Raw genomic sequence first — 54,463 nt, forward strand, 5'->3', positions numbered from 1 at the left:
CCGCGATCACCGATGTTGTAGGCTCTTCGGCCGCGTTTGAGCGCGGCTTTGTCACGTACTCCAATCTCGCCAAGTCCGAAATGCTGGGCGTGTCACCCGCCACGCTGGAGGCGCAAGGCGCGGTGTCCGAGGAGGTCGTGCGCGAGATGGCCCAGGGCGCGCGCGCAGCGGCGCGGGCCGATGTGGCGGTGGCGGTCAGCGGAATTGCCGGGCCCGGCGGGTCCGAATTCAAGCCCGAGGGGCGGGTTTGCTACGGGTTGGCGACGGCCAAGGGGGTAACGGCCCAGACCATCGATCATGGTGCCCTGGGCCGTGCCGAGGTGCGCGCAGCAGCGAGAGACCACGCACTGCGCCTGCTGATATCGGGGCTTGGCTGAGCCAGACGGCTTTGGATGTCCGGGCCCCATGTCCCGCAAGGACACCGGTCCGCGTGCGAAACACACATCCAATGAAGCGACTCCATGCTGCCCAATTAAGGGGCATGGGCGCAAATTTTAGCCCGATATAAGGGCGTTTTGCGAAATGCTGATATTTTACGCCACCCCTAGACCTCTTGCCGCTTTTTCCCGCAGTCAAAATCCGCTTCCTGCCTGCCAACCTAACGGAGGGACGAGGGATATGAACGGAGCGGATACCGCCTGGATCATCGTGGCGACGGCACTTGTGCTGTTTATGACATTGCCGGGGCTGGCGCTGTTTTACGGCGGGCTCGTGAGATCACGAAACGTGCTGAGCGTCTTCATGCAATGCTACGCCATCGCCTGCCTGATGAGCGTTTTGTGGTTCGTCGTGGGCTATTCCATCGCCTTCGGCGAGGGGAACGCGATCTGGGGCGGGTTGGGCAAGGCGTTCCTGACCGGCATCGACGCAGGCACGCTGGCGGGCACCTTGCCCGAGGTGTTGTTCTTTGCCTTTCAGATGACCTTTGCCATCATCACGCCCGCGCTGATTGTCGGCGCTTATGTGGAGCGGGTCGGTTTTGGCTTTGTGCTGCTGTTTTCGGGGCTGTGGATGCTGCTGTGCTACGCGCCGGTGGTGCATTGGGTCTGGGGCGGCGGGATGCTGGCCGATGGCGGGATCTTTGGTGAGACGGGCGTCAAGGATTTCGCGGGCGGGATCGTGGTGCATGAGACCGCGGGCCTTGCGGCGCTGTTGATCGCCTTCTTTCTTGGGCCGCGCAAGAACCACAGCACGCCGCCGCACAACCCCGGCTATGTGATGATCGGGGCGGCGATGCTGTGGGTCGGGTGGTTCGGCTTTAACGGTGGCTCGCAGCTGGCGGCGGACGGCGGTGCGGCCATGGCGCTGACTGTCACGCATCTGTCGGCGGCGGCGGCGTCGCTGACATGGGCGCTGTGGGAGCGGATCAAGTTCGGCAAGGCCTCGATGGTAGGCATGGTGACGGGGACAATTGCGGGGCTTGCCTCGATCACGCCGGCGTCGGGCTTTGTCGGGCCGGTGCAGGCGCTGATCATCGGCGCTGTGGCGGGCATCCTGTGTCAGGAAGCGGTCAACCTGATCCGCAACAAGATGAAGATCGACGACACGCTGGATGTGTTTGCGGTGCATGGCGTCGGCGGGATCTTTGGGACGATCATGATCGCGGTCTTTGGGCTGGGGTCTTGGACGGCGCAGTTGGGGTCGCTGGCAGTGGTCGGGGTCTTTACCGTGGTGGTGACCGTGGTGCTGATCTTTGTGGTCAAGGCGATCACGCCGCTGCGGGTCGATGATGAGACCGAGGTCAACGGTCTGGACATCGCGGTGCATGGCGAGCGGGCCTATGACCACGCGAGTTGATGCTTGACGGTTGCGATTTCAAAGCGGGCCCTGCGGGGCCCGTTTTTGTCTGTCCACGCGTGGACAGCCTGACGCCCTATAAAAATCAAGGGGTTACAGAGGCGTTTTCAGGTTTCGTTAACCCTCGCCCCCTTGGCGCAGCAACAGATCACCCGGCGATTTCGGCGCTGAACGCCGAGAGATCCCCAGCCTCGATCGCCTGCCAGAGCGCATCGGCGCGGTCTGCCCCGACCAGCGATCCGGCCTTGGCGCGCAGGCGGCTGGCGCGGGTCGCCAGCGGCATCGGGGCCTCAAGATCAAAATGCGCCTCATAGCTGCCGTCGGTGTCGAGCGCTACCAGCGCCTCGGTCTCTTTCAGGGTGTCGTCAGTTTTGACGGCAACACGGTCGCGCAGGGCGGTGATTTGCGGATCGTTGCTGAGCGCGTCCGAATAGGTGTCCAGTGCCGCCGTGTCATGGCCCAGCAGCGCAAGTGCTGTCACGAGACGGTAGGAGAATTTCGCCTCCAGCCCGGTGCGCGGTTCGGGGATGTTGCACACGGTCAGCCAGCGCGGGTGCGTCGTGATGGTGACGGATTTGACCTCTGCCACATCGGGGCGCGGCAGCAGGGCAAGCGCCTCCAACGTGGCGTGCAAGCCGTGGCAACAGGCGTGGTATTTGTGGCTGAGCGTTTCCAGCAGCGCGCCGGGCGGCTGTACCGTGTCACCGTCGCAGATGTGCGTCTGGACAAAGCCATTGGTGGTGTCGAGCGCATCGGGGTTGGAGATGAACCCCTGCGCCGCCAGCCAGGCGGCCTCGACCCCGTTTGCGGCTGCAATCCCGGCGTTGAAGGGTTTGCCCATGGTGCCGAACTGCGATTTCAGGCCAGAGGCGCGGGTGGCGGTGAGGCCAAGGGCGTGCAAGGTTTGCTCGGCATCCAGATCCATCAACTGCGCGGCGGCAAGGCAGGCCCCAAAGGCCCCGGCGGTGGCGGTCTGGTGATAGCCCGCCTGATAATGTGCGCGGCCAAAGCGCAGACCAAACCGGATCGAAGCCTCTGCCCCAAGGCGGGCGGCGTCAAGGATCTGCGGCAGGGTCTTTCCGTAACGCTCACCCACGGCCAGCGCGGCGGGCAGAACGGCGACGGAGGGGTGGCCGATATGGGCGAAATGTGTGTCGTCATAATCCAGCGCATGAGAGGTTGCGCCATTGACCAGCGCCGCGCCGCGCATCGGGGCGCGCCCGCCGCCAATCAGGCTGGCCTGCGGGGTGCCGCCCTCATCCTCGATCAGGGCGCGGGTCAGGCGCGAGACCGGCTCTGCCTGACCGGCGATGCCGCACGCGGCCCAGTCCAGCGCCGAGAGCGCCATGATGGCACGGGCCGTGTCGGTGTCGGCGGCGCGGACGGCGTCGATGATGGGGGTAAAGGGCGATGTCATGGCGCGCTCCGGGCTGTGGTCCGGGCGTGACCCTAGCGAGATGCGCGGCGAGGTAAAGTCAGCCGTGCAGGGCCATGCGCGCGGCCCCGTAGCCGGGCGCGGCCTGTCGGGCGCTGCCGCCACTGGCCATGGGGGCCGGACCGCCCGGCAACCCCTTGGGCACAACATCCTGCGCTGTGGAGGTGGCGCGCTGGTCCGCGCGCTGGTCCGGCGGTGCAAAGGCGCTGTCGCGGCGGCCCTGATGCGGGTCGCGCGGCCTGTCATCGGGGGCGCGGTCCAGCCCGTTGATGGCGGCGGCGGCGATCAGGCCGGTCTGATTGGTCGAGACGACCGGCGGCGGCGCAGGTACGGGCCATTGCGCCGAGGGCGGCAGAACTGCCCCGGTGGCCAGTGGCGTGCCCGCGCCAAAGGGGGCGGTGGCGGTCGGCGCCGCCTGTATGGCCGCCTGTCCGGGCGGCACCAGACGGGCGGCGGATTTCGCCGCCTGCGGCATCCCGAGGGTCTGGGTCTGGGGCAAAAGCAGGGCTGCAATGTTAAAGACGGCGGGCATGGCTCCGGTTCCGGTTGGTAACACAAGCGTAAGACATGGGCCGGGAATCGGGCATTTCCGGGGCAAAGCGCCCTGCCCCGGTCAAATTTCCAAACAGGTGGTTAACGGCAGCTTTGGCGAATGGGGCCGGTGATCCGGTCGCGGATCAGGTCCGGGACGGGGCGCGCAGCCGGTGGTTTGCGGGGCGCGGACCCTAGCCGTAAAGCTCTGCCGCGCGGCGTTCAAAAGCGCGCACGATGCGCTGCATGGCGTCGTAGAAGAACATGCCTGCCGCCCCTTGCAGGATGCGGTTGCGAAATTCGAAATCGACAAAGAAATCGACCTCTGCCCCGCCGTCCACGTCGCGGAATTCCCACTTTGAAATCATATGCTTGAACGGACCATCAAGGTATTCAGTGTCGATGCGTTTCTGCTCTGGCCACAGGGTGACTCGGCTGCCGAATTTCTCGCGGAAAACCTTGAAGGAAATCACCAGCTCGGCCAGCATCACCTCATGGTCGCCCTTGTCCTCGCGGGAGCGGATGCGCGCGGCGGCCGTCCACGGCAGGAATTGCGGATAGGACGCCACATCCCCCACCAGATCATACATCTGTTGGGCGGTGTAGGGCAGTTTGCGGGTCTCTGAGTGGGTCGGCATGTCGCTCTTTTCGGGACTGACAATGGCGGGGGATTTCGTATTGTCACGCCGAAGTTTCAAGGGAAAGCCATGACACAGCGTCCATATGTCGTAGACAAGATGATCTCTGCCAAATCCATCGCCGCCCGGATCGAGGCGCTGGCGCGCGAGATCGACCGCGAGTTTGCGGGCACTGACAAGCTGGTGGTGGTGGGACTGCTGCGCGGCAGCTTCGTGTTCATTGCCGATCTGGTGCGCGAGCTGGACCTGCCGGTGGAGGTGGATTTCCTCGAGGCGTCTTCCTACGGGAGCGCCATGGAAAGTAGCCGAGAGGTGCGCATTCTCAAGGACTTGCGCGGCGGGATCGAGGGGCGCGATGTGCTGGTGGTCGAGGATATCATCGACACCGGATTTACCATGCATCATGTGATCCACCTGCTGAATGCACGCGGGCCGCGCAAGCTGAAGGTGATCGCCCTGCTGGACAAGCCGACGCGGCGAGAGGTGGAGGTGCGCGCCGACTGGATCGGGTTCGAGATCCCCGATGAGTTTGTGGTGGGCTATGGCATCGATTTTGCCCAGCGCAACCGCAACCTGCCCTATATCGGCAAGGTGCGGTTTACGGACGATTAGTGCTGGTAGCGTCGCAAATGGCGAATTAACCTTTTTTCAAATCTTGATCCGGGGGGACTGAAGGCAAGGAATCGCGGCTTTGGTGCCGTGACCACTGCTGTTCATTTTGGTCGCCTGAACCAGAGGGCGCCCTATGCCGACCACACATATCGTCAATGTACTGCATGATACCTCCGTCGTGGACGGCGACCTGACCCTGCGCGAAGCCGTGGCGCAGGCCGGGTCCGGCGACACAATCGTGTTTTCCGTAACCGGCACGGTGGAGCTTTCCCAAGGCGAGATCACCATAGGCACGGATCTCACCATCAATGGCGATGTCACCGGGGCGGATAACGTCCCCGACATCACCATAGACGGCAATGACGCGCGGATCTTTTCCGTCGGCAGTGGCGGCACGCTGAACCTTGATGCCCTGATCCTGACCGGGGCGAACAGCGCCGTGCGCGGGGGCGCTGTCGACGTGGCCAATGGAGGCACGCTGATCGCCAACCACGCGAATTTCATCAGCAATACTGGAGCATCGGGCGGCGCGATCAGCAACAGCGGCACGGTTACGATCACAGACAGTTCACTGTCTGACAACTTTGGTTTCAATATTGGTGGCGGCCTATTTAACGACGCCACCGGCACAGCCAACATCATCGACTCTGTGATCTCGGAAAACAACGCGGCTTTGGGAAGTGGCGGTGGGATCCACAACAGCGGTATGTTGACCGTCACCGGCACAGCGATCTCTGACAATATCTCAGGGGGGTCAGGGAAATTGTTCGATCCCGGCGGCGGAGGATTGGCGAATGTGGATTTTGGTACAGCAGAGATCACGTCCTCGGTTTTTTCGGGCAACAACGACGAAGAAGGATACGGCGGTGCCATCGCAAATATTGCCACACTGACCCTTACGGACGTCTTGATCACTGACAACGGGACCAGTCCATTTTGGAGGTCGATCCAAGGCGGAGGCATCATGAACTATGATGGCCATCTGACGCTGATCAACACGACGATTTCGGCAAACCGGGCGGGCGAAGGCAGCGGGCTATTCGATGAAGGTCCGAATACGACGCTGATTGACACGACCATCACGGGAGACACTTATTATCTTGATGCAAATTCCACGACGATAACGAACTCAATCATCCTGGGCACTTACGGGTCAGGTATCACCCAGGCGGGCCCGGCACCGGTGATCACGAATTCCGTCACCTCCGGCGACGCTGCCACCGTTTTTGCCGCGATGGATCCGCTGACGGGCGGCGGGGTGCTGGCCGATAATGGCGGGCTAGTGCAGACCATTGCGCTGAAGGATGACCCAAGCAACCCGGCGCTGGATATCGGGACCTCGGCCCTGCCCGATGCACGCGGCGAGGCGCTGTTCGATGTGCCCGGCGCGGGCAATGACGGCTCGAATTTTGCCGATGCGGGGGCTTATGAGTTGCAGTGCTTTGGCCCCGGCACCCTGATTGCAACACCCAAGGGCGAGACGGCGGTCGAGGCGCTGCGGATCGGAGATGCAGTGCTGACGGCGGATGGCCGCGCTGTTCCGGTGCTGTGGGTCGGGCGTCAGACCGTGGTGACGCGCCTTGCCAGCCCGCGACAGGAGCCCGTTCGCATCCGCGCCGGGGCTTTGGGTCCCGGGCTGCCGCATAGTGATCTGGTCGTGACCGCCGATCACGGGATGTTGGTGGACGGGCTGCTGATCAACGCAGGGGCGTTGGTGAACGGTGCGACCATCCGCTTTGTGCCGTTGTCAGAAATGGACGACCGGGTGACCTACTGTCACATCGAAACCGAAGTCCACGAGGCGATCCTTGCGAATGGCACGCCGTCCGAGAGCTTTGTCGACTATGCCGGGCGGCATGGCTTTGACAATCATGCCGACTACATCGCCCGATATGGAGCGGATCGTTTGATCGCGGAAATGGCCCTGCTGCGAATCTCGTCGCGGCGGATGCTGCCGGAAACGGTCCGGGCGCGGCTGGGCATTGGCGATTCTACCCCCCGCCCCATGAGTGCCTGAAGGTCAGCGCGCCTTGACCTGTTCGGCAAAGCTGTGGGCCTCGGCGCGATGTGCTTCATCCAGGACCTCGGCCAAGGCATCGCACTCTTCGGCGATGTCGGCGTCGCTGAGGGTATGGCCCCAGTCGATGGCCACAAGGCAATAGCCGTAGCCCTGAACCGGGTTGTGCCAAACGCCTTCGTAGTCGGCCCAGGCGACAAACAGGCCCAGTTCATAGGCGGCCTTGGGAACGCCGCGTTCGACGCCCAGCCGGTAGAGCAGCCATGATTTCACCAGATCCTGCGCAATGCCGTCGTTGCCTTCGTACAACCAGGCCAGATCGGGGATGGATTTCTTGTCCCCGGCGGCCACGGCGCGTTCGAGGTAGAGGCGTGACAGGTCGACGTCTTCGGCGACGCCATTGCCGTGGTAATAGGCATAGCCGACCTCACGCAGCCCGTTGAAGGTGCCCGCGTCGGCCCCCTTGCGATACCACTCCAGCGCCTGCGCCATGTCCGCCGGGGTGCCGCGTCCGTGGTGCGCCATGTCGCCGAGAATGTTGTAGGCCTGCGGATAGTCCAGCGCGATGGCCGCTTCGGCCTCTGTGCGGGCCTTGGCGTAGTCGATGCCAAAGCCGGTGTGATCGGCCTGCCAGAACAGCGCCATGTTGAAATGGGCGCGGGCAAAGCCCTGTGCGGCGGCGCGCTGATACCAGTCCAGCGCCTGGGCCGGATCATAGGTCAGCCCCTGCCCGCCGTCCTTTTCCGTCAGCCCGGCGCCCAACATGTTCTGCGCCACCGGGTGGCCGTCTTCGGCCTCTTGCCGGACGGTGTCCCAGATGCCGTCATAGCGCCCGTTGAGCCAAAGATCGCGCGCCTCTGCCAAGGCGGGGGAAACCGGCGCGTCCAGCGCGCCTTGGGCCGGGGCGGCCAACGGCCAAAGCGCAATCAGCGCGACAAGAGAACGGATCATCAAAGGCCTCATGAAAAAAATGTTTGTGCGCAAAGGATAGCCGCGCCGCCGGGCTCCGGTCAAACGGCACGAGACTGGGGGCCCGCAATGCAGTAAACGCTTGCACAGACACCGGAAGATCGTCGAAACAAGAATGTGATTGTCACAATCGCCTGCGATATTATGCTGCAGGTATTCAACACAGGGAGATACCCATGAAATCCTCGTTTGTCGCATTGGCCGCACTGGCCGTTTTTGCTACCCCCACCTTCGCCCAAGAGCTGCCGCAGGCCGTCAAGGCGCGGCAGGGTCAGTTCAACATTATGGCGCTGAACCTCGGCATCCTTGGCGGTATGGCCCGCGGTACCGTGGATTATGATGCCGACGCGGCGCAGGCCGCTGCCGATTCTCTGGTGGCCGTGTCCATGGTCTCGCAGCCCGCCCTGTGGCCCGAAGGCACCGATTCGATGTCGATTGACGGCACCCGCGCCATGCCCGCCATCTGGGAAAATATCGATGACGTGATGGCCAAATGGGCCGGTTTCGGCGAAGCCGCTACCGCCATGGCCGCCGTTGCCGGCACCGGCAAGGACGCGATTGGCCCGAACATGGGTGCGCTTGGCGCAGCCTGCAAGGCGTGCCACGACACCTACCGCGCGCCTGAGTAAGGGCTGGTGCGCACATTCCTGAAACTCGTGATCCTGGCGGCGATTGTCGGCGCCGGGATCGGCCTGTGGGTCACAGCCCCCGACCGGGTCGATGCGGCGAAATTCGACGGTCTGACCGGCGATGCCGCGCGCGGCGAGACGGTGTTCACCGCCGCGGGCTGTGCCTCTTGCCACCATACCAAAGGCGCCGAGGACAAGCTGGTGCTGACCGGCGGGATGGAGTTCGTATCGGATTTTGGCACCTTTTACGCGCCCAACATCTCGTCCCACCCGCAACAGGGAATCGGCGGTTGGACGCTCGAAGAGTTTGCCAATGCGGTGACGCGGGGTGTGAATCCCAAGGGGCAGCACTATTATCCGGCCTTCCCCTACACCGCCTACACCAAGATGGTGGATCAGGATCTGGTCGATCTCTGGACCTATGTGCAGACGCTGCCCGCCAGCGATGTTGCCAGCAAACCGCATGACGTGGGCTTTCCGTTCAACATCCGCCGGTCGGTTGGCGGATGGAAGTTCCTGTTCATGTCCGACGACTATGTGATGGAGGCGAACGGCAACGAACGCGGCCGTTATCTGGTCGAATCGCTGGCCCATTGCGCGGAATGCCATACCCCGCGCAATCCGGTCGGCGCGCTGGACAAGGCACGGTGGATGGGCGGCGCGCCCAATCCGTCCGGCAAAGGCACCATTCCGCCGCTGACCCCGGACAAGCTGGACTGGTCGGCGGAGGATGTCGCCTATTATCTGGAATCCGGTTTTACCCCCACCTTTGACGCGGTGGGCGGTCACATGACCGAGGTCGTGGATAATTTTGCCCATTTGTCCGCCGAGGATCGCAACGCGGTTGCGGCCTACATCAAGGCATTGCCGCCGCTTGGTGACTGAGCCCAACGCTTTGGGCCGGTTACGGCCCAAAGCGCCTTTGCTTGCCGTACTTCAGGCAAAAAAACGCCCGGACAGTGTCCGGGCGTTTTTTATTCATGATCGCTGTTCGCGCCTGCAGAATCAGATGCGCGCCAGTTTGGCCTGACGTGCATCCCGCAGGCGGGCAAAATCATCCCCCGCGTGGTAGGACGACCGGGTCAGCGGGGTCGCCGACACCATCAGGAACCCCTTGCCAAAGGCGGCTTTCTCATAGGCGGCAAATTCTTCGGGTGTCACGAAACGGTCAACCCGGTGATGTTTGGAGGTCGGTTGCAGGTACTGGCCGACGGTCAGAAAATCGACATCCGCCGCGCGCATGTCATCCATGACCTGCGTCACCGACTGGCGATCCTCACCGAGGCCGACCATGATTCCCGACTTGGTAAAGATCAAGGGGTCCAGTTCCTTGACCCGTTGCAACAGCCGCAGGGAATGGAAATAGCGCGCGCCGGGGCGCACCTCTGGATACAGGCCGGGCACGGTTTCGAGGTTGTGGTTGAAGACATCCGGCTTGGCGGCCACCACCACTTCGAGCGCGTCGGGGCCGCATTTCAGGAAATCGGGTGTCAGGATCTCGATGGTGGTGCCGGGGGCGCGGTGGCGAATGGCACGGATGGTCTGGGCAAAATGCTCGGCCCCGCCGTCGTCCAGATCATCGCGGTCCACCGAGGTGACAACCACATGGTTCAGCCCCAGTTTCTGCACCGCATCGGCCACGCGGCCCGGTTCAAACGCATCCAGCGTGTCGGGGCGGCCAGTGGCGACGTTGCAGAAGGTACAACCACGGGTACAGATCTCGCCCATGATCATCATGGTGGCGTGACCCAGGTTCCAGCATTCGCCGGCGTTGGGGCAGCCCGCCTCTTCGCAGACCGTGACCAGGTTATGTTCGCGCATGATGCGTTTGGTGGCGGCATAGCCCTCGCCGCCGGGGGCCTTGACCCTGATCCAGTCCGGCTTTTTCGGCTGGGCATTGTCGGGGCGATGCGCCTTTTCCGGGTGACGCTCGGCGGGCATTTTGAGATCGCGCACGGATTTTTCCCCTCATGTGCAGACGGCTTAGTCCTTATTACCGGAATGCAGGGGGTGTTTCCAGTGTACCCGGTCGCAGGATCTGCGGCCTATCCCCAAATGTAACGAGTGTCCCCCTGCACCAACCTTTTGTGTTTCAAAGACTTTGGCCCCGGAGCGGCATGTTGCCACTCCGGGGCCATGCACTGCATGCCGCATCGGTTTGTCGTGAATGCAGAGCGCCGCGCTCAGCGGATGAGGTCACCGCCGCCCTTGGCGCGTTCTTCGTAGTGGCGGCGCAGACGTTGCAAAGCGATGCGCAGCACGATCTTGCCAGACCGCGCCGACCAGCCCAGCCGCTGTTCGGTGGTCTCCAGCCCCTCAAGGTAACAGCAACAGTGTAGCGCCACATCGCCCAGTCCGGGGCCAAGATCCCGCAAGGCGGACTGTAGCCGGTCCTGCGCGGCCGCGGCACCACTGTCACCGCCCGATTCCGGCGCGGTCGTGACACCGGCGGTCAGGAACTGATCCCAGTTTTGTGCCGTGCGCGGCCCTATCTGCGCCAGTTCGAAATCTTCGCGCAGCCGTTCCCCGGCAGCGATCAGTACATCCGACAGGAAAGGTTCGCCATCCTTACTCCGCCGACGACCAAGGGCGGTCAGCGGGCTTTCGGCCAACATGTAACGGCCCTTGCGGGCCCTCGGGTCGCGTTCGACCTCATCCAGAGCCGCCTCAGCGGCACGTCCGGTGTCAAAACCGGCTTGCGCCTCGGCAAAGCCGCGCACCTTGTTTTCCTGTTCGGCCACCAGACGGTTGAGCGCGGCACGCCCCGCCGCCGTGATGCGATAGCGCGAAATCCGGCCCGGGGCCTCACAGGCGATCCAGTCCTTCAGCGCCATGGCCTGCGCGACGGCAACGTCAATCACCGCCGTTCGGGTGTTGCCGCCGTCGCCGGTGTCGCGCACCACGACAGCCTTGTCCATTTCGGCCGCCACGGCCAAAACCGCGCCGCTTTCGCACATTCGGCGCAACACGCGCCTCGCCTCGCGGACGAGCGTCGACTCATCCGGCGGCATAGGGGTGGTGGCAGCGTTCATCGGATCCGTGTCCTTTCTGGTCTCTTGCGCCGGACTTTCCGGTCCGGCCGCCCCCAGGTTGCACAAAGCCGCATCTATCAGGGGATCGTCCCTGCGGGTCTCGATTCTGCGCACCTGGCGCAGGACGGTCGACGCGTGGCACCCAGCTTGCCGCGCGAGTTCCCTGATCGAGCACCCCTGTTCAGTATGCGCAAGATAGACGCGCGCCGCCTCTGGCACCCAGTTCGGCAGAGTCTCTGCCGGGGTGAGAGAGCGAACGTCATGCATGGCCGCAGACCGCTACAAAGGTGTTTTCCACAGACTTGTCCCCAATGGCTATAGTCGCAACCTAGGCGTGTGCTTGTTACCGTTGAGTTAACAAACACCGCAAAATTGACTATTTATGAGAATGTTAAAGCAGATCTGAAGCGGGCGTTCGCCGCGACCGCCCCAAACGCAACACCCGCCCAAGCTGTGCATAGTCGCCCCATAACCGCATCAAGCGAGGAGCGATGAGATGAAAGACATTCTTGGATTGCTAAACGATCTGCGCCGCCCGCGTATCCTGATCCGTGCCGCCCGGATCGGCGCGCAGGAATACCGGCGCAACCCGCATCTGCATCGCCTGATCGGCTACGGCACATTGCCCCGGTCCGGTGCCGCGCTGATGCGCCTGATGGAGATGGAGGCCGATCTGGACGACAAGCGCCACAAGGACGACGCGGCCTATTCGGTCAGCCGCCATGTCGAAGTATTGACCGCGATGATGGGTGAGGCCCGCATCCTGCGTGAGGCGGCCTACTAGGGCCGCCTCCTCCTGCCAAGCTGCGCGACGCCTCAGGAAAAGGCGTCGGGCATCGAGGCCTTTTTCTCGGCCACATAGGCCTGCAATGCCGCGTGGATCTCGGGGTCAAGCGGCGGCTGCTGATAGGTGTCGATCAGCTTTTGCACCCGGGCGCTGGCCAGCGCGACCGTGTCCCGCGCGCCTTCTTCGGACCAGGTCTCATAGGGTTTGTAGTCCAGCAGATCAGAGCGCCAGAACGCGGTCTTGAAGTTGGCCTGCGTGTGCGCGCACCCAAGGTAGTGACCGCCCGGCCCGACCTCACGAATGGCATCCATGGCCAGGTTGTCCTCATCGACGGTGACGCCCTGGGCCATCTTGTGCAGCGTGCCCAGTTGGTCGGCATCCATGACAAACTTCTCGAACGAGGACACCAATCCGCCTTCGAGCCAGCCGCAGGCGTGCAGCATGAAATTCACGCCGGACAACAGCCCCATGTTCAGCGAGTTGGCGGTCTCATAGGCCGCCTGCGCATCGGGCAGTTTCGAGCCGCAGAACGACCCCGCCGACCGGAACGGCAGGTTCAGACGGCGCGCCAATTGTCCCGCGCCATAGGTGATCTGCGACGCCTCGGGCGTGCCGAATGTCGGCGCGCCAGAGTTCATGTCGATCGAGGTCACAAAGGCCCCCATGATCACCGGGGCACCGGGACGGACCAATTGCGTATAGGCGACACCGGCCAGAACCTCGGCCAGAACCTGTACCAGTGTCCCCGCAACCGAGACCGGCGCCATCGCGCCGCCCACGATAAAGGGCGAGACGATGCAGGCCTGCATGTTCGCGGAATACACCTCCAGCGCGCCCATCATGACGTCGTCAAAGGTCAGCGGCGAGTTGACGTTGATGAGGGACGTCATGACCGTGTTGTTGGTCGCAAACTCCTCACCGAACAGGATCTTGCACATGTCCACGCTGTCCTGCGCGCGGCTGGGTTCCGTCACCGACCCCATAAAGGGTTTGTCCGACAACGTCATATGCGCCAGCAGCATGTCCAGATGGCGCTTGTTCACCGGCACATCGGTCGGTTCGCAAACCGTGCCGCCCGAGTGGTGCAGCCATTTCGACATCTGCCCCAGCTTCACGAACTTGCGAAAATCCTCAATCGTGGCGTAACGGCGCCCGCCATCCAGATCGCGCACGAAGGGCGGGCCGTAGACCGGCGCCAGCACTAGGGTCTTGCCGCCGATCTCGACAGAGCGTTCGGGGTTGCGCGCGTGCTGAGTGAATTGCGCCGGGGCCGTCTTGATCAATGCACGGGCCAGACCGCGCGGCAGGCGCACCCGTTCGCCATCGACATGTGCGCCAGCGGCGCGCCAGCGGTCCAGCGCAGCCGGGTTGTTGACAAAGTTGACACCGATTTCCTCAAGCACCTGCTCGGCGTGATCCTCGATCATCTCAAGCGCGGCATCGTCAAGGATCTCAAAGTTCGGGATTCGGCGTTCGATGTATTTTGCCGTTTCCACCTGGACCGAAGTCCGCTCTGCCCGGCGGGCGGCCCCGCCGCCGCCCCGTGTCCGTTTGCGCGCTGCCACGTCTGCCATCTGTCGTCCTCGACCGGAATGGGCGCGCAAAGCGCCCTGATTGGGTGTGGCCTGTGTCTACTCGTTTCGCCCGAACCGCTTTCGCGCGATTGCGGCGCTTGGCGGGGAAAAGCGACATATTCCTGTCACGCAACGCCAACTGCACGACAGGCAATGCGAAACCCGCGTGGATTCGCCGCCCGCAGGTCAGCCAGCGGGCAGTCCGGTCAGCGGAAACCGTTCTATCGCGGCGCCAACCACGATCAGCCCATCGCCCGCGGGCCCTGGCACCTGCATTCCGCCCGCGACCACATGCACCTCCAGATCCGGCGTACCGAACGCGCGGGCCAGATCGCTGGGATCCACTTGCGCAGCCTGTGGCACGCCCAGTGTCAGGCGCACGGTAAATGGCACGTCCACATGGATCTGCGCGCGCGCCCGCGCATCCGCCACAGCGCGTTCAGCAGCCAGTGCCACCGTGTCGCCGACCCCCATGCCCATTTGGACGATCAGACGTTGGGTCATGCCGAATCCTCCTGAGCAGCGTCCACCTGAAAGGTCACTGTGATCGCCGCATGGGCCATGATCGTCGGATTGCCGCTGCCTTCGGGGCGCGGAATGTCCAGCCCGCCAAAGCCGATGGCAATGTCTGCCGCGCCATAGGGAAACACCCCGGCCAGATCCGTCACATCCACCGCGTCGGGTTTCTGCACCCCAATCTGCACCTGCAACCGCATGTCCGCCTTGTCCCGGCCTAGCCATTCCGCTGCATTGATCGAGGATTTCCACAACGCGTCACGCAGCGCCCGCGCCGCCGCCTCTGTATAGTCGCCCCGGCGCAACGATGTGCCCAGCCCGAATTCCGTCAGTACCTGCATTCGTTCCATCCTCTTCCGATCCACCACCCGCATCGGACCCCGGTCGACCGGGAATAACAAGCCGGATTCACCACGTCTTTGACCTGAGCGTCGCTTCGCGCCAGAGTGGGAAAAAAGAAAGGAGGCCAGACCCATGGGAGGAGAGGCCGCACCCGTCACACCAACCTCAGAGCCAGAGCGCAAGACGCTCAGTTCGTCTGAAATCACCGCCGTGGCCCATTTGTATCGCGGCGAGGTGTACCGCAGCACGATCTGGCGCACGCGGCTGGACACCACGACAAACTGGGCGGTGGTGACGCTGGGGGTGGCGCTGTCGATCAGCTTTGCCTCACCGGATTCGTCGCCGCTGCCGCTGGTTCTGGTCGGCGTTCTGATCCTGCTGTTCTTGATGCTGGAGGCGCGGCGCTATCGCTATTTCAACGTCTGGCGCGCGCGCTGCCGGTGGATGGAAAAGCACTTTTACGCCCCCATGCTGGATGACGGCGATCTGCATCTTGAGGACAACTGGCAAAAGACGCTGGCGCAGGACTACCTTGCCCCGACCTATCACGTCAGCATGATGACCTCTGTCGGGCGGCGCTTGCGGTCCAACTACCTGTGGATTTTGCTGATCCAGTCCATGGCCTTTGCGGGCAAGCTGGCGGTGCATCCGACGGCGGTGCTCAGTTGGGACGATGCCATGTCCCGCGCCGATGTCGGGCCGGTGCCGGGGGAACTGCTGGTCATCGCCGGCGTGCTGTATGTCGGCGCGGCGGCGGGCATGGCGTTCTGGTCGTGGCGGTCTGACGTGAAACGCGGGCGTCAACGCGGCAGCGTCAAATCCTATTCCATGGGCTAGCTCCCCCGCGCGCCGCAGAAAGGCGCCTTTTTCGGCACGCGGGGGCATCTGGCGGGGTGCTGCCCCGTCAGACAGGGACCGCACCGAACAACCGGGCAAGGCCACGGCGCGGACGCGGGGTGTCCCGTTCGGGGCGGACCATCGCATGCGCCGCCTCGGACCGCATCCGGCGGCCACGCGCCATGTAGTAGGCTGTATCGATAGAGCCGTCAGGGCGGGTACGCAGGGTCTGGGTATCGCGTGTCATGTCGGTCACTCCGGTTGGCGTTTCGATGTGACCATCCTTCCACCTTGTCGCCCGTCCCGCTTGAAGGCGCTCTTGTCTTTGTCTTGTGAACTCCTTGTCATTGGCCCCGACGCCGCGAAATCGCTTTGAGAAACCGCGCATGCACGCGACACTGGGGCGATGATCCTGCGCTTTGCTTCCTGTGTGATCGACTTTGACCGGCGGACGCTGGTGCGCCGTGGCGATGAGGTGCATGTGGAACCGCAGGTCTTTGACCTGATCGCCTTCATGGCGCAGACCGGCGGCACGGTCGTGTCCAAGGACAAACTGGTCGAGGTGGTGTGGAAGGGGCTTGCCGTCTCGGACGCGACAATCAGCGCCCGGATCAGCGCGGCGCGTACTGCACTGGGCGATTCCGGCAAGGAACAAGCCATCTTGCGCACCATCCCCCGGCGCGGCTTTGCCTTTGTCGCACAGTTGGATCAGGACAGCCCCCCTGCGCCTGCCCCGGCGGTCCTGCCGTCCCAGGTGTCCTATGCGCTGTCCCGTGATGGCACCGCCATCGCCTGGAGCGCCCATGGCGAGGGGCCGCCACTGGTGCGGATCGGGCATTGGCTGTCGCATCTGGAACTGGACACACAAAGCGCGATCTGGGGACCGCTGATAGATCGCCTCGGTCAGGGTCGGCGGCTGGTCCGTTATGACCTGCGCGGCACCGGCCTGTCTGACCGCGATGCCCCGCTGACCGGGATCGACGACTTTGCCGAGGATCTGGCGGCGGTGGCCGATGCAGCGGGGCTGGACCTCTTTGACCTGTTCGCCGCCTCGCAGGCCGCCCCCGTGGCCATCCGCTTTGCCGCGCGATGGCCGGATCGGGTGCGGCGGCTGGTGGTTGTGGGCGGCTATGTCGAGGGCCGCGTACACCGCGCGGGACACGGCGAAGACCTTGACGAGGAGACCATGCTGGCGATGATCCGCGCCGGATGGGGCAAAGCCGACAGCCCCTTCATGCAGGCCTTTGCGACGTTGTTTGCCCCGGATGCCACGCGGGCGCAACGTGCCGAACTGGTGACGATGCAGCTGTCCACCGCCAGCCCGGAAAGCGCTGTGAGCCTGCGCAAGCTGATCGACCGTTTCGATATTCGCGCAGACCTGCCCAAGGTGCGAATCCCCGCGCTGATCTTTCACGCTGCGGGCGACGCCATCCACCCGATCAGCCAGGGGCAGAAACTGGCGGCGCATCTGCCGGGCGCGCAATTTGTCCGGCTCGACAGCCGCAGCCACATGTTACTGCCTCAGGATCCGGCATGGGCCACCGTGATGGACGGCACAGACGCCTTTCTGTCCGCCTGAGCACGGGCCACATTGAACTTTGCGGCGGTCCTGCCTAATGGAAGGCATGACCGAGATCCAGCATGACCGCCTTCTTATCATCGACTTTGGCAGCCAGGTAACGCAGCTGATTGCGCGCCGCCTGCGTGAGCTGAATGTCTATTGTGAAATCCACCCTTACCAGAATGTCACCGACGATTTTCTGAGCGATTTCGCTCCGAAGGCGGTGATCTTTTCCGGCGGGCCCGATTCGGTCACGCGGGAGGGCAGTCCGCGCCCGCCGCGCACCGTCTACGATCTGGGCGTGCCGATTCTGGGCATCTGTTATGGCCAGCAAGTCATGATGCAGGATCTGGGCGGCAAAGTTGTCGCTGGTGAGGGCACGTCCGAATTTGGCCGCGCCTATGTGCAGCCCGGCGATCAGCGTCTGGACATGCTGACCGGCTGGTTCATGGACGGCACTGGCCGCGAACAAGTCTGGATGAGCCACGGCGACCATGTCTCCGAAATTGCCCCCGGCTTTGAGGTCTTCGGCACCTCGCCGGGTGCGCCTTTTGCCATCACCGGCGATCCGGCGCGGCAGTTCTATGCGGTCCAGTTCCACCCGGAGGTGCATCACACCCCCAACGGCGCCACGTTGTATGAGAACTTTGTCCGCGCTGCGGGCTTCAAGGGCGACTGGACCATGGGGGCCTACCGCGAAGAGGCGGTGCAGAAGATCCGCGATCAGGTGGGCGACGCCAAGGTCATCTGCGCCCTGTCGGGCGGGGTCGATTCCTCTGTTGCCGCCGCCCTGATCCATGAGGCCGTGGGCGATCAACTGACCTGCGTCTTTGTCGATCACGGGCTGCTGCGCCTGAACGAGGCAGAGGAAGTCGTCGGCATGTTCCGCGACCACATGAACCTGCATGTGATCCACGCCGAGGAACAGGACCTGTTCCTGGGGGAGTTGGACGGCGTGTCCGACCCGGAAACCAAACGCAAGATCATCGGGCGTCTGTTCATCGACGTTTTCCAGAAATACGCCGATGGGATCGAAGGCGCGCGATTCCTTGCGCAGGGGACGCTGTACCCGGACGTGATCGAATCCGTATCGTTCAGCGGCGGGCCATCGGTCACCATCAAATCGCACCACAACGTCGGCGGGCTGCCAGAAAAGATGGGCCTGACGCTGGTCGAACCGCTGCGCGAGCTGTTCAAGGATGAGGTGCGCGCACTGGGCCATGAGCTGGGGCTGCCCGCCTCCTTTATCGGGCGTCACCCCTTCCCCGGCCCCGGTCTGGCGATCCGCTGCCCCGGAGAGATCACCCGCGACAAGCTGGAGATACTGCGCAAGGCGGACGCGGTCTATATCGACCAGATCCGCAAACACGGTCTGTATGACGACATCTGGCAGGCATTTGTGGCCATCCTGCCGGTGCGCACCGTGGGTGTTATGGGCGACGGTCGGACCTATGACTTTGCCTGCGCCCTGCGCGCGGTCACGTCCGTGGACGGCATGACCGCCGATTACTACCCGTTCAGCCATGAGTTCCTTGGTGAAACCGCAACCCGCATCATCAACGAGGTCAAGGGCATCAACCGCGTCACCTATGACGTGACCTCCAAACCCCCCGGCACGATCGAGTGGGAATGATACGCAGCCTGCTTTGGTGTTTTAAGGCCGTGGCGATCTACCTTGCGTTCTGCCTGGCGATGGTCGTCGGGTCGGTCCTGTTCACACGCGATTGCTGGGTCGTCTCGCAGAACTATGACGTCGCCGTCGTTCTGAGCGGTGGCCTCGAAGGTGTGCCGCATGTGCGCGACAATGAAATGGGTCGGATCCACAGTGGCGTCCGTCTGTTCAACAAGGGGTTGGTCAGCCGTCTGCACCTGACGGGCGGTGGCGATCCCGTCATGCACAAGAGTCGCGCAACTGCCATGGCCCGGATTGCCCGCGATCAAGGCATTCCTGACACCGCGCTGACGCTGGAGACGACCTCGCTGTCGACGTTGCAGAATGTCCTGTTTTCCCGGCCTGATCTGCCACAGACCGCCAGTCTGCTCTTGGTGACCGAACCCTATCACGCCTGGCGCGCCTGGGCGTCCTTTCAATGGGGCGGACGACCTGCATCGGTATGTGCCAGCCAGATACCGGGGCGCCGCACAGACCAAAAGATCAAGGTGGTCATGCGGGAAACCGGCTCTTGGGCTTTCAACATACCCCGTGCCGGGATCTGGTCCCTTGCACAGCTGTTGGGTCTGGATGCTCGCCTGGGAACGGATTTTTTGACTTGAAAGACCTGCGTTCACAACTCGGTCACGTTGCCCCGACGCCTTTGGGCTGGACGCGCAAGCGGTGTCCGGAACGACAAAACAACGTCGAAAGCCTGGCAACGACTCAAACCAACCTCATGTAGATGATGATGATTATGAATTTGCCTGCTGTGTCTGGATATGAAACACGCGGGCTGCGACCTCCGGAAAGGCGACACACATGACCGACGCACTCACACGGGCCCTGGCACAGCGCGACTGGCTGCTGGCAGACGGGGCCACGGGCACCAATCTTTTCAACATGGGCCTGCAATCCGGTGATGCCCCGGAGTTCTGGAACGAAAACGAACCGGACAAGATCCGCGCCCTGTATCGTGGCGCGGTCGATGCCGGGTCCGACCTGTTCCTGACCAACTCCTTTGGGGCCAATGCCTCACGCCTGAAACTGCATGACGCCGGGCACCGCGCCTATGAGCTGTCCAAGCTGGCCGCCGAACTGGGACGTGAGATCGCCGACGCCTCGGGGCGCGAGGTCATCGTCGCCGGGTCCGTGGGTCCGACGGGTGAGATCATGGGCGCCGCAGGATCGCTGAGCCATGAACGCGCGGTCGAGATGTTCGAAGAGACCGCAAACGGTCTGAAGGATGGCGGCGCGGATGTGCTCTGGGTCGAGACGATCTCGGCCCCAGAGGAATACATGGCCGCCGCCGAGGCCTTTGCCAACGCCGGGATGCCGTGGTGCGGCACCATGAGTTTCGACACCGCCGGGCGCACCATGATGGGCATGACCTCGGCCGATATGGTCAAGATGGTCGAAGGGCTGCCGAACCCGCCGATCGGGTTTGGCGCCAACTGTGGCGTCGGCGCGTCCGACCTGTTGCGCACGGTGCTGGGCTTTGTCGCCCAGGGGACCGAACGGCCGATCATTGCCAAAGGCAACGCCGGTATCCCGAAGTACCACGAAGGACACATTCACTACGACGGCACGCCCGCGCTGATGGCCGAATACGCGCTGATGGCGCGCAATTCCGGTGCGCGGATCATTGGCGGCTGCTGTGGCACCATGCCCGACCACCTGAGCGCCATGCGCGCTGCGCTGGAAACCCATGAGCCGGGGCCGCGCCCGACGCTGGAGCAGATCACCGAGGCGCTTGGCGGCTTCTCCTCCGAGAGCGACGGCACCGACGGCGAAGGCCCGACGCGCGAGCGCAAGAACAAGCGTCGGCGCACCAGCTGAGGCGTCCCCCTGCGTCTGTTGCGGGGGCAATCGTCCTACGACTTGCTGACCAAACCGGCGCGGTGATCGCGCCGGACCTGACCTGCTGCCTTTGGACACCACAACACGGACCCACATGACCCTGATCGCGCACATCGCAAGGCACCGCACCGAACCCGACCTAGAACAGGTTGAGTTGGTCACCTTTTTGCGGTGGCGGGCAGAACAGGTCGCAGCGCAAGGGCGGCTGGTCGCGGTCCAGCCCCAGCGCCCGCGCGGCACGTTTGAACCGGGCCGCCATCAGATCGGCATAGGGCCCCTCCCCCCGCATCCGCGCAAACCACTTGGACGAATAGACCTCTCCGCCGTGCATGTCGCGCAGGTGGTTCATCACGCGGTTGGCCCGGTCGGGATAGTGTTCGTGCAGCCAGTCCTGCCACAGGTCCGCCACCTCCAGCGGCAGGCGCAGCATGATCCAGCTGGCCGACGTCGCCCCGGCCTCGGCGCCTGCCGTCAGGATAGACTCCAGTTCCGGATCGGTGAGCGCGGGCACCATGGGCGAGGCCATGATCCGCACCGGCACCCCGGCGTCGACCAGTCTGCGGATCATCTGGAGACGCCGTTTCGGCCCCGGCGCGCGCGGCTCCATCCGGCGCGACAGACCCTCATCCAACGTGGTGATGGAAATTCCCACCCGCGCCAGCCCCTGCGCGGCCATGTCCGACAGGATATCGATGTCGCGTTCAATCAGCGCGCCCTTGGTCACGATGGCGACCGGATGACGGAAATCACGCAGCACCTCAAGACAGGCGCGCATGATACCCCGGTCCCGCTCGACCGGCTGATACGGATCGGTGTTGGTGCCAATGGCCAGCGGCGCGACGCTGTATTTCCTGGCCCGCAGCTCCCGCGCCAAGACGTGCGGGGCTGTGGGTCGCGCCACCAGCCGCGTCTCGAAATCCAGACCGGGCGACAGGCCCAGCCAGGCATGGGTCGGACGGGCAAAACAGTAGATGCACCCGTGTTCACAGCCACGATAAGGATTGAGCGACCGGTCAAAGGGCAGATCGGGCGAGCGGACGTAGCTGATGACAGTGCGCGGCACCTCATCGCTGACCTCGGTGCGGAACACGGTCCCCTCTTCGGGCAAGTCCCAGCCATCATGCACATCCTCACGCCGCAGCCGTTCATAGCGACCACAGTCGCGGCTGAGCGCGGCTCGGCCACGGGCCAAGGCAGGGTCGACGGGACGGTTGGGCAAGGACATGCCGGAAATATAGAACGTAACGGGAACACACGCAAGATATGCCGCTGCGGGGCGCCCAAGGTCGGTACCGCCGCGTCCAATGTCGCAATCCACCAATTGAATCTCAACGAAAACGACGAATAGTCGAAGAAACGACGGCATGCCAAGACATGCCAAAGCAAGGGAATCACGTCATGTCCGACGAAGAAGACGACATCATCCTCTCTGAACTGGACGATGAGGAACTCGTCCAACAGATGTTCGACGACCTCTACGACGGTCTCAAGGATGAAATCATGGAGGCCGTCAACATCCTGCTGGAACGCGGCTGGGCGCCCTACCGCGTCCTGACAGAGGCGCTTGTCGGCGGCATGACCATCGTTGGCAATGATTTCCGCGACGGGATTTTGTTTGTGCCTGAGGTGCTGCTGGCCGCCAACGCGATGAAGGGCGGCATGTCCATCCTCAAGCCGCTGCTGGCCGAAACCGGCGCACCGCGCATGGGGTCGATGGTGATCGGCACCGTCAAGGGCGACATCCACGATATCGGCAAGAACCTTGTGGCGATGATGATGGAGGGTGCCGGGTTTGAGGTTGTCGATCTGGGCATCAACAACGCCGTCGACGCCTATCTGGGCGCAATGGCAGAGCACAAGCCCGACATCCTGGGCATGTCGGCGCTGCTGACCACCACCATGCCCTACATGAAGGTCGTCATCGACACGATGAAGGAACAGGGCATCCGCGACGATTACATCGTGCTGGTGGGTGGCGCGCCGCTGAACGAGGAATTCGGCAAGGCCATCGGGGCCGACGCCTATTGCCGCGATGCGGCCGTCGCCGTGGAGACCGCCAAGAAGTTCATCGCGCGCAAGCACAACCAGATGGCAGCGGGCTAAAGGCCAACGGCCATGTGTCGCTTTCTTTTGGCACCCCCCGGGACTATTCTGATCACCGGGGGGACCGGCCCATGAAACTCGAAACTCTTGTCCTGATCCTTGTCTGCGTGATTGCGGGCATGGTTGCGACCTTCTGGCTGGCGGCGATGCTGCTGGCGGTGTTTCATGTGCCGTTCGCGGCGCTTGCCCTGCTGCCCGCCGCGCTGGTGGGGTATATCCTGTACCGCGTCATCGCCGAACGCGTCGGAAATGCCGAAGAAGACCACTATGACGGGATGAACCACTGATGCTGATCGTGACTACCGAAACCGTGGCGGGGCGGCCCGTGACCGAAACCCTTGGGCTTGTGCGTGGCGCAACAGTGCGGGCCAAACATGTCGGCACCGACATTGTCGCGGCGCTGAAATCTCTCGTCGGGGGCGAGCTGTCCGGCTATTCCTCGCTGATGGCAGGGGCACGCGAACAGGCGCTGGACCGGATGGTGGCAGAAGCACAAGCGATGGGGGCCGATGCGGTCATCTGCATGCGGGTCCAGACCTCGGCCATTGCAAAGGGTGCGTCGGAAATCGTCGCCTACGGCACCGCCGTTCGGCTGTCCCCGGCGCAGGCGCGCGACGCATCCTGACCTTGCGTCAATACCGGCGGCGCGCGATCACGATGATGCAAAGGGGCTTTTTCTTTTTACACCTTTGGCCCATATTGAAAGGTACGGAAGGAGATCCTGATGCCCGTGACGTCCTTTGCCCTGCTCGTGTGTGCCGTTGTCCTGGCGGCGGCTGTGACAGTCTGGGCCATGTCGTCCTTCGGGGTTCTGACGGTCATTCCTGTCCTGCTTGCGGTTGCCCTACTGGCCCGCTGGGCGATGGCGCATGTCCCGCATGACGATACCCGAACCTGACAACCTCTCCGATGCGAACTTGACCGCACAGGGCCTGCGCCCTGCGGGCAATGGACGCGTGCTGTTATTGGCCTGCGGGGCCTTGGCGCGCGAAATCCTAGCCCTTGTGCGACTGAACGGCTGGGATCACATGGATCTCGCCTGTCTGCCCGCGATCCTGCACAATCACCCGGAAAAGATCACCGATGCGGTGCGCGCGGCAGTCGACAGCCACCGCGCCAATTATGCGCGGATCTGCGTCGTCTATGCCGACTGTGGCACCGGCGGGCTGTTGCAGGCCGCCTGCGACGAGATGGGCGTCGAGATGGTGCCGGGGCCGCATTGCTACGCATTCTTTGACGGGCTGGCAGAGTTCGAATCGCGCGGTGAGGTCACCTCATTCTATCTGACCGATTTCCTGAGTCGGCAATTTGACGCTTTTGTGTGGCGGCCCCTTGGCCTCGACCGGCATCCGCAACTGCTTGAGATGTATTTCGGCAACTATGAAAAGCTGGTCTATCTGGCGCAAACCGACGATCCGGATCTGACGGCACGGGCTGAGGCACAGGCCGCGCGACTGGGTCTTGCGTTTGAACGACGGTTCACCGGCTATGGCGATCTGGCGCGCGTGCTGGAAGGCTGGGCGCTTCAGGGAACACAGGGCGCACCGGCAACAAGGGCTTTGCAAAAGCCTTAACGTAGTTTTTCAAACGCCTTTACGCTAATCGACAAGTGTTTCGGCCAGCACCACCGACGCCGGCACCAACGCAATCGTGTCGCTGCGGTCCTGCAACCCCCAGAGCACCAGCGCCGAGATTGTGTCGGCCCGCAGCCGCCCCATCATCACCACACCACCCTCTTGCCGCGCCCGAAACGCGGCCTGATCCAGAGTGCGCCGCACCATCGAGGCATCCTGCCCCTCGCCGTCGAAATCCCGGAACAGCGTGACCGAGGGCACCCCGTCCTTGAGCGCCAGTTTCTGCGCCGTGTTCAGCCCTTTGGGCTGCGTGATCAGGCCGTGTCCGCTGTCTCGCAGAAAGGCCGCGACCTGTGACGACACCTCGCGGCTGTCCTGAAGGCTGCCGTCTGGGTCCTCCAGCACGGCAACCGCCTCGGGGATGGCGCGGATCAACCCCTCCATCGCCACCTCGACGTCAGCGGCCAGTGCGCCTTCGGGCATGTCGCCCAGCACCAGCACCTCGAACCCAAGATCGCGATATCCTTTTGCCGCCGCCACCGCATCCGGATGGCTGGGCGAGATGGCAAAGCTGACCGGGAAGGGGAACGCCTTGAGCCCGGAAGGCCCCAACGGTCCGCTGCCGTCATCCACCAGCACCACCGCCATACGCGGCACGCCGTCGGGCACCGTCACCGGGGCAGAGAAGCGCACCAGTGGGCTGTCTTTGGGCAGGCCCGCCAGCGGGCCGGAGGGCTCTGCCGCCAGAACCTGATCAGGATCTGCCTCGGGTGCCGCATCGGGAGCGGCATCCGGCGAGCGATCAAACAGTGACGTAGCAGGTTTGCCGATGACCGGCCCGGTAGGAGACGGTGTCGGCACCGGGGTTGCACTCTCTACGGCTGGTGGCGTGCTTGCCGGTTCAGGCGTCGGCGTGACCGGATCAGCGTCTGGGTCAGGATCGCGGGCAAAGGGGGTCTCCGGCGCGTCCGGCACAGGGGCAGGATCAACGCTTTCGGCGATCAGAGCGCGATCGACATCCGGCACCACCGGGGCTGGAGGCTGCGCCGGGCCGGTGACGATGACCGGCTGCGCCTCGGGGCGAGGGGCGTCTGGGGCTGTCACCTGCACACGCGGCAGGACCGGCGCGTCCCGGCCTGCCAGCCTCGGCGCGTCAGATGCCTCTGGTGCGGCACTTTCGGGCGCGTCGGGCGCAAGGCCCACCTGAGGCGGCACGGGCGGTGCGGTATCGGCCCCGGCAATCACCGGGTCGGCAGGCGCAGGCAACGTGCCAGCGGGCACCACCGGACGGTCCACCCCGGATTCCGGTTGCGGTCTGACACCCGGTTTGGACAAGTCGGGTTTCGCGGCCGGATCGCTCTCTGGCGTTTCCACGACGCGCGGCTTTGACGGATCAGGTGTCTCTGGCTCTGGCGTCTCTCGCTCTGGTGCGACGGGTTCAGGCGCGGCAGTTTCAAGTTGCGGATCCGGCCCACCCGCCAGAAGGCTGCTATCCACATTGCCCACCGGCGGCGGCACCATTGCGCCCTGCTCCGGCAGCGGCGTGTTCAGCGAGATCGCCGCCAGCCCCGCCCCCGAGAACACCACTCCCCAGATCGCCCCAGACAGAATTCCGCGTGCCATGCTGCTCTCTCCGACTTCTCAAGCACCTGTTCCGGTGCCTTTGTCCTGTAGTCTTGCACCCTTGCCGGGCTTGACGCCACCATTATGGCCTGTGCATGTATACCGCGACGTGGCCATGGGCTACCAGCCCCCGATCGCGTCCCCGCGGAATACCCCTGCAACCAGACCCAGCTGACGAAGGCCCGGCCATGCTGCTCCTGATCGATAACTACGACAGTTTCACCTATAATCTCGTCCATTATCTGGGCGAACAGGGGGCTGATGTACAGGTCTGGCGCAACGACGCGTTGAACGTGCAAGAGGCCATGGCGCTGAACCCGGCAGGCATCGTCTTGTCCCCCGGCCCCGGCACGCCAGACCAGTCGGGCATCTGCCTCGCCCTGACACAGGCCGCCGCAGAGACGGGGACACCGCTGTTGGGCGTGTGCCTTGGCCATCAAACCATTGGTCAGACCTTTGGCGGGACAGTTGTGCGCCACGATGAGATCGTCCACGGCAAGATGGGGTCGATGCACCATCACGGGGAAAGCGTCTTCAAGGGCTTGCCCTCACCGATCAAGGCCACGCGCTATCATTCGCTGGTGGTGCGCCGGTCAGACCTGCCCGAGACGCTGAAAGTCACGGCAGAGCTGGAGGACGGCACCATCATGGGGCTGATGCACCGCGATTTGCCGATCCACGGCGTGCAGTTCCACCCGGAGTCCATTGCCTCGGAGCATGGGCACGCCATGTTGCAGAATTTTCTCGACGTCCTGAAGGTGCCGGCATGAGCGATGACCTTCGCCCTCTTATCGGCACCAGTGCCGACCGCCCCCTGACACGGGCCGAGGCAGAGCGCGCCTTTGGCATCCTCTTTGCCGGTCAGGCCACGCCCGCCCAGATTGGCGGATTGCTGATGGCGCTGCGCACGCGCGGAGAGACAGTGGATGAATACGCCGCCGCTGCCGCCGTGATGCGCGCCAAATGCAACAAAGTCGCGGCCCCTGCGGGCGCGATGGACATTGTCGGCACCGGCGGGGATGGCAAAGGCACGCTGAACATCTCGACCGCGACGGCCTTTGTGGTGGCGGGTGCGGGTGTCACCGTAGCCAAACACGGCAACCGCAACCTGTCGTCCAAATCCGGCGCAGCCGATGCGCTGGGGCAGATGGGCATCAACGTGATGATTGGCGCCGACAAGGTGGAAAAGGCGCTGGCCGATGTCGGCATCTGTTTCATGATGGCCCCCATGCACCACCCGGCCATGGCCCATGTCGGCCCGGTCCGGGCCGAGCTTGGCACCCGCACGATTTTTAACATCCTTGGCCCGCTGACCAACCCGGCGGGCGTCAAGCGCCAGCTCACCGGCGCGTTTACCCGCGAGTTGATCCGCCCGATGGCCGAGGTGCTGGGCAAACTGGGCTCCGAACGAGCATGGCTGGTGCATGGCTCGGATGGCACCGATGAGTTGACCATCACCGGCGTCAGCTGGATCGCCGCGTTGGAAGAAGACGGCAGCATCCATGAGGCAGAATTGCACCCCGAGGACGCAGGTCTGCCTGTGCATCCGTTTGAGGACATCATCGGCGGCTCACCCGAGGAAAACGCCAAGGCCATGCGTGCCCTGTTGGACGGCGCGCATTCGGCCTATCGCGACGCGGTGCTGCTGAATGCGGCCGCTGCGCTGGTGATCGCTGGTCAGGCCACGGACCTGCGCGACGGCGTGGAACGGTCGGTTGAGAGTATCGACAGCGGTGCGGCCCTGGCCAAGGTGCAGGCGCTGGCCAAGGCGACGCAGGCGGCGTGAGCTTCGCGCCCCCGACCCCGCCCAAAAGCTGGCAACATCTGCCATTCTTTGCGCAGGATCTGCCCCGCATCGCGGCGCATCTTGCCCAAAGCGACGCGCAGGTGCTGCCGCCCGCCACTCAGGTTTTCGCCGCACTGGCGGCCTGCCCGCCGCAGGCCACCCGTGTGGTGATCCTGGGACAGGACCCCTATCCGACACCGGGCCATGCGCACGGGTTGGCCTTTTCGGTGGACCCGGATGTGCGGCCCCTGCCCCGCTCCCTGACCAACATCTACAAGGAGATGCAGGCGGATCTGGGGGCTGTGCCCCCCAATGGCGACCTGCGCTTTTGGGCTGAACAGGGCGTGCTGCTGCTCAACACCGCGCTGACGGTTGAGGCGGGCAAGGCCGGTGCGCATGCCAAACTGGGTTGGTCGCGTCTGACCGAACAGGTGTTTGCCGCGCTGTCGGACCGCCCCCGCGCCTTCCTGCTCTGGGGCGCGCATGCGCAGGGCTTTGCCAAATACATCACCAGTGCGGACCACCTGATCCTGACCAGCGCGCATCCCTCTCCGCTGTCGGCGCGGCGCGGCTTTTTCGGCTCGCGGCCCTTTTCGCGCATCAACGACTGGCTTAAAGACAGTGGCCAGACGCCGATCAACTGGACGACGCCAGAAAGACCTGCCCCATGACCACAACCATCCTCGACAAGATCAAAGCCTACAAGCTGGACGAAGTGGCCGCCGACAAGGCCGCCAAACCCCTGTCCGAGGTTGAGGACGCGGCCCGCGCCGCGCCCCCGGTGCGGCCTTTTGCCGGGGCGCTCATGGCGGCATCGGAAAAGGGCTATGGCCTGATCGCCGAGATCAAGAAGGCCTCACCGTCCAAGGGGCTGATCCGTGCCGATTTCGACCCCGCCGCGCTGGCACAGGCCTATGAGGCGGGTGGCGCGACCTGCCTGTCGGTGCTGACCGACACGCCGTCCTTTCAGGGCGCGAAACCGTTCCTGACCGCCGCCCGCGCGGCCTGTTCCCTGCCCGCGCTGCGCAAGGATTTCATGTACGACACCTACCAGGTGGCCGAGGCGCGCGCGCTTGGCGCGGATTGCATCCTGATCATCATGGCCTCCGTGTCCGATGCGCAGGCCGCCGAACTGGAGTCTGCGGCGCAAAGCTGGGGTATGGACGCGCTGATAGAGGTGCATGACGGCGCGGAACTGGACCGCGCGCTGCTGCTGAACAGCCCGCTGATCGGTGTGAACAACCGCAACCTCAAGACCTTTGAGACGACGCTGGACACCACCCGCGAGCTGTCGAAACACATCCCCGAAGACCGCTACCTGATATCCGAGTCCGGCCTGAACAGCCCCGCCGATCTGGCTGACATGGCCGCCCATGGCGCCCGCGCCTTTCTGATCGGCGAAAGCCTGATGCGACAGGCCGACGTGGCCGAGGCGACCCGTGAATTGCTCAAGAACCCGGTGCCGGCATGAGCGGTCTCAGCCATTTCGACGCGCAGGGCAACGCGCATATGGTCGATGTCTCAGACAAACCCGTGACTGACCGCATCGCCACCGCCGAGGGCCATGTCACCATGGCCCCGGACACCTTTGCCCTGATCACCGAGGGCCGCGCCAAAAAGGGCGACGTGATCGGCGTGGCGCGTCTGGCAGGCATCATGGGCGCGAAAAAGACGCCCGAGCTGATCCCCTTGTGCCACCCGCTGCCGATCACCAAGGTCACGGTCGACCTGACCGCCGACCCCGACCTGCCCGGTCTGCGGATCGTGGCCACCGTCAAGACCTCTGGCCAGACCGGCGTCGAGATGGAGGCGCTGACCGCCGTCTCGACCGCTGCGCTGACTGTCTATGACATGGTCAAGGCGGTGGATAAGGGCATGGTGATCAGCGGTATCCGCGTGCTTTTGAAGGATGGCGGCAAATCCGGGCGCTTTGAGGCGACATGATCACCGTCACCCAAGCCCTCGACCACCTCTTTGCCCTGACCGCGCCGCTGCCGGTAGAAACTGTGCCACTGATACAGGCGGCGGAGCGGGTGCTGGCGCGTCCCGTCACCGCACGGCGCGATCAGCCGCCCTTTGCAGCCTCCGCGATGGATGGCTATGCCGTCCCCGAGGCCGCACCGGGACAGCGGTTCACCGTCATCGGCGAAAGCGCCGCAGGCGCGCGGTTTGATGGTCCTGTCAGTCCGGGTCAGGCGGTGCGCATCTTTACCGGCGCGCCGGTGCCGCAGGGGGCCACCCGCATCGTGATCCAGGAGGACGTCACCCGCGACGGCGACGCCATCACCCTGAACGCCGATCTGGACGAAAACCTCTACATCCGCCCCGCCGGCACCGATTTCCGCAATGGACAGACGGTTCCCGCCCCCAAACGCCTGTCTCCGCAGGACGTGGCCCTGTTAGCGGCCATGAACATCGCCGAGGTGCCCGTCACCCGCAAACCGCGCGTGGCGCTGATTTCGACCGGCAATGAGCTGGTCATGCCCGGCGACACACCCGGCCCCGACCAGATCATCGCGTCGAACACCTTTGGCTTGCACGCTCTGCTGCGCGACCTCGGGGCAGAGCCGCGCATCCTGCCGATTGCGCGCGACACCTCATCCTCGCTCATCCACGGCTTTTCGCTGGTCGAGGACGCGGATCTGGTGATCACCATCGGCGGGGCCTCTGTGGGGGATCACGATCTCGTGGCGCAGGTCGCGGCGGAACTTGGGATGGAGCGGGCCTTTCACAAGGTTTCCATGCGACCGGGCAAACCGCTGATGTCGGGCCGTCTGAACGGGGCCATGATGATCGGCCTGCCCGGCAACCCGGTGTCCGCGATGGTCTGCGGGCATGTCTTTGTGGCACCGGTGATCCGCGCCATGTTGGGTCTTGGCGCCGCCCCCGCCCCGCGCCACAACACCCAACTGGCCGCCCCGCTGACGCCGAACGGGCCGCGCGAACACTACATGCGCGCGGTTGTGTCAGAGGCAGGCATAACCGCCCTTGATCGTCAGGACTCCAGTCTGCTGAGCGTCTTGGGCCGCGCAAATGCGCTGCTGGTGCGCCCCGCAGGCGATGGCGCGCACACCGCCGGAGAGATCGTCTCATATCTGCCGCTGTGATTGCGGCGGGCTTTGCCAGCGGTGGAAAACAGCCGTGGCGGCGCACAAATCCGGCACCACAGACAGAGATCTGACGCCAAGGCGCAACAAAAGTAGTGGCGATTTTCACGCAATTGTTGACACAAAACAGGAACACCCGTAGAACAAAAGTTAACAAACACGGGGTCGCGCCATGCTGACGAAGAAACAACTCGATCTTTTGGACTTCATCAACAAGCGGATGACCCGTGACGGGGTGCCCCCCAGTTTCGACGAAATGAAGGACGCGCTTGATCTGCGGTCCAAGTCCGGCATTCACCGCCTGATCACGGCGCTTGAGGAACGCGGCTTTATCCGCCGTCTGGCCCACCGGGCGCGCGCCATCGAGATCGTGAAACTGCCTGAAAGCCTGGGCGGACATCCCGTTGGTTTCAACCCGACGGTGATCGAAGGGGATCGGGCGGGCTCTCGTCCCTCTGGCGCCTTCAATCTTGATGCGGCAAACCTGACGGAGTTGCCACTGGTCGGCAGCATCGCCGCCGGTCGCCCGATCGAGGCAATCAATGATCCGGCCCCCGGCGTGTCCGTGCCGGGGCAGATGTTGCGCGGTCAGGGGCGGCACTACGCGCTTGAGGTCAAGGGCGACTCGATGATCGACGCGGGCATCAACGACGGTGACGTGGTGGTGATCCGCGAATCCCCCGACGCAAGCGACGGCGATATCGTCGTCGCCCAGATCGAGGGCTATGAGGCCACGCTGAAACGGTTCCGCCGCAAGGGCGAGATGATCATCTTGGAGGCCGCAAACCCGGCCTATGAACCGCGCGTGTTGCCGCAAGGGTCCGTCACCGTGCAAGGACGGCTTGTGGGATTGATCCGTACCTACTGAACCCGTCGAACTTATTGAACCCGCCACGCCAGCCGAAACGGCCTTGGCGTGGCGGCGTGCCAAAGCCGTGTTCCCGACGCATCGCGGTCGGTCACGATGCGCGGGGCGCCCTGATCCATCCAGACCGCCACCGACCCGCTTTGGCGCAGCCGCGCCGGATCAAACACCTCACATCCGCCCGGCAGGTCGATATCAACGCTGGACACGACAATCTGACCGGGATGACATGTGTCGACGCGCGCGGCGGCGCGTTTTCCCTGCAAATGCAGGATGTTCAGCCCGTCCAGATCTGCCTTCGCCATCCGGTCCACAACGGGTTCCGGCCAAAGCGCCGCCGCCTGAGGTTGGTTAAAGCCCTGTCCGTCGTTCTCCAGCCAGACACCGGCCACAAAGGCCGACCCGCGATCGCGTGACAGCGCGCGCCCCTGTGGAGTCATCACCCCGATCAGCGTGCCGCTGTCGGCGATCAGCACCGAGGGCCGGTCCGTCCCCGCCCACAGCACCGCCGCCAGACCCAGCGGCGCAAGTCCCGCCAGCCGTCCCCGTCCGCGCCACAGGCACAGGATCAGCCCGCCCGCCGCAATCAACGGCAGGACAATTGGCGCAGGTGCCACGATATATCCCACAGAGCCGTCCAAGCCCGCCACCGTATGGGCCACGCCCAATATCCAGCCCAGCCCCAGCGCCATGACCTTCAGCGCGATCCAGTCCAACCCGAATGGCATCAGCAACGCCGCCAGCACCGCCAGCGGCACCACCCAGATCCCCATGACCGGCACCGCCGCAAGGTTGGCCAGCAAACCGTATTGCGCAATCTGGTTGAAATGCGCCATGCCCACCGGCGCGGTCGCCGCCCCTGCCACCGCAGAGGACACCACCACCGACATCACCGGCGCAATCCAGCGCGGCAGATCATGGTCCCGCTGCCAGATGGTCAACCGCTCAAACACCGCCACCAGCGCCGTTGTCGCCGCAAAGGACATCTGAAAACCGGGGCCCATCAACGCCTCGGGCCGCATCACCAGCACCACCAGCGCCGCTATCGCCACGCTGCGCAGGCTCAGCGCGCGCCGGTCCAGCATCATCGCGCACAGCGCGGCGGCCACCATCATGAAGGCCCGCTCTGTCGCCACATTGCCCCCCGACAACGCCAGATAGCCCGCCGCCGCCACCAGCGCGCCACCCGCCGCCAGCTTCTTGACCGGCCAGTGGTGGCGCGCATGAGGGGATAGCAGCAGCGCCAGCCGCAGCGCGGCAAAGACAAAGCCCGCCAGCAGCCCCATGTGCAGCCCGGAGATTGCCAGAAGATGCGCCAGGTTGCTGTCGCGCAGCACCTGCAACGTGTCCTGCCCCATGCCGGACCGATCCCCGGTCATGATGGCGGCGGCAAAGGCGCCCCGCTCTCCCGGCAAGGCCGCCTGCACCCGCGCCGACAACCACAGGCGCAGCCGCGCTACTCGCAACCCCTCGCCCGCCGGTTCCAGCAACAAGACAGGCTTGCGCGTGTACCCCACAGCGCCCAGCCGCAAAAACCAGGCATGGCGCCGGAAATCGAATCCGCCGGGCTCTACCGCGCCGCCGGGCGGCGACAGATGCCCCGTCAGGATCACAACCTGTCCGGGCGTCGGATCAAGATACCCCTGGGTGCCGTGCAATGACACGCGCACGCGGGTCGGCACCTCGTCAGGGTCCATACGTTCCAGCACCACGCGGTCCAGCGTCAGACGCAACGCGTCCGAGGCAGAGCGGTCAATCTGTATGACACGCCCTTCAATCGCGCCGTAATACCGGAAATCCAGCACCGGACCGGCGACCTGGTGCGCCCGCGCGCCCGCCAGCGCAAACCCCAGAGACGCCAGTGCCAGCGCCGCCAGCAGCGGCCCCCAGATCGGCCCGGCGCGGTGCTGCAGCGCAGCCAGCAGGCCAATCGACCCACACAGCCACAACAGGGCAACCGGCGGTTCAACCCGCAGGGCAAAAAAGATCCCGATCCCGGTTGCAAGGCAGACCGGAGTCCATGGAAACAGATGGCCACGCTGGCCCAGTAGGACCGACACCAGCCAGGAGAGGGGTTGACCCATGCTTGCCCCCCGTTGGGTGGCTCGTTAAGGAACGGCCAAGCTTACCCTCCCCGCCGTTAGGAAAAGGTTAACCAAGATGTCCGACGCTCAGGTCGTCACCCGCTTTGCTCCCTCGCCCACTGGTTTCCTGCACATTGGCGGGGCGCGCACCGCGCTGTTCAACTGGCTGTACGCCCGTGGCCGGGGCGGCAAGTTCCTGTTGCGGATCGAAGACACCGACCGCGCCCGCTCCACCCCAGAGGCGACAGAGGCGATCCTGCGCGGCCTTGACTGGCTGGGCCTGGATCATGACGGCGAGGTGATCAGCCAGTTCGCCCGTGCCGACCGCCACGCTGAAGTCGCGCATGAGCTGCTGGCCAAGGGCGCGGCCTACAAATGCTTTGCCACCCAGGAAGAGATCGAATCCTTCCGCGAGGCGGCGCGCGCCGAAGGTCGCTCCACCCTGTTCCACAGCCCGTGGCGCGACGCCGATCCCGCAAGCCACCCCGATGCGCCCTATGTTGTCCGCCTCAAGACCCCGACAGAGGGCGAAACGGTGATCGACGATCAGGTGCAGGGCCGCGTTACCATCCGTAATGACCAGTTGGACGATATGGTCCTGCTGCGCTCGGACGGGACGCCGGTCTACATGCTGGCGGTGGTCGTGGACGACTTTGACATGGGCGTGACCCATGTGATCCGGGGCGATGACCACCTCAACAACGCCGCGCGCCAGATGGGGATCTATCAAGCGATGGGTTGGCCGCTGCCGGTCTACGCCCATATCCCGCTGATCCACGGACCCGACGGCAAGAAACTGTCCAAACGCCACGGCGCGCTGGGGGCCGACGAGTATCAGAAGATGGGCTATCCGGCGGCAGGCATGCGCAACTACCTTGCCCGGCTGGGATGGTCGCATGGCGATGACGAATTCTTTACCGATGCGCAGGCAAAAGACTGGTTCGATCTGGGCGGAATCGGCAAGTCTCCGGCACGCTTTGACTTGAAGAAGCTGGAAAATCTCTGCGGTCAGCATATCGCCGTGGCGGACGATGCTGCACTGCTGCATGAAATCGAGGCTTACCTTGAGGCAACTGGTGCGGTTAAACTGCCAGATGAAAAACGCGACGGGCTGGGACGTGCGATGTATTGCCTCAAGGAGCGGGCCAAAACCTTTCCGGAACTTCTTGAAAAAGCGCAATTTATTCTGACGGACACGCCGATCGTGCCGGACGAGAAGGCCGCCAAGAACCTTGACCCGGTATCCCGTGGTATACTGGCTGCGTTGACGCCGCAGCTGCAAGATGCTAGCTGGAACAAGGATGAATTGGAGGCGGTGCTGAACCGTTTCGCCGAAGATCACGGAACCAAATTCGGCAAACTTGCCGGCCCGCTTCGGGCCGCGCTTGCCGGGCGCGCGGTGACCCCGTCGGTCTTTGACATGATGCTCGTCCTGGGCCGCGACGAAAGCGTCGCGCGGCTGGATCGGGCGGCGGCCGAAAAAGAGGGCTGAGGCCCCGGGGACGGCCATGTGACTTCAACCGGCAGGGCCGCAAACCGGCCCCGCCTCGTGATACCAGAGGGATAATAAGCATGGCTGAGACCAACAAGACCGCGACGCTGACGATCGACGGGAACAGCTTTGAGCTGCCTATTCACGCACCTACCGCCGGTCCGGACGTGATCGACATTCGCAAGCTTTACGGACAGGCGGGCGTCTTTACCTACGACCCCGGCTTTACCTCGACCGCGTCCTGCGATTCGACCATCACCTTTATCGACGGCGACAAGGGTGAGCTGCTGCACCGCGGATACCCGATCGACCAGCTGGCCGAGAAATCGCACTACCTCGAGGTCTGCTTTCTGCTGCTTTACGGCTACCTGCCCAAGGCCGGTGAGCTGGAAGAGTTTGAGAACACGATCACCCGCCACACGATGATCCACGAACAAATGTACAACTTCTTCCGTGGGTTCCGCCGCGACGCGCATCCGATGGCGGTCATGGTGGGTGTGGTTGGCGCGATGGCGGCCTTTTACCACGACAGCACCGACATCGCGGACCCGCGCCAGCGCGAGATCGCCAGCCACCGTCTGATCGCCAAGATGCCGACCATCGCGGCGATGGCCTACAAATACTCGATCGGTCAGCCGTTCGTGTACCCGCGCAACGATCTGGACTACGCGGCCAACTTCCTGCACATGTGTTTCAGCGTTCCGGCTGAGGAATATGTTGTCGACCCGATCCTTGCCCGCGCGATGGACCGGATCTTTACCCTGCACGCCGATCACGAACAGAACGCCTCGACCTCGACCGTGCGTCTGGCCTCGTCCTCGGGCGCGAACCCCTTTGCCTGCATCGCCGCCGGTGTCGCCTGCCTCTGGGGTCCGGCGCATGGCGGCGCCAACCAGGCCTGCCTTGAAATGCTCAAGGAAATCGGCTCACCAGAGAATATCCCCGAGTATCTCGCCCGCGCCAAGGACAAGGACGACTCGTTCCGCCTGATGGGCTTTGGCCACCGCGTCTACAAGAACTTTGACCCGCGCGCCAAGGTGATGAAGCAGTCCGCCGATGAGGTGCTGGACCTGCTGGGGGTTGAGAACAATCCGGTTCTTGCCACCGCGAAAGAGCTCGAAAAGCAGGCCTTGGCCGATCCCTATTTTGCCGAGAAAAAACTGTTCCCGAACGTCGACTTCTATTCGGGCATCATTCTTGAGGCGATGGGCTTTCCGACCTCGATGTTCACGCCGATCTTTGCGCTGTCGCGCACCGTTGGCTGGGTCAGCCAGTGGAAAGAAATGCTCAACGATCCGCAGAACAAGATCGGCCGCCCGCGCCAGTTGTACTTGGGCGAGACCGAGCGGGATTACGTGGACATCGAAAACCGCTAAGCACGATCAGGACGACTCCAAACCAAAAGGCCCGGCAATCGCCGGGCCTTTTTCGTTTCCCATACGGGACCAGCGCGGACTAGCGCCCTTCGTAGACCGCCGGGCGCTTTTCCATAAAGGCCACAACACCCTCTTTGAAATCGCGGGTCTTGCCGCATTCGCCCTGCAATTTCGATTCGACGCCCAGTTGGGTTTCCAGATCGTTGTCATGGCTCGCACGCAGCGCCTGTTTCACGCGCAGATAGGCCGCTGTCGGCCCCTTGGCCAGATGCGCGGCCCGGGCGGCGACATGGGCGGCAAAACCATCGTCGGCCACCGCCTCCCAGATCATGCCCCAGTCATCCGCCTGCTTGGCCGAGATCTTTTCCGCAAACAGCGCCGCGCCCATCGCCTTGGCCAGTCCCATCTGGCGCGGCAACAGCCATGTGCCGCCGGCGTCCGGGATCAGCCCGATGCGGGTAAACGCCTGCAGGAAAAAAGCCGATTCCGTGGCGATCACCACATCCGCCGACAACGCCAGATTGGCCCCTGCCCCGGCGGCCGCGCCGTTGACCGCGCTGATCGTCGGCACCGGGCAGTCATAGATGGCGTGCAGCATCGGCACATATTCGTCGCGCAGGGTACGTTCCAGATCAAGGTTGGCGGCATTGGCCCGGTCGCCCAGATCCTGACCCGAGCAAAAGGATTTGCCCGCCCCGGTCAGCACCACCACCCGCGCCTCACGCCCGCCGCGCGCCACCGCGTCGGTGATCTCGGCCCGCATCTGGGTGTTGAGCGCATTCATCACGTCAGGCCGGTTCAGCGTCACGGTGGCGATGTTCTCGGACACCGCGTAGGTGATCATGTCGTATTGCATTGGCGTGCTCCCATTTCCTTGCCGCGCATGAAACATCCCAGCCCCCGGAAAGGCAAAGCCAAACGCGGCGTCACGTCCCACGCACACAGGCAATCAGCGCACGTCTCTGGCGTTGACGGCGCGGCGGCCGCCCTGCAATCATGTGGTCATGACCTACAAACCCGATGGCTATACCGATCTGTCGCCTTACCTGATCCTCTCCGACCCGGAGGCGACCTTGCAATTCTGCGAAGCGGTGTTTGACGCCACCCGTCTGCGTGTCTTTCACGACGGTGACCGTATCATGCACGCCGAATGTCGCATCGGCGACACCGTCCTGATGATGGGCGGGGCAGAGGGCGGCGCGGATGCGATGATCCATCTGTACCTGCCCGATCCGGACGCCGTTTTTGCCAAGGCGCTGGCGCACGGGGCCGTTGAGATCCAGCCGATGCTGGAAAAAGGCGATGGCGACCGTCGCGGCGGCTTTCGCTCGGCCTGCGGGACGCAGTGGTTTGTGGCCAAACAGATGGGCGCGCCCGCCTGACCCTACCGGGGTCTAGTCCTTCAGCAACTCATCCAGCCGTTTTTGCTCATCCTCGCTCAGCCCGGCCTCTCCGCCCGCAGGCACCTGACCGCGGCGGCGGATATAGGCCACCCCCATCCCCAGCGCGAGCACAAACAGCCCAGGCCCCGACGCCCAGAGCAGCCAGTTCCAGCCGCCGGTTGTCGGCTTCAGCAAAACAAACTCGCCATAGCGATCGACGATAAAGGCCACCACCTCGGCGTCCGTATCCCCGGCCAGCAGACGATCCCGCACCAGCAGCCGCAGATCCTTCGCCAATGAGGCGTTGCTTTCGTCAATGCTTTCGTTCTGGCAGACCAGACAGCGCAGCCCTGCCGAGATGTCCCGCGCGCGCGCCTCCAGCGCCGGATCGTCCAGCACCTCATCGGGTTGCACCGCCAACGCCACGGTCGCCACGAGGGCAAGAACACCGCCAAGGACATAGGGCCGACACCGCGTCATGAAATCCATCATTCCGCAGGCACCCCTTGCACCGGCGCCGCCTTGCGCGCGCCGGCCGCGATCCGGTAACGACGGTCACTGAGGCTCAGGCAGCCGCCAAGCGCCATCAAAAGTGCGCCACCCCAGATCCAGTTTGCCAGCGGTTTGATATAAACCCGCATGACCCATCCGCCGCCGTCCTGCGCATCACCGATCACCACATAGACGTCGCGCATGAAACGGTAATCAATCGCCGCCTCTGTCGTCGGCATCTGCGCCACCGGATAGATGCGTTTTTCGGGGTTCAGCACGGCCACGTCGCGGCCCGCCTTGGTGACCAGCACCTGACCCATGGTGGAGATATAGTTCGGCCCCTGCACGCGCTGCACGTCCTGCAGCGTGAACTCATAGGCGCCGACCTCAAAGGGCGTATCGATTTGCGCAACCCGAATATCCTCTTGCTGCCAGGCCAGCATCCCGGCAATGCCCAGCATCGTGACGCCAAGGCCCGAGTGCGCCACCGCCTTGCCCCATTCAGAGCGCGGCAGCCGGAACAGCCGCGACAGGTCGCGGTTCTGACCCGTGCGGCTGATCAGGTCCGTTGCCGCACCGGCCACCAGCCAGGTGCCCAGAAAGACGCCGATCGGCCCCATCAGGCTGCGCCCGGTCTGCATCGCCCAGACCAGCCCCATCAGCGCCACCGCCAGCCCAAAGGCAGGCATCAGCGACCGCAGCACGCGATCCAGTTTGCCGCGTTTCCAGCTGATCATCGCGCCGATGGGCAGGATCAGGCCCAGCACCACCATGAACGGCGTAAAGGCCATGTTGAAGAACGGCGCCCCGACCGACAGTTTCCGGTCAAACAGCATCTCGGCCACAAAGGGCCACATGGTCCCGACAAAGACGACAAAGCTGGAGACCGCCAGCAGCACGTTGTTCGCCACCAGCGCGCTTTCGCGGCTGACAACACCAAAGACGCCCTTGGCCTCCATCGTCTTGGCCCGCGCGGCAAACAGAGTCAGCGCGCCACCGGTGAAGAACAGCAGGATATACAGGATGAACTTGCCGCGCACCGGGTCATTGGCAAAGGCATGGACCGATGTCAGCAGACCAGAGCGCACGATGAACGTGCCGATCAGCGAAAAGCCAAAGGCAAGGATCGCCAGCAGGATCGTCCAGCTTTTCAGCGACTCGCGCTTTTCCACCACGATGGCGGAATGCAGCAGCGCACCGGCAAAGAGCCACGGCATGAACGATGCGTTCTCCACCGGATCCCAGAACCAGAACCCGCCCCAGCCCAGTTCGTAATAGGCCCACCACGATCCCAGCGCGATGCCGATCGTCAGAAAGATCCACGCCGCCAGCGTCCAGGGCCGCACCCAGCGCCCCCAGGCCGCATCGACGCGCCCCTCGATCAGGGCGGCGACGGCAAAGCTGAAGCAGATCGAAAGCCCGACATAGCCAAGGTACAAAAACGGCGGGTGAAACGCCAAACCGGGGTCTTGCAACAGCGGGTTGAGGTCGGTGCCATTGATCGGCGCGACGGACAGTCGATCAAACGGGTTGGAAGTGAACAGGATAAAGGTATAGAAAGCCGCAGAAATTGACGACTGCACCGCCAGCACACGCGCCCGCAGCGTCGGCGGCACATTGGCCCCGAACCATGCCGCGCAAGCCCCGAACAGCGCCAGAATCAGCACCCAGAGCAGCATCGACCCTTCGTGATTCCCCCAGACGCCGGAGATCTTGTAGAGCATCGGTTTGTCGGAATGGCTGTTCTCGTAGACGATCCGCAACGAAAAATCCGAGACCACAAACGCATGGGTCAGCGCCGCAAAACTGACGGCGACCAGCAGGAATTGCAGCGTTGCCGCCGGTTCCCCCACGGCCATCCAGCCGGGCCATCGCTTGTGCGCGCCCACCATTGGCATGACCATCTGAACAATCGAGACCAAAAAGGCCAGGATGAGGGCGAAATGTCCGAGCTCTGTAATCATGAGCCGGACTATAGGGCGCGGAAAAAAGCGGGCCAATCGAAATCGGCCCGCAGATCAGATCACAATGTCGCAATGTATGGCCTGTGTCAGCCGCGTCCCGCCCGCCAATCCGCCAGCGCCGGGTTGTCCAGCGGCATCTCAAAGCTGGCAGGATCCACCGGGGCGTCTCCGGGCGTCACGTCGCGCAACGCCTCGACATCGCGCACCGTCTGGACGACTCGCGGCACCGCCGCCATGGTCGCCGCCAGATCGCGCTGAAAGTCCTGCCCCTTGGCATGGTGGCGCGCGCCAAAGTAAAAGCTGACAATCGCCGCCAGCAGCCACCACAGCGGTTCCGGCACCAGCGAGATGCCCGCCATGCGCGCGGCAAACCACACCGGATCGACCATCGCTGCCACGAACAACCCCAGCGTCCCCAACGCCATCGCCGGGCGTGGCACCCGGTTCAGCGCATCCATGAAGCGGTCAAACCAGCCCCGGCGCACCACCCGGAACTCTCCGGCCATCTGCGCCAACGCCGCCTCTTGGGCATCATGCCCGCGCTGCGCCTGCGCCTCGGCGTTGATGCGGAACACCTCTGCCGTTTCGGCAACCACGTTGCGGCCAGAGCCGAACAGCGCCCCCAGAAGTTGACCAATCAGCCCCATGCCGCCACCCGTGCCTGAAACTCGACATCCGTCATGTGGTAGCGGGCAGAGATGAACTTTTCCGCCCGTTTGATCCAACCGCCCTTGCCACCCGCACGCGTCCGCGCGTACTTGCGCGAGGCGGGCCGGTTGTCGGCGATGCGGAAATAGTAGTTGCGCCGTGCGATCCCGTAGGCATCGACCATGTGACCGGGCGCCTTGCCATAGGCGCGCGCGGTGGCGGCGACGGTCTGCGGGCCAATCGCGCCGTCGACGCTGACCTCTTCGCCCATCTGGTTCAGCAGCCGTTGCAGGATCTTCACCGCGTTGCCGCCCGCGTTCACATACATGTCAAACACCGTCTCATGCAGCGGTTCCGGCAGGTCGGCGATGCGCGGCTTGATATAGTAATGCGTCAGAAAGATCGTCACCGCCTGTTCGCGGGTGATCTGGCGCACGTCTTCGGCATCCACCCGCCCGTCGCCGGTCAGGTCCAGACCCAGCCGGCGCATGGTATGGATCGTCACGCCGTATTTCGTCGCCCCGCCGGGGTCGTCGGGGTCGTTGACATAGCCCCCCTCGCGGGCCACGATTTCCTCTGCCATCCGGCGAACGTCGGTCGTCACAGTCGACATCTTGTCTCTCCTGCTCGGTTCAGTCTTGATGACCCAAAGGTGCGCGTGGGGCGTTAACCAAACCTCAGAGGACCGTACGTTGCATGATAGCTGATGAGATCATCGCCCTGCTGGATCTGTCGCCCCATCCCGAGGGCGGGCACTATCGCCAGACCTGGCAGGCCGCAGGTGAGGGCCGGTCGCCCGGCACCTGCATCTACTTCCTGTTGAAAGCCGGTGAGCGCAGCCACTGGCACCGCGTCGATGCGGGCGAGATCTGGCACTTCTATGCTGGCGCGCCGCTGCGCCTGATACGCGCACCAACCGACAGCGGTCCGCGTCAGGACATGATCCTGGGCCCCGATCTGGCCGCCGGGCAGCGTCCGCAGGGGATCGTAGAGCCGGGCCATTGGCAGGCGGCGGAAACCCTAGGCGACTGGACATTGGTGGGCTGCACCGTCTCGCCGGGGTTTCGGTTCGAGGGGTTCGAACTGGCCGCGCCCGGTTTCGACATCCCCGACCAGACCAAGACCTGAGGCACAAACGAAAAACGCCCGGGGACATGCCCCGGGCGCCATAGGTCAAGTCAAACAGATCACTCGACTTTTTCCATTTCGGTCAGTTGCTCGCTGGTGTACGGCGTCACGACCGCGTAGCTGACTTCATCCACAGACACCATGCGGGTCTGGTCCAGCGGCAGCAACACAAGCGTGTCACCCATCCCGAGGAAGCCGCCCACTTCGGCCACCAGTCCCGAGATCTTGCCGTCTTCGCCCAGGACGAAGTCATCGATCGACCCGATCCGGGTCCATTCGTCGGCAACGGTGTTATAGTCCACCGTCGGATCCCAATCGACCTGCTCTTCGGCGGCCAGCGTGTAGATCGGCGCGCCGATGATGACAGAGGCCTTGGTGGACGACATCAGGCCGATGGAATGGTCTGCGGCATGACCGGTATCGGCCATCTTGTCTGTGTCCATCTTGGGGGCAACCGGATCGGCGTCTTCGGCCATATCAGTCGCCATGGGATCGGCGTCCGGTGCCATCGGATCGGCAGTATCGGTCACCTCGGGGGCATCGGTCTGCTCCATCGGCACCGGATCCTTGGCCGGATCCATGGTGTCACCCGCGGCGTGGCTTTCGGCCAGCGCAAGGGTGGGAACGAGGGCAGTCGTTGCGACAGTCAACATGAAGCGTGTCATGGCGATCTCCTTTGTTTCGTTCGATCTGCCTTGAAAACGCGCCTTTTTTCGCCTTCGTTCCCGGAATTGTTTTTTCGCCTTGATGGAACTTCAGCCGCGCCCGTGCGTATGCACGAACCTCAGCAATTGGGCGGTCGATCCGTCCTTGCCCTCGACCTCTTGTGCGCCCGTCACCATCGGTCCCAGCGCGGTGGCCAGCTCCTTGCCCAGCTCGACGCCCCACTGGTCAAAAGAGTTGATGCCAAGGATGACCCCCTCGACAAACACCCGGTGTTCATACAGCGCCACGATCTTGCCCAGCGTCTCCGGGTCCAGCAGCGGATATATCAGCGTCGTGGACGGGCGGTTGCCGGGGAACACCCGGTGCCGCGCTTGCCGCTCCAATTCATCACCCTCAAACGCATCCGCCACCTTGCCGCGCGCCTCATCCAGTGACCGGCCACGCATCAGCGCCTCGGACTGCGCAAGGCAGTTGGCAACCAGCAGGTCGTGATGATGCTTCAGCTCTGGCTCATGGCCCTGTGCCGCCACCAGGAACTCTGCCGGGATCACCCGCGTGCCCTGATGGATCAATTGGTAAAACGCGTGCTGGCCGTTGGTGCCCGGCTCTCCCCAGACCACGGGGCCAGAGTTATACGGCAGATCGGCGCCGTCCATGCTGACGCCCTTGCCGTTCGATTCCATCTCCAGCTGTTGCAGGTAGGCGGGTAGCCGCATCAGACGGTTGTCGTAGGGCAGCACCACGCGCGACGCATGGCCCAGCACCTGATTGTGCCAGATCCCCACCAGAGCCAACAGCACCGGCAGGTTTTCGGCCAGTGGCGCGGACTGGAAATGCCGGTCCATCTTCATGCCGCCGGTCAGGAAGGCCCGGAAATTGTCCGGCCCCACCGCCAGCATCACAGACAGGCCAATCGGTCCCCAGACCGAATAGCGCCCGCCAACCCAATCCTCGAACCCGAACACCCGTTCCGCCGGGATGCCAAAGGCCCCCGCCTTTTCTAGGCTGGACGACAGCGCAACAAACTTGCCCGCGTCGGATACGCCGTTTGCCGCCAGCCAGTCCTTTGCGGTGCGCGCGTTTGTCAGTGTCTCGATGGTGGTAAAGGTCTTGGAGGCGACGATGAACAGCGTTGTCTCAGGGTTGCATTGCTTCAGCGTGTCGGTGACATCCGCGCCATCGACGTTAGAGACAAAATGCGTGCGCGGCCCGTCGTGATAGGGTGCCAGCGCCAGCACCGCCATGACCGGCCCAAGGTCGGACCCGCCGATGCCGATGTTCACAACGTCGGTGATCTCTGACGCGCGGATTTCATCCGCCAGCGCCTCCATCCGGTCCAGCGTCTCCAGCACGGGTGGCATGACATCCACGCCGTCCACCGCAACCGCAGATCCATCAAGGTTGCGCAAGGCGGTGTGCAGCACCGCCCGGCCCTCGGTCTCGTTGATCTTTTCGCCGCCAAACATCGCGTCGCGCCGCGCCGCCACGCCGCGAGTCTCGGCCAGTGCCAGCAGGGCTGCGCGCACGTCGCCGTCGATCTGCGTCTTGGAATAGTCGAACAGCAGCCCCTCGGCTGTCAGGCTGAACTCTGCCGCCCGCGCCGTGTCACCAAACAGCGCCTCGATCCGGCGATCGCCCTGTGCCGCAGCCAAACCCTTGAGATCTTCGAACATGGTGCCCCCTTGTCCGCCCTGTTGGCGGCGCATTTCGTTTCGTCTGGCCGCCCGTATGCGGGCAGCATGTCACAACCAGAAGACAGACCCTCGCGGTCAGGCGGCCCAATGCACCACGGCATCGGACAGGACCGCGTTGATCGGTGCCTCGGCGGGCGGCTTGCCGCGCGCGCCTTCCAGCACCGCGCGCTTTTCCGCGCCATAGATCAGAACATGTTTGCGCAGCGCGCCGTTCAGCACCGGCGCGGTCAGCGTGATGCGCGGCTCCGGCGCGCCGGGCGCGCGCATCGGCAACAGGATCGGGGCCTTGGGTGACAGCGCCTCTTCCAGCAGGTCGGCCCCCGGAAAGATCGAGGCCGTGTGCAGGTCCGCCCCCATCCCCAGCAAGACCACCGCAAGCGGCAGTTCCTCTGCGATGGGCGCGGCCAGCGCGTCCAGCGCCCCCTCTGGTTCCGGCGCATCGGCATACAGCGGCAGATACCGCGCCTTGGCGGCACGGTCGACCAACAGACGTTCGCGCAACAGCGCGGTGTTCGACCGTGGATGATCCTCTGGCACCCAGCGTTCGTCCGTCAGCAGAACGTCCACCCGCGACCAGTCCAGATCGACCGCGCAGAGATGGTCAAACACCGGCCCCGGAGAGGTGCCGCCCGGCACCGCCAGCGCCACGCGGTCCTCATGGCCCAGCGCGGCGCGCAGGTCGCCTGCCATCTGGTTGGCCAGATCGATGACCAGCATCTCACGGTCCTGATACGCGATGAATTCATAGTTCATGACTGGGCCTTTCCCGTTAAACCCGGATCTCCCGCCATCGGCGACCATCCCGGTGCATCAGCATCAGCGCGTCTTCCGGCCCCGCCGTGCCCGCGTCATAGGGCTTGGGCACTTCTCCCCGGCTTTGCCAGCCGGCGATGATCGGATCGGTCCAGGCCCAGGCCGCCTCGACCTCGTCGCCGCGCATGAACAGGGTCTGATTGCCCCGGATCACGTCCATGATCAACCGCTCATAGGCGTCGGGCACCTCTTCGGCCTCTGGTCCCAGCGCCTCGGCAAAGGACATGTCCAGCGGCACATCCACCAGACGCATGCCGCCCGGCCCCGGCTCCTTGATGGTCACGTCCAGCGTCATGCCCTCATTCGGTTGCAGCCGGATCGACAGCACGTTGCGATGCCGCCCGGATTCCGAATCAAAGATCGAATGCGGCGCATCCTTGAACACCACCGCGATCTCGCTTGTCCGCCCGCGCAGCTTCTTGCCGGTGCGCAGATAGAATGGCGTGCCCGCCCAGCGCCAGTTCGAGATATGGCATTTCATCGCCACAAAGCTCTCGGTGGTCGAGCGCGGATTTTCCACGTGCACCCGATAGCCCGGCTGATTGTCATCCGCGTCGTACTGACCGCGCACGATGTGGTGGTAATCCACCGGGTCCAGCGCGCGGATCACCTTCAGCTTTTCGTCGCGCACCGAATCCGGTTCAAACCGCGCGGGCGGCTCCATCGCGATCAGGCACAACAGCTGCATCAGGTGGTTCTGCACCATGTCCCGCATCGCGCCCGATTTGTCGTAATAGCCGCCGCGCCCGCCGACATCGACGGTTTCGGCCACGGTGATCTGTATGTGATCAACGTATTGCGCGTTCCACAGCGGCTCAAACAGCATATTGCCAAAGCGCACCGCCATCAGGTTCTGAACGGTTTCCTTGCCCAGATAATGGTCAATCCGGTAAATCTGATCCTCGGCAAAGTGCTGGCGCAGCGTCGCGTTCAACGCCTTGGCGCTCTCCAGATCGTGGCCAAAAGGCTTTTCCACCACTACGCGGCTGTCATCATCGGCCAACCCAAAAGTGCGCAGCCGTTCCGCCAGCGCCCCGAACAGCGACGGCGCAACAGAGAAATAGAAGGCGCGCACAAAGCCGTCGCGCAGATGGCCTTTCAGCGCCTCCCAGCCGCCGTCGCCCATGGCGTCCACCGCCTCATAGTCGACGATCTCGAGAAACTGCTCCAGCGTGCCGTCCTCGCAATGGCGCCCACCGCCAAATTCGGCCACCGCCTCGGCCACCAACTGGCGAAAGCCTGCGGTGTCCATCTCGCTGCGGGCCGCCCCCAGAATGCGAGCCTCTTCGGGCATCTGCCCGCTGCAAAAACGCCGGAACAGGCCCGGCAGGATCTTGCGGCGGGCCAGATCGCCCGTCGCCCCAAAGATAACCAGGTCGAAAGGCTCGACCGGAATAACGCGTGAAACCATAAGCCCCGTGCCTTTCCTGTTCGGTCGCCTGTGCCGCTTCGGCACCCGCCGTTAGCGCTAACGACCCTTGTCACGCACCGCATACCCCATGTCCAAGTGAAAGTCTAACACCCATGTGATGCTTCACAATGGCGTCAGGCAAAATCTTCGGACTGGTCCCGCCAACGCCGACGATCTAGGTCACAAAGAAGACGCGAAGGATGTTCCATGAAAGACACGCTTGCCGCAAACGTAGGTAAATTCAACGATCCCGACAGCACCGCAACGGGTGAGGCGCGCGCCAAGGTTGCCCTCAGCGATCCGCAAACGCTGTGGTTCAACACCGGGACGCTGTGCAACATCGCCTGTCTGAATTGCTACATTGAAAGCTCGCCCGAGAACGACAGCCTTGTCTACATCACGGCGGATGAGGTCAGCGCGTACCTTGACCAGCTTGACGCGCGAAACTGGGGCGTCTCGGAAATCGGCTTTACCGGCGGTGAGCCGTTCATGAATCCCCAGATGATCGACATGGCACGCCGCTGTCTGGAACGCGGCTATCAGGTTCTGATTCTGACCAATGCCATGCGCCCGATGATGCGCCCCGCGATGCGCGCCGGGCTGGAGGCCTTGCAGGCACAACACGCAGATCGCTTGACCCTGCGCATTTCGCTCGACCACTGGTCGCGCACCAACCACGACGCCGAACGTGGCCCCGGCACCTTTGACAAGACCATCGACGGGATGCGCTGGCTGCGTGACACCGGCATCCGCATGACCGTCGCTGGCCGCAGCATGTGGGGTGAGGCAGAAACCGACGCCCGCGCCGGATTCACCCAGCTGTTCGAATCCGAAGGCTTTGCCATCGACGCCGCCGACCCCGGTCAATGTGTGCTGTTCCCGGAAATGGACATGACCGTCGAGGTGCCGGAAATCACCACCGCATGCTGGGGCATCCTGAACAAATCGCCCAAGGACGTGATGTGTTCCTCGTCGCGGATGGTGGTCAAACGCAAGGGCGCGGCCAGCCCCTCGGTCGTGGCCTGCACCCTGCTGCCTTACGACCCGCAGTTTGACATGGGCGAGACGCTGGAACAGGCAGAGGCCCCCGTGCCGCTCAACCACCCCCATTGCGCCAAGTTCTGCGTGCTGGGCGGGGCGAGCTGCTCTGCATGACCGCGCGCGACACCTTTCAGCCGCTGCTGGACGCCTATGTCGCCGCCTACCGGTCCGGTGACGCCGACGGCTGCGCCGCCTGCTTTACCGCTGACGCCCAGATGCTGTCCCCCTACGCGCCGCCCGCGCGGGGACGTGCCGCCATCGCCGCGCTGCACGCCGACTGGGTGACGAACGGCCACGGCAAGGCATTGACCCTGACGGACGGCGGCCGTGACGGTGATCTGGGCTGGGGTCTCGCGGAGTTTTCCGAGGGCGCGGCAACAGGCACAGGCACAACCCTGTGCGTGTTCCGGCGTCAACCGAATGGCGGCTGGCTGATCCACATGTGCAGCCTGACCGCCACGGACCCGGCGGACTGACACCGCCGCCAAGACGCCCCGGCGAACCCTTGCCGACGCCGCAATCCATCTTGCACCGCCCTGTTTCGCGTGCGACTGCTCCGGCATCACGCAGGAGATCCCGGATGGCCCCGAAAAAGATCATCATCGACACCGATCCCGGTCAGGATGACGCCGTCGCCATCCTGCTGGCGCTGGCCTCTCCCGATGAGATCGAGGTTCTGGGCATCACCTCCGTTGCGGGCAACGTGCCGCTGGCGCTGACCACCCTCAATGCCCGCAAGGTCTGCGAACTGGCGGGCAAGCCCGGCACCCCGATCTACGCGGGTTGCGACCGTCCGCTGGCGCATACGCTGGTCACCGCTGAACATGTCCACGGCAAGACCGGCCTCGATGGTCCCGACCTGCCCGACCCCACCATGCCCGTCCAGGATCAGCACGCCGTCGATTTCATCATCGACACCCTGCGCGCGCAGCCCTCCGGCACCGTCACCCTGTGCCCGCTGGGGCCGCTGACCAATATCGCCACCGCGCTGCAAAAAGCCCCCGAGATCGCCGCCCGCATCCGTGAGATCGTGCTGATGGGCGGCGCCTATTTCGAGGTCGGCAACATCACCCCCGCGGCCGAGTTCAACATCTACGTCGACCCCGAAGCCGCTGACATCGTGTTCAAATGCGGTGCGCCTATTGTCGTCATGCCGCTGGACGTGACGCACAAGGCGCTGGTCACCACCGCCCGCAACGAGGCGTTCCGCGCCATTGGCAGCGACGTGGGCTATGCCGTCGCCCAGATGACCGATTTCTTCGAACGCTTCGACAAGGAGAAATACGGCTCTGACGGCGCGCCCCTGCACGACCCCTGCGTGACCGCCTACCTGATCCAGCCCGACCTGTTCACCGGACGCTTTGTCAACGTCGAGATCGAAACCCAATCCGCCCTGACACGCGGCATGACCGTCGCCGACTGGTGGCACGTCACCGACCGCCCGCGCAACGCCACCTTTATCGGCAACGTCGATGCGGACGGCTTCTTTGCCCTGCTGACCGAAAGACTGTCCCGGCTATGAAATCGCTGCATCTGGCGGGTGAGGACGACGCAGGCAAGCTGCTGTCCCTCGTCGCCGCCTTTCACACCGAAATGGGTTTTGACACCAGTGACGAACACCGCGCGGCGGCCATCGCCCCGCTGCTGTCGGGATCGCCACACGGGGCCGTCTGGCTGGTTGGCCCGCGCCGCGCGCCGGTGGGCTATATCGTGCTGACCTTCGGCTGGTCGGTGGAATTTGGCGGCCTCGATGCCATCGTGGATGAACTCTACATCCGCCCCGCCGTGCGCGGGCGCGGCATGGGGCTAGAGGCGCTGGACGGCATCGCCAAGGCGATGAAACCGGCGGGCGTGCGCGCCCTCCACCTGGAGGCCAACCGCGAGGATGAGCGCGCCCACCGCTTTTACGGTCGCGCCCGGTTTGCCCCCCGGGACAAATACCTCTTTATGTCCCGCGTGCTGTAGCACCGCTCTTTTCGAGCCGCACCGCTGGCGCGACCCGACGTCCCCGCCTATATCTGGGGCATGACCCTGCACATCCCCTTTGACAATTCCTACGCCCGCCTGCCCGATGGGTTCTTTGCCCGACAGGGACCGACCCCGGTCAAGGCCCCCAGCACAATCGCGTTCAACGACGATCTGGCCGCTCTGCTGGGCATCACCGGCGCGGACGATCCGGCGCTGGCGTCCATGTTCGGCGGCAATGCCCTGCCGCAAGGGGCCGAACCGCTGGCGCAACTGTATGCCGGCCACCAGTTCGGCCAGTTCAACCCGCAGCTGGGCGATGGCCGCGCGCTGCTGCTGGGTGAGGTCGTGGGCCACGACGGCATCCGCCGCGACATCCAGCTCAAAGGCTCCGGCCCGACGCCATTTTCCCGCCGGGGTGATGGCCGCGCATGGCTGGGTCCGGTGCTGCGGGAATACGTCGTGTCAGAGGCGATGCACGCGCTTGGCATCCCCACCACCCGCGCGCTGGCCGCGATCCGCACCGGACAGGAGGTCATCCGCGACCGCCCCCTACCCGGTGCCGTCCTGACCCGCGTCGCGCAAAGCCATATCCGGGTCGGCACCTTTCAGGTGTTTGCCGCGCAGCGCGACACCGACCGCCTGCAAACGCTGTTCGACTACACGGTCGACCGTCACTACCCCGATGCCAAGGACCCGCTGGACCTGCTCAACGCCGTCATGGACCGGCAGGCCGATCTGATCACCCGCTGGATGGCCGTGGGCTTTATCCACGGGGTGATGAACACCGACAACTGCGCCCTGTCGGGGGAAACCATCGACTATGGCCCCTGCGCCTTCATGGACAGCTACGACCCTGACACGGTGTTCAGTTCCATCGACCGCTTTGGCCGCTACGGCTATGCGGCGCAGGCGGACATCATCGTGTGGAACATGGCGCAACTGGCCACCGCACTGGTGCCGTTGATGCCCGACACCGACAAGGCGGTTGAGGATTTCACCAAGGCGATCAACGCCATGCCCGACACGCTGCGCCACCACTGGCGCATCCGCTTTGGGGAAAAGATCGGACTGGCAGAAGCAACACAGGACGACCTGACCCTGATCGGTGACCTGCTGTCCCTGATGCACGAGAACAGCGCCGATTTTACCAATACGTTCCGCGCGCTGGCCGACGGATCAGCCCGCGATCAGTTCACCGACCGCGCGGCGTTTGACGCGTGGCAGACGCGCTGGAAAACCCGGCTGGACACCGAGGGTGATCCGCAAACCCTCATGCGCGGCGTCAACCCGGTGCTGATCCCGCGCAACCACCGCATCGAACAGATGATCGAGGCGGCGGTTGCCGGTGACGACGCGCCGTTCCACCGGCTGAACGCGGCGCTTGCCGCCCCTTTCACGGTGGAGGAGAGCTTTGCCGATCTGCGCCGCCCCCCGGCACAGGACGAACGGGTGCGCGCCACCTTTTGCGGCACCTGACGGCCTGCCCCCCTGCGGGGCGGGCTCAGGGGGCCGGGACCACCGGGTTCTTGCGGCTCTTGCGCCGCCTGTTGATCAGCACAATTCCGACGCCCACCAGCACCAGCGCGCCGATGAACCCGATCCCCACGGGTTCATCAAAGACCATCCAGCCAAACAGCACCGCCATGACCGGCGACAAAAAGCTGAATGAGGCCACGTCAGAGGCCGGATAGATCCCCATCAGCCGCAACCAGAACAAAAACCCGATCGAGGCGATCAGCACGCCAAACGCCATCCCGAACAGGCTCAGCGCGTCCGGTTCCCGCAGCAACGGGCCAAACAGCGGCGCCACCGCGCACAGCACCACCGCCGACACCGCCAGTTGCCAGAACAACTGCCCCTCGGCGGGCAGTTCCGACGCCCGCGTCAGCCGCACGGTCAACGCGATCCCCGCCCAGGACCAGGACGCCAGTAGCGCGAAAACATCCCCCCGGATATCCCCGGCCCCCCGGCTGTCGGGGTTGGCCAGCGCCCATGCCACACCCGTCATCGCCAGCACCAGCCCCAACGCGCGACGCGCCGACAGCGCCTCCCCCGGCAGGGTGAAATGCGCCACCAGCGCCAGCCAGACCGGCATGGCGTAAAAGGTGATCGAGGCGCGCGAGACGCTGGTCAGGTCCAGCGCGAGAAACAGGAAAATGAACTCCACGCTGAACAGCAGACCCAGCAGCAGCCCTGCCCACAGTGTCCGCCGCAGATCGCCGACACGCCGTCCACTGAATCGAATCCACAGCCCCAGACAGGCCAGTGCCAGCACCGACCGCAACCCGGCGGCAAAGATCGGGCCAAAGCCGTCGTTGGTGAACTTGATCGCCACCTGGTTAAAGGCCAGCATCGTGGCGAAAACCACCATGCCGACCGCCCCGGCCAGATCCATCTGTTGCTTGCGTTCCATGGCCCCTTGGACACCCGCAGGACGGCAAGGTCAATCCGTCCCCGTCCCCGCCCTGACGACAATTTCGGCACAGATTCGGCACAGACTTCCCCTGTGCGAAACGCCGTTCTTCTGCCACAGTCGGTCCTGACGCATCACCGGCAAGGAGGAGTAACCAAATGGGTCTCATGGGAACACTGGCCAAGATGGCCATCGGCTATGCCGCCGCACGCGGCGTGGACAGGATGTCCGGCGGACAGGGGATCGGCTCACTGCTGGGCGGTGGCGCGCAAGTGCCCGCCAAGACCCAGGCCGCCTCGCTCCAGGGGCAGATGGGCAAGATGATGGGCGGCCAGATGCCTCAGGGCGGCGGCATGCAAGAGATGATGGAGGCGATGCAAAAGGGCGGCATGGGTGCGATGCCCGGCGCGGCGGCGGGTGCGGACAACCCGATGGCCGACATGATGAAATCGCTGCAATCCGGCGGTATGGACCTGTCGGCTATGATGGGCCGCGCGGGCACCGGCAAGGGCGAGGGCATGCTGTCGCAACTGGGCGCGGGCGGCACCGGCATGGCCGGGATGCTGGCCGCCATGGCCGGCACCACCGCCGACGCACAGGGTCAGGGGGCCTCTGGCCTGCTGAACGCCATGTCGTCTGAAAACGCCCCGCCAGAGGCCGAAGAGGCCGCGGGCCTGATGCTGCGCGCGATGATCCAGGCCGCCAAGAGCGACGGTGACATCGACCGCGCCGAACAGGCCAAGATCCTCGAAACCCTCGGCAACGATGCCGACCCGTCGGACCGCGCCTTCATCCAGGCCCAGCTCAAGGCGCCGGTCGATCCCGACGCCCTCGCCTCTGACACGCCAGAGCCGCAGCGCATGCAGGTCTATTCCGCCTCGCTCATGACGATCCGCGTCGACACGCAGGCAGAGGCGCAATACCTCGACCGGCTCGCCCGCGCGATGCAACTGGATGAGGCCGTGGTGAACATGCTGCACATGCAGATGGGCCTGCAGCCACTCTACGCCTGAGGCCTGCAGCTTGGCCCGCAGCTCTGCCTTCGGCCTCGGCCTCGCTCTGGCCGGGGCGCTTATCCTGACGCCGGATGCGCTGTTGATGCGCGTCTCCGGCATGGACGGCTTTCAGATGCTCGGCTGGCGCGGCCTGTGTATGGGCGTGATCTTCATGACCGCCTGGGGCCTGACCGCCAAAACCCACCGCGCGGATCTGGCCCGCCTTGCAGGCCCGACCGCCGCGATGGTGATCCTGTGCCACGCGCTCAACGCGACGCTGTTTCCGCTGGGCATCGCGGTGTCCCCCGTCGCCCCGGTGCTGCTGGGGGTGGCTACAGTGCCGGTCTGGTCGGCGCTGCTCGCCCGCGTGCTGCACGGCGAATCCACCTCGACCGCCACATGGGTGGCCATCGCACTGGTCATGGCCGGTCTGGCCTATGCCGTCACCGACACCGGCGACGCGGCGCTTGACCCCGCCTCTCTCATCGGCGCCGCCTGCGGGCTGGGGGTCGCCCTCGCCCTGGCGCTGAACTTCGTCACCCTGCGCCACCACCCGGACCTGCCCCTGCTGCCGGTGATCGGCATCGGCGCGCTGATCGCGGGCGCTGCGGGCTGGACCGCCACCGGCCCCGCACAGATGACGCAGGGCCAGCTCTGGGCCATCCTCACCGCCAGCATCGCCGTCCTGCCCCTGTCCTTCTTCGCCCTCAGCCAGGCCTCGCGCTACACCGCCGCCGCCAATGTCAGCCTGCTGCTGCTGCTGGAAACCGTGCTTGCCCCGATCTGGGTCTGGCTTGGCACCGGAGAGGCCCCGTCCCGCCGCATGATCATCGGCGGCACAATTGTCGTGATCACCCTCGCGGTCTACGTCCTGCGCGCCCGACGCGTTCGAGGCTTGGCCTCGCGCGCGCCATTGCCTAATACGACCCCCAGACAAACCACGCCGGACCCATGACAGACAACATCGCCGAACGCTGCGCCGCCAAAGGCCTGCGCATGACAGAACAGCGCCGCACCATCGCCGATGTGCTGGACAACGCCACCGATCAC

Annotated in this window: 59 protein-coding genes (2 of these 59 only partly in view); 36 read left to right on the forward strand and 23 right to left on the reverse strand. The window is 64.3% G+C overall.

Going from position 1 to position 54,463, the window contains the following annotated elements:
• Together CHB90_RS00795 and CHB90_RS00800 are read left to right on the forward strand one after the other, a co-directional pair.
• Positions 1-377, forward strand: partial view of a CinA family protein gene (locus CHB90_RS00795; protein ID WP_089275912.1) — the 3' portion only. 91 nt of this gene lie to the left of the window's left edge; the window shows 377 of its 468 coding nt (coding positions 92-468); the start codon falls outside the window, past its left edge; it ends in the stop codon at positions 375-377.
• 241 nt (positions 378-618) lie between these two features.
• On the forward strand, positions 619-1,797 hold the full coding sequence (locus CHB90_RS00800) for an ammonium transporter (RefSeq protein ID WP_089275913.1): 1,179 nt from the start codon (positions 619-621) through the stop codon (positions 1,795-1,797).
• 148 nt (positions 1,798-1,945) lie between these two features.
• Here CHB90_RS00800 and CHB90_RS00805 read toward each other — a convergent pair whose 3' ends face one another.
• The 3 genes from CHB90_RS00805 to CHB90_RS00815 all read right to left on the reverse strand — a co-directional run bounded on the left by CHB90_RS00805 (position 1,946) and on the right by CHB90_RS00815 (position 4,401).
• A complete protein-coding gene (locus tag CHB90_RS00805; RefSeq protein ID WP_089275914.1) occupies positions 1,946-3,214 on the reverse strand; it encodes an MmgE/PrpD family protein in 1,269 nt (422 codons plus the stop codon).
• A gap of 58 nt (positions 3,215-3,272) precedes the next feature.
• Positions 3,273-3,764, reverse strand: a complete 492-nt coding sequence (locus CHB90_RS00810; protein WP_089275915.1) for a hypothetical protein — start codon at positions 3,762-3,764, stop codon at positions 3,273-3,275.
• A gap of 193 nt (positions 3,765-3,957) precedes the next feature.
• Complete coding sequence (locus CHB90_RS00815) at positions 3,958-4,401, reverse strand: type II toxin-antitoxin system RatA family toxin (protein ID WP_089275916.1); 444 nt, start codon at positions 4,399-4,401, stop codon at positions 3,958-3,960.
• Positions 4,402-4,470: 69 nt separating this feature from the next.
• On the opposite strand from CHB90_RS00815, the gene hpt reads away from it, so the two are divergent.
• Together hpt and CHB90_RS00825 are read left to right on the forward strand one after the other, a co-directional pair.
• Entirely contained in the window at positions 4,471-5,013 is a 543-nt protein-coding gene (hpt, locus tag CHB90_RS00820) for a hypoxanthine phosphoribosyltransferase (RefSeq protein WP_089275917.1), read from the forward strand.
• A 133-nt stretch (positions 5,014-5,146) separates the two neighbouring features.
• The gene (locus CHB90_RS00825) at positions 5,147-7,030 is read left to right on the forward strand and encodes a Hint domain-containing protein (protein ID WP_089275918.1); all 1,884 of its coding nucleotides are present in this window, start codon (positions 5,147-5,149) and stop codon (positions 7,028-7,030) included.
• Positions 7,031-7,033: 3 nt separating this feature from the next.
• Here CHB90_RS00825 and CHB90_RS00830 read toward each other — a convergent pair whose 3' ends face one another.
• Positions 7,034-7,981, reverse strand: coding sequence for a tetratricopeptide repeat protein (locus CHB90_RS00830; protein ID WP_170940951.1), 948 nt, complete (start codon positions 7,979-7,981; stop codon positions 7,034-7,036).
• A 194-nt stretch (positions 7,982-8,175) separates the two neighbouring features.
• Here CHB90_RS00830 and CHB90_RS00835 point away from each other — a divergent pair, with 194 nt between their 5' ends.
• Both CHB90_RS00835 and CHB90_RS00840 read left to right on the forward strand, forming a co-directional pair.
• Complete coding sequence (locus tag CHB90_RS00835; RefSeq protein WP_089276007.1) at positions 8,176-8,628, forward strand: c-type cytochrome; 453 nt, start codon at positions 8,176-8,178, stop codon at positions 8,626-8,628.
• A gap of 6 nt (positions 8,629-8,634) precedes the next feature.
• Positions 8,635-9,513, forward strand: a complete 879-nt coding sequence (locus tag CHB90_RS00840; protein WP_089275920.1) for a cytochrome c — start codon at positions 8,635-8,637, stop codon at positions 9,511-9,513.
• Positions 9,514-9,633: 120 nt separating this feature from the next.
• Here CHB90_RS00840 and lipA read toward each other — a convergent pair whose 3' ends face one another.
• Entirely contained in the window at positions 9,634-10,584 is a 951-nt protein-coding gene (lipA, locus tag CHB90_RS00845; RefSeq protein WP_089275921.1) for a lipoyl synthase, read from the reverse strand.
• A gap of 227 nt (positions 10,585-10,811) precedes the next feature.
• The gene (locus CHB90_RS00850; protein WP_089275922.1) at positions 10,812-11,927 is read right to left on the reverse strand and encodes a DUF6456 domain-containing protein; all 1,116 of its coding nucleotides are present in this window, start codon (positions 11,925-11,927) and stop codon (positions 10,812-10,814) included.
• 229 nt (positions 11,928-12,156) lie between these two features.
• Between CHB90_RS00850 and CHB90_RS00855 the strand changes: the two genes are divergently transcribed.
• Positions 12,157-12,444, forward strand: a complete 288-nt coding sequence (locus CHB90_RS00855; protein ID WP_089275923.1) for a DUF6477 family protein — start codon at positions 12,157-12,159, stop codon at positions 12,442-12,444.
• Positions 12,445-12,476: 32 nt separating this feature from the next.
• Here the strand turns inward: CHB90_RS00855 and CHB90_RS00860 are convergent, their stop codons facing one another.
• The 3 genes from CHB90_RS00860 to CHB90_RS00870 form a co-directional block, all read right to left on the reverse strand.
• Complete coding sequence (locus tag CHB90_RS00860) at positions 12,477-14,021, reverse strand: trimethylamine methyltransferase family protein (RefSeq protein ID WP_089275924.1); 1,545 nt, start codon at positions 14,019-14,021, stop codon at positions 12,477-12,479.
• A gap of 186 nt (positions 14,022-14,207) precedes the next feature.
• Positions 14,208-14,525: a Lin0512 family protein gene (locus tag CHB90_RS00865; protein ID WP_089275925.1), complete on the reverse strand. Its 318-nt coding sequence runs from the start codon at positions 14,523-14,525 to the stop codon at positions 14,208-14,210.
• Entirely contained in the window at positions 14,522-14,878 is a 357-nt protein-coding gene (locus tag CHB90_RS00870; RefSeq protein WP_342744928.1) for a Lin0512 family protein, read from the reverse strand. The genes CHB90_RS00865 and CHB90_RS00870 overlap by 4 nt, the downstream gene beginning before the upstream one ends.
• 133 nt (positions 14,879-15,011) lie before the next feature.
• Here CHB90_RS00870 and CHB90_RS00875 point away from each other — a divergent pair, with 133 nt between their 5' ends.
• Complete coding sequence (locus CHB90_RS00875; RefSeq protein WP_089275927.1) at positions 15,012-15,716, forward strand: DUF2270 domain-containing protein; 705 nt, start codon at positions 15,012-15,014, stop codon at positions 15,714-15,716.
• Between the two features lie 67 nt (positions 15,717-15,783).
• Here CHB90_RS00875 and CHB90_RS00880 read toward each other — a convergent pair whose 3' ends face one another.
• Complete coding sequence (locus CHB90_RS00880) at positions 15,784-15,963, reverse strand: hypothetical protein (RefSeq protein ID WP_089275928.1); 180 nt, start codon at positions 15,961-15,963, stop codon at positions 15,784-15,786.
• A gap of 159 nt (positions 15,964-16,122) precedes the next feature.
• On the opposite strand from CHB90_RS00880, the gene CHB90_RS00885 reads away from it, so the two are divergent.
• From CHB90_RS00885 to bmt, 4 genes are all read left to right on the forward strand, one after another.
• Positions 16,123-17,295 (forward strand): alpha/beta hydrolase, encoded by a 1,173-nt coding sequence (locus tag CHB90_RS00885; protein ID WP_089275929.1) that lies wholly within the window; start codon positions 16,123-16,125, stop codon positions 17,293-17,295.
• Positions 17,296-17,341: 46 nt separating this feature from the next.
• Positions 17,342-18,910: a glutamine-hydrolyzing GMP synthase gene (guaA, locus tag CHB90_RS00890; protein WP_089276009.1), complete on the forward strand. Its 1,569-nt coding sequence runs from the start codon at positions 17,342-17,344 to the stop codon at positions 18,908-18,910.
• Positions 18,907-19,551 carry a YdcF family protein gene (locus CHB90_RS00895; RefSeq protein WP_089275930.1) on the forward strand — a complete coding sequence of 215 codons (645 nt, stop codon included), beginning with the start codon at positions 18,907-18,909 and terminating at the stop codon, positions 19,549-19,551. The genes guaA and CHB90_RS00895 overlap by 4 nt, the downstream gene beginning before the upstream one ends.
• Positions 19,552-19,750: 199 nt before the next feature.
• Positions 19,751-20,767 carry a betaine--homocysteine S-methyltransferase gene (gene bmt / locus CHB90_RS00900; RefSeq protein ID WP_089275931.1) on the forward strand — a complete coding sequence of 339 codons (1,017 nt, stop codon included), beginning with the start codon at positions 19,751-19,753 and terminating at the stop codon, positions 20,765-20,767.
• 160 nt (positions 20,768-20,927) lie between these two features.
• Here the strand turns inward: bmt and CHB90_RS00905 are convergent, their stop codons facing one another.
• Complete coding sequence (locus tag CHB90_RS00905) at positions 20,928-22,013, reverse strand: PA0069 family radical SAM protein (protein WP_089276010.1); 1,086 nt, start codon at positions 22,011-22,013, stop codon at positions 20,928-20,930.
• Between the two features lie 173 nt (positions 22,014-22,186).
• Between CHB90_RS00905 and CHB90_RS00910 the strand changes: the two genes are divergently transcribed.
• The 5 genes from CHB90_RS00910 (at position 22,187) to CHB90_RS00925 (ending at position 24,465) form a co-directional block, all read left to right on the forward strand.
• Entirely contained in the window at positions 22,187-22,891 is a 705-nt protein-coding gene (locus tag CHB90_RS00910; RefSeq protein ID WP_089275932.1) for a corrinoid protein, read from the forward strand.
• 71 nt (positions 22,892-22,962) lie between these two features.
• The gene (locus tag CHB90_RS00915) at positions 22,963-23,178 is read left to right on the forward strand and encodes a hypothetical protein (RefSeq protein ID WP_089275933.1); all 216 of its coding nucleotides are present in this window, start codon (positions 22,963-22,965) and stop codon (positions 23,176-23,178) included.
• Entirely contained in the window at positions 23,178-23,516 is a 339-nt protein-coding gene (locus CHB90_RS00920) for a YbjQ family protein (RefSeq protein WP_089275934.1), read from the forward strand. Before CHB90_RS00915 ends, CHB90_RS00920 begins: the two co-directional genes overlap by 1 nt.
• A gap of 99 nt (positions 23,517-23,615) precedes the next feature.
• Complete coding sequence (locus CHB90_RS26445) at positions 23,616-23,789, forward strand: hypothetical protein (RefSeq protein WP_170940952.1); 174 nt, start codon at positions 23,616-23,618, stop codon at positions 23,787-23,789.
• Entirely contained in the window at positions 23,770-24,465 is a 696-nt protein-coding gene (locus CHB90_RS00925; RefSeq protein WP_089275935.1) for a DUF1638 domain-containing protein, read from the forward strand. The genes CHB90_RS26445 and CHB90_RS00925 overlap by 20 nt, the downstream gene beginning before the upstream one ends.
• A 24-nt stretch (positions 24,466-24,489) precedes the next feature.
• On the opposite strand, the gene CHB90_RS00930 is transcribed toward CHB90_RS00925, so the two are convergent.
• Entirely contained in the window at positions 24,490-26,088 is a 1,599-nt protein-coding gene (locus CHB90_RS00930; protein WP_089275936.1) for a divergent polysaccharide deacetylase family protein, read from the reverse strand.
• A 188-nt stretch (positions 26,089-26,276) separates the two neighbouring features.
• Between CHB90_RS00930 and CHB90_RS00935 the strand changes: the two genes are divergently transcribed.
• From CHB90_RS00935 to lexA, 7 genes are all read left to right on the forward strand, one after another.
• Positions 26,277-26,858, forward strand: a complete 582-nt coding sequence (locus tag CHB90_RS00935; RefSeq protein WP_089275937.1) for an anthranilate synthase component II — start codon at positions 26,277-26,279, stop codon at positions 26,856-26,858.
• Complete coding sequence (trpD, locus tag CHB90_RS00940) at positions 26,855-27,874, forward strand: anthranilate phosphoribosyltransferase (protein ID WP_089275938.1); 1,020 nt, start codon at positions 26,855-26,857, stop codon at positions 27,872-27,874. Before CHB90_RS00935 ends, trpD begins: the two co-directional genes overlap by 4 nt.
• On the forward strand, positions 27,871-28,545 hold the full coding sequence (locus tag CHB90_RS00945; RefSeq protein WP_089275939.1) for a uracil-DNA glycosylase: 675 nt from the start codon (positions 27,871-27,873) through the stop codon (positions 28,543-28,545). Before trpD ends, CHB90_RS00945 begins: the two co-directional genes overlap by 4 nt.
• Positions 28,542-29,345: an indole-3-glycerol phosphate synthase TrpC gene (gene trpC / locus CHB90_RS00950; RefSeq protein ID WP_089275940.1), complete on the forward strand. Its 804-nt coding sequence runs from the start codon at positions 28,542-28,544 to the stop codon at positions 29,343-29,345. The genes CHB90_RS00945 and trpC overlap by 4 nt, the downstream gene beginning before the upstream one ends.
• A complete protein-coding gene (gene moaC / locus CHB90_RS00955) occupies positions 29,342-29,818 on the forward strand; it encodes a cyclic pyranopterin monophosphate synthase MoaC (RefSeq protein WP_089275941.1) in 477 nt (158 codons plus the stop codon). Before trpC ends, moaC begins: the two co-directional genes overlap by 4 nt.
• Positions 29,815-30,981, forward strand: a complete 1,167-nt coding sequence (locus CHB90_RS00960; protein WP_089275942.1) for a molybdopterin molybdotransferase MoeA — start codon at positions 29,815-29,817, stop codon at positions 30,979-30,981. Before moaC ends, CHB90_RS00960 begins: the two co-directional genes overlap by 4 nt.
• 172 nt (positions 30,982-31,153) lie before the next feature.
• Positions 31,154-31,849, forward strand: a complete 696-nt coding sequence (lexA, locus tag CHB90_RS00965) for a transcriptional repressor LexA (RefSeq protein WP_089275943.1) — start codon at positions 31,154-31,156, stop codon at positions 31,847-31,849.
• Between the two features lie 11 nt (positions 31,850-31,860).
• On the opposite strand, the gene CHB90_RS00970 is transcribed toward lexA, so the two are convergent.
• On the reverse strand, positions 31,861-33,930 hold the full coding sequence (locus CHB90_RS00970; RefSeq protein ID WP_089275944.1) for a ComEC/Rec2 family competence protein: 2,070 nt from the start codon (positions 33,928-33,930) through the stop codon (positions 31,861-31,863).
• 76 nt (positions 33,931-34,006) lie between these two features.
• Here CHB90_RS00970 and gltX point away from each other — a divergent pair, with 76 nt between their 5' ends.
• Both gltX and gltA read left to right on the forward strand, forming a co-directional pair.
• Positions 34,007-35,422, forward strand: coding sequence for a glutamate--tRNA ligase (gltX, locus tag CHB90_RS00975; RefSeq protein ID WP_089275945.1), 1,416 nt, complete (start codon positions 34,007-34,009; stop codon positions 35,420-35,422).
• Positions 35,423-35,502: 80 nt separating this feature from the next.
• Positions 35,503-36,798, forward strand: a complete 1,296-nt coding sequence (gltA, locus tag CHB90_RS00980; protein WP_089275946.1) for a citrate synthase — start codon at positions 35,503-35,505, stop codon at positions 36,796-36,798.
• Positions 36,799-36,877: 79 nt separating this feature from the next.
• Here gltA and CHB90_RS00985 read toward each other — a convergent pair whose 3' ends face one another.
• Positions 36,878-37,654: an enoyl-CoA hydratase-related protein gene (locus CHB90_RS00985; RefSeq protein ID WP_089275947.1), complete on the reverse strand. Its 777-nt coding sequence runs from the start codon at positions 37,652-37,654 to the stop codon at positions 36,878-36,880.
• Between the two features lie 148 nt (positions 37,655-37,802).
• Between CHB90_RS00985 and CHB90_RS00990 the strand changes: the two genes are divergently transcribed.
• Complete coding sequence (locus CHB90_RS00990) at positions 37,803-38,180, forward strand: VOC family protein (protein ID WP_089275949.1); 378 nt, start codon at positions 37,803-37,805, stop codon at positions 38,178-38,180.
• A gap of 12 nt (positions 38,181-38,192) precedes the next feature.
• On the opposite strand, the gene CHB90_RS00995 is transcribed toward CHB90_RS00990, so the two are convergent.
• The 4 genes from CHB90_RS00995 to CHB90_RS01010 form a co-directional block, all read right to left on the reverse strand.
• Positions 38,193-38,672 carry a cytochrome c-type biogenesis protein gene (locus tag CHB90_RS00995; protein WP_425426576.1) on the reverse strand — a complete coding sequence of 160 codons (480 nt, stop codon included), beginning with the start codon at positions 38,670-38,672 and terminating at the stop codon, positions 38,193-38,195.
• The gene (locus CHB90_RS01000; protein WP_089275950.1) at positions 38,669-40,636 is read right to left on the reverse strand and encodes a heme lyase CcmF/NrfE family subunit; all 1,968 of its coding nucleotides are present in this window, start codon (positions 40,634-40,636) and stop codon (positions 38,669-38,671) included. The genes CHB90_RS00995 and CHB90_RS01000 overlap by 4 nt, the downstream gene beginning before the upstream one ends.
• A gap of 86 nt (positions 40,637-40,722) precedes the next feature.
• Positions 40,723-41,283, reverse strand: a complete 561-nt coding sequence (locus CHB90_RS01005) for a holin family protein (protein ID WP_170940953.1) — start codon at positions 41,281-41,283, stop codon at positions 40,723-40,725.
• Positions 41,274-41,897: a holin-associated N-acetylmuramidase gene (locus tag CHB90_RS01010; protein ID WP_245823103.1), complete on the reverse strand. Its 624-nt coding sequence runs from the start codon at positions 41,895-41,897 to the stop codon at positions 41,274-41,276. The genes CHB90_RS01005 and CHB90_RS01010 overlap by 10 nt, the downstream gene beginning before the upstream one ends.
• 83 nt (positions 41,898-41,980) lie before the next feature.
• Between CHB90_RS01010 and CHB90_RS01015 the strand changes: the two genes are divergently transcribed.
• Complete coding sequence (locus CHB90_RS01015; RefSeq protein ID WP_089275951.1) at positions 41,981-42,412, forward strand: cupin domain-containing protein; 432 nt, start codon at positions 41,981-41,983, stop codon at positions 42,410-42,412.
• Between the two features lie 59 nt (positions 42,413-42,471).
• Here CHB90_RS01015 and CHB90_RS01020 read toward each other — a convergent pair whose 3' ends face one another.
• The 4 genes from CHB90_RS01020 to zwf form a co-directional block, all read right to left on the reverse strand.
• Positions 42,472-43,077 carry a PRC-barrel domain-containing protein gene (locus CHB90_RS01020; RefSeq protein ID WP_089275953.1) on the reverse strand — a complete coding sequence of 202 codons (606 nt, stop codon included), beginning with the start codon at positions 43,075-43,077 and terminating at the stop codon, positions 42,472-42,474.
• 90 nt (positions 43,078-43,167) lie between these two features.
• Positions 43,168-44,751, reverse strand: a complete 1,584-nt coding sequence (gene pgi, locus CHB90_RS01025) for a glucose-6-phosphate isomerase (protein WP_089276016.1) — start codon at positions 44,749-44,751, stop codon at positions 43,168-43,170.
• Positions 44,752-44,847: 96 nt separating this feature from the next.
• Entirely contained in the window at positions 44,848-45,525 is a 678-nt protein-coding gene (gene pgl / locus CHB90_RS01030) for a 6-phosphogluconolactonase (RefSeq protein WP_089275955.1), read from the reverse strand.
• Positions 45,526-45,541: 16 nt separating this feature from the next.
• Positions 45,542-46,996 (reverse strand): glucose-6-phosphate dehydrogenase, encoded by a 1,455-nt coding sequence (gene zwf / locus CHB90_RS01035; protein ID WP_089275956.1) that lies wholly within the window; start codon positions 46,994-46,996, stop codon positions 45,542-45,544.
• 207 nt (positions 46,997-47,203) lie between these two features.
• Here zwf and CHB90_RS01040 point away from each other — a divergent pair, with 207 nt between their 5' ends.
• From CHB90_RS01040 to CHB90_RS01060, 5 genes are all read left to right on the forward strand, one after another.
• On the forward strand, positions 47,204-48,151 hold the full coding sequence (locus CHB90_RS01040) for a radical SAM protein (protein WP_089275958.1): 948 nt from the start codon (positions 47,204-47,206) through the stop codon (positions 48,149-48,151).
• Entirely contained in the window at positions 48,148-48,513 is a 366-nt protein-coding gene (locus CHB90_RS01045; protein WP_089275959.1) for a YybH family protein, read from the forward strand. Before CHB90_RS01040 ends, CHB90_RS01045 begins: the two co-directional genes overlap by 4 nt.
• Positions 48,514-48,617: 104 nt before the next feature.
• Positions 48,618-49,559 carry a nucleoside hydrolase gene (locus tag CHB90_RS01050; protein WP_089275961.1) on the forward strand — a complete coding sequence of 314 codons (942 nt, stop codon included), beginning with the start codon at positions 48,618-48,620 and terminating at the stop codon, positions 49,557-49,559.
• Positions 49,556-50,002: a GNAT family N-acetyltransferase gene (locus CHB90_RS01055; RefSeq protein ID WP_089275962.1), complete on the forward strand. Its 447-nt coding sequence runs from the start codon at positions 49,556-49,558 to the stop codon at positions 50,000-50,002. The genes CHB90_RS01050 and CHB90_RS01055 overlap by 4 nt, the downstream gene beginning before the upstream one ends.
• 60 nt (positions 50,003-50,062) lie before the next feature.
• Positions 50,063-51,481, forward strand: a complete 1,419-nt coding sequence (locus CHB90_RS01060) for a protein adenylyltransferase SelO (protein WP_089275964.1) — start codon at positions 50,063-50,065, stop codon at positions 51,479-51,481.
• A 25-nt stretch (positions 51,482-51,506) separates the two neighbouring features.
• Here the strand turns inward: CHB90_RS01060 and CHB90_RS01065 are convergent, their stop codons facing one another.
• Positions 51,507-52,418, reverse strand: coding sequence for a DMT family transporter (locus CHB90_RS01065; protein WP_089275965.1), 912 nt, complete (start codon positions 52,416-52,418; stop codon positions 51,507-51,509).
• 158 nt (positions 52,419-52,576) lie between these two features.
• Between CHB90_RS01065 and CHB90_RS01070 the strand changes: the two genes are divergently transcribed.
• The 3 genes in view from CHB90_RS01070 to CHB90_RS01080 are tightly spaced (at most 10 nt apart) and all read left to right on the forward strand, a layout consistent with a single transcriptional unit that may run on beyond the window.
• Positions 52,577-53,431 carry a DUF533 domain-containing protein gene (locus tag CHB90_RS01070; RefSeq protein ID WP_089275966.1) on the forward strand — a complete coding sequence of 285 codons (855 nt, stop codon included), beginning with the start codon at positions 52,577-52,579 and terminating at the stop codon, positions 53,429-53,431.
• 10 nt (positions 53,432-53,441) lie between these two features.
• Positions 53,442-54,368, forward strand: a complete 927-nt coding sequence (locus CHB90_RS01075; RefSeq protein WP_089275968.1) for a DMT family transporter — start codon at positions 53,442-53,444, stop codon at positions 54,366-54,368.
• Positions 54,365-54,463 carry the 5' portion of a Fur family transcriptional regulator gene (locus CHB90_RS01080; RefSeq protein WP_089275969.1) on the forward strand. It continues 318 nt past the right edge of the window, so 99 of the gene's 417 nt are visible here — the first part of the coding sequence; the start codon lies at positions 54,365-54,367; the stop codon falls past the right edge of the window. The genes CHB90_RS01075 and CHB90_RS01080 overlap by 4 nt, the downstream gene beginning before the upstream one ends.

It is taken from the genome of Antarctobacter heliothermus, from assembly GCF_900188425.1.
In the GTDB taxonomy this organism is placed as follows: Bacteria; Pseudomonadota; Alphaproteobacteria; order Rhodobacterales; family Rhodobacteraceae; genus Antarctobacter; species Antarctobacter heliothermus.

What these genes read in the sequence shown, in the direction of transcription:
- CHB90_RS00800 (WP_089275913.1), top strand. Translation starts at nt 619, where the DNA reads ATGAACGGAGCGGATACCGCCTGGATCATCGTGGCGACGGCACTTGTG.
- CHB90_RS00805 (WP_089275914.1), bottom strand. Translation starts at nt 3,214, where the DNA reads ATGACATCGCCCTTTACCCCCATCATCGACGCCGTCCGCGCCGCCGAC.
- CHB90_RS00810 (WP_089275915.1), bottom strand. Translation starts at nt 3,764, where the DNA reads ATGCCCGCCGTCTTTAACATTGCAGCCCTGCTTTTGCCCCAGACCCAG.
- CHB90_RS00815 (WP_089275916.1), bottom strand. Translation starts at nt 4,401, where the DNA reads ATGCCGACCCACTCAGAGACCCGCAAACTGCCCTACACCGCCCAACAG.
- hpt (WP_089275917.1), top strand. Translation starts at nt 4,471, where the DNA reads ATGACACAGCGTCCATATGTCGTAGACAAGATGATCTCTGCCAAATCC.
- CHB90_RS00825 (WP_089275918.1), top strand. Translation starts at nt 5,147, where the DNA reads ATGCCGACCACACATATCGTCAATGTACTGCATGATACCTCCGTCGTG.
- CHB90_RS00830 (WP_170940951.1), bottom strand. Translation starts at nt 7,981, where the DNA reads ATGATCCGTTCTCTTGTCGCGCTGATTGCGCTTTGGCCGTTGGCCGCC.
- CHB90_RS00835 (WP_089276007.1), top strand. Translation starts at nt 8,176, where the DNA reads ATGAAATCCTCGTTTGTCGCATTGGCCGCACTGGCCGTTTTTGCTACC.
- CHB90_RS00850 (WP_089275922.1), bottom strand. Translation starts at nt 11,927, where the DNA reads ATGCATGACGTTCGCTCTCTCACCCCGGCAGAGACTCTGCCGAACTGG.
- CHB90_RS00855 (WP_089275923.1), top strand. Translation starts at nt 12,157, where the DNA reads ATGAAAGACATTCTTGGATTGCTAAACGATCTGCGCCGCCCGCGTATC.
- CHB90_RS00860 (WP_089275924.1), bottom strand. Translation starts at nt 14,021, where the DNA reads ATGGCAGACGTGGCAGCGCGCAAACGGACACGGGGCGGCGGCGGGGCC.
- CHB90_RS00865 (WP_089275925.1), bottom strand. Translation starts at nt 14,525, where the DNA reads ATGACCCAACGTCTGATCGTCCAAATGGGCATGGGGGTCGGCGACACG.
- CHB90_RS00870 (WP_342744928.1), bottom strand. Translation starts at nt 14,878, where the DNA reads ATGCAGGTACTGACGGAATTCGGGCTGGGCACATCGTTGCGCCGGGGC.
- CHB90_RS00875 (WP_089275927.1), top strand. Translation starts at nt 15,012, where the DNA reads ATGGGAGGAGAGGCCGCACCCGTCACACCAACCTCAGAGCCAGAGCGC.
- CHB90_RS00880 (WP_089275928.1), bottom strand. Translation starts at nt 15,963, where the DNA reads ATGACACGCGATACCCAGACCCTGCGTACCCGCCCTGACGGCTCTATC.
- CHB90_RS00885 (WP_089275929.1), top strand. Translation starts at nt 16,123, where the DNA reads ATGATCCTGCGCTTTGCTTCCTGTGTGATCGACTTTGACCGGCGGACG.
- guaA (WP_089276009.1), top strand. Translation starts at nt 17,342, where the DNA reads ATGACCGAGATCCAGCATGACCGCCTTCTTATCATCGACTTTGGCAGC.
- CHB90_RS00895 (WP_089275930.1), top strand. Translation starts at nt 18,907, where the DNA reads ATGATACGCAGCCTGCTTTGGTGTTTTAAGGCCGTGGCGATCTACCTT.
- bmt (WP_089275931.1), top strand. Translation starts at nt 19,751, where the DNA reads ATGACCGACGCACTCACACGGGCCCTGGCACAGCGCGACTGGCTGCTG.
- CHB90_RS00905 (WP_089276010.1), bottom strand. Translation starts at nt 22,013, where the DNA reads ATGTCCTTGCCCAACCGTCCCGTCGACCCTGCCTTGGCCCGTGGCCGA.
- CHB90_RS00910 (WP_089275932.1), top strand. Translation starts at nt 22,187, where the DNA reads ATGTCCGACGAAGAAGACGACATCATCCTCTCTGAACTGGACGATGAG.
- CHB90_RS00915 (WP_089275933.1), top strand. Translation starts at nt 22,963, where the DNA reads ATGAAACTCGAAACTCTTGTCCTGATCCTTGTCTGCGTGATTGCGGGC.
- CHB90_RS00920 (WP_089275934.1), top strand. Translation starts at nt 23,178, where the DNA reads ATGCTGATCGTGACTACCGAAACCGTGGCGGGGCGGCCCGTGACCGAA.
- CHB90_RS26445 (WP_170940952.1), top strand. Translation starts at nt 23,616, where the DNA reads ATGCCCGTGACGTCCTTTGCCCTGCTCGTGTGTGCCGTTGTCCTGGCG.
- CHB90_RS00925 (WP_089275935.1), top strand. Translation starts at nt 23,770, where the DNA reads ATGACGATACCCGAACCTGACAACCTCTCCGATGCGAACTTGACCGCA.
- CHB90_RS00930 (WP_089275936.1), bottom strand. Translation starts at nt 26,088, where the DNA reads ATGGCACGCGGAATTCTGTCTGGGGCGATCTGGGGAGTGGTGTTCTCG.
- CHB90_RS00935 (WP_089275937.1), top strand. Translation starts at nt 26,277, where the DNA reads ATGCTGCTCCTGATCGATAACTACGACAGTTTCACCTATAATCTCGTC.
- trpD (WP_089275938.1), top strand. Translation starts at nt 26,855, where the DNA reads ATGAGCGATGACCTTCGCCCTCTTATCGGCACCAGTGCCGACCGCCCC.
- trpC (WP_089275940.1), top strand. Translation starts at nt 28,542, where the DNA reads ATGACCACAACCATCCTCGACAAGATCAAAGCCTACAAGCTGGACGAA.
- moaC (WP_089275941.1), top strand. Translation starts at nt 29,342, where the DNA reads ATGAGCGGTCTCAGCCATTTCGACGCGCAGGGCAACGCGCATATGGTC.
- CHB90_RS00960 (WP_089275942.1), top strand. Translation starts at nt 29,815, where the DNA reads ATGATCACCGTCACCCAAGCCCTCGACCACCTCTTTGCCCTGACCGCG.
- lexA (WP_089275943.1), top strand. Translation starts at nt 31,154, where the DNA reads ATGCTGACGAAGAAACAACTCGATCTTTTGGACTTCATCAACAAGCGG.
- CHB90_RS00970 (WP_089275944.1), bottom strand. Translation starts at nt 33,930, where the DNA reads ATGGGTCAACCCCTCTCCTGGCTGGTGTCGGTCCTACTGGGCCAGCGT.
- gltX (WP_089275945.1), top strand. Translation starts at nt 34,007, where the DNA reads ATGTCCGACGCTCAGGTCGTCACCCGCTTTGCTCCCTCGCCCACTGGT.
- gltA (WP_089275946.1), top strand. Translation starts at nt 35,503, where the DNA reads ATGGCTGAGACCAACAAGACCGCGACGCTGACGATCGACGGGAACAGC.
- CHB90_RS00985 (WP_089275947.1), bottom strand. Translation starts at nt 37,654, where the DNA reads ATGCAATACGACATGATCACCTACGCGGTGTCCGAGAACATCGCCACC.
- CHB90_RS00990 (WP_089275949.1), top strand. Translation starts at nt 37,803, where the DNA reads ATGACCTACAAACCCGATGGCTATACCGATCTGTCGCCTTACCTGATC.
- CHB90_RS00995 (WP_425426576.1), bottom strand. Translation starts at nt 38,672, where the DNA reads ATGATGGATTTCATGACGCGGTGTCGGCCCTATGTCCTTGGCGGTGTT.
- CHB90_RS01000 (WP_089275950.1), bottom strand. Translation starts at nt 40,636, where the DNA reads ATGATTACAGAGCTCGGACATTTCGCCCTCATCCTGGCCTTTTTGGTC.
- CHB90_RS01005 (WP_170940953.1), bottom strand. Translation starts at nt 41,283, where the DNA reads ATGGGGCTGATTGGTCAACTTCTGGGGGCGCTGTTCGGCTCTGGCCGC.
- CHB90_RS01010 (WP_245823103.1), bottom strand. Translation starts at nt 41,897, where the DNA reads ATGTCGACTGTGACGACCGACGTTCGCCGGATGGCAGAGGAAATCGTG.
- CHB90_RS01015 (WP_089275951.1), top strand. Translation starts at nt 41,981, where the DNA reads ATGATAGCTGATGAGATCATCGCCCTGCTGGATCTGTCGCCCCATCCC.
- CHB90_RS01020 (WP_089275953.1), bottom strand. Translation starts at nt 43,077, where the DNA reads ATGACACGCTTCATGTTGACTGTCGCAACGACTGCCCTCGTTCCCACC.
- pgi (WP_089276016.1), bottom strand. Translation starts at nt 44,751, where the DNA reads ATGTTCGAAGATCTCAAGGGTTTGGCTGCGGCACAGGGCGATCGCCGG.
- pgl (WP_089275955.1), bottom strand. Translation starts at nt 45,525, where the DNA reads ATGAACTATGAATTCATCGCGTATCAGGACCGTGAGATGCTGGTCATC.
- zwf (WP_089275956.1), bottom strand. Translation starts at nt 46,996, where the DNA reads ATGGTTTCACGCGTTATTCCGGTCGAGCCTTTCGACCTGGTTATCTTT.
- CHB90_RS01040 (WP_089275958.1), top strand. Translation starts at nt 47,204, where the DNA reads ATGAAAGACACGCTTGCCGCAAACGTAGGTAAATTCAACGATCCCGAC.
- CHB90_RS01045 (WP_089275959.1), top strand. Translation starts at nt 48,148, where the DNA reads ATGACCGCGCGCGACACCTTTCAGCCGCTGCTGGACGCCTATGTCGCC.
- CHB90_RS01050 (WP_089275961.1), top strand. Translation starts at nt 48,618, where the DNA reads ATGGCCCCGAAAAAGATCATCATCGACACCGATCCCGGTCAGGATGAC.
- CHB90_RS01055 (WP_089275962.1), top strand. Translation starts at nt 49,556, where the DNA reads ATGAAATCGCTGCATCTGGCGGGTGAGGACGACGCAGGCAAGCTGCTG.
- CHB90_RS01060 (WP_089275964.1), top strand. Translation starts at nt 50,063, where the DNA reads ATGACCCTGCACATCCCCTTTGACAATTCCTACGCCCGCCTGCCCGAT.
- CHB90_RS01065 (WP_089275965.1), bottom strand. Translation starts at nt 52,418, where the DNA reads ATGGAACGCAAGCAACAGATGGATCTGGCCGGGGCGGTCGGCATGGTG.
- CHB90_RS01070 (WP_089275966.1), top strand. Translation starts at nt 52,577, where the DNA reads ATGGGTCTCATGGGAACACTGGCCAAGATGGCCATCGGCTATGCCGCC.